We start from the raw sequence: 56,053 nt of genomic DNA, 5'->3' as shown, positions 1-56,053 counted from the left end.
ACTGGTCGGCGAAGTGCTGCGCGTCATGCGCGCGCTCGCAGAAGAGGGCATGACCATGCTGGTCGTCACCCATGAAATGAGCTTTGCCCGCAATGTCTCCAACCGCGTCGTCTTCATGCGGGAAGGGCTGGTCGAAAGCAGCGGCACGCCGGACGAAATGTTCGGCGGCGGTGCATCCCCGGCCTTCCGGCAGTTCATCGGCCATTTCGGAAGCGGCCAATGACCATCACCATCGATCGGGTTGCCGGCTGGCGCGATATTGCTGATGTGGCCGCGGGCGAAACGCTTGACCTGTCGCAGGCGGCCTGGGACCGCATTATCAAGGCAAGCCGCATCGTCGAGCGGATCGTCGAGACCGGTGTCAGGGCCTATGGCATCAATACGGGCGTCGGCGCGCTCTCGGATACGGTGGTCGACAGAGCCTCCCAAAGCAGACTGTCCCGCAACATCATCCTCAGTCATGCCGTTGGCGTCGGTGAATTGCTGGCGCCGCGCGAGGTGCGTGCGATCATCGCCGCACAAATCGCCAATTTTGCCCATGGCCATTCCGGCGTGCGCCCCGAAATCGTCCGCTATCTCGCCGCCTTTCTCGAAAAGAACTGCATTCCCGACGTCCCCTCCAAGGGTTCGGCAGGTTACCTCACCCACAATGCCCACAATGCGTTGGTGCTGATCGGCGAAGGCAGCGCCAGCGTCAACGGCAGCCGCATGAGCGGCCGCGATGCACTTGCCGCGATCGGCCTCGAACCGTTAGTGCTTGGCGCCAAGGAGGGTCTCAGTCTCGTCAACGGCACAGCCTGTGCGACTGGGCTTGCAAGTGTGGCGCTTGCCCGCGCTGAGCGGTTGCTCGACTGGGCCGATGCGATCGCAAGCCTCACGCTTGAGGCGGCCGGCTGCCAGATGGCGGCCTTCGACGCTGCGGTTCTGGCATTGCGGCCCTCCGAGGGCATCGCCCGTGTCGGTGCGTCACTGCGCGCCCGACTTGCCGGCAGCGGATTGATCGCAGCCGCGCTCGGCAAACGGACACAGGATGCGCTGAGCCTGCGCTCGATACCGCATGCGCATGGTGCTGCGCGCGATGTCTTTGATGTCTCGGCTCTGATCGTCGATCAGGAACTTGCCTCCGTCACCGACAATCCCGCCGTGTCTGGCACGCCGGAAGAGCCGATCGTCTCCTCCGAAGCCCATGCGGTCGCGCCTGCCCTTGCGCAGGCTGCCGACAGTCTTGCGACGGCGCTTGCGCAGATCTCTGCGATGAGCGAACGGCGAACGGACCGTCTCGTCAATCCGCTCGTCAGCGGCCTGCCGCCGTTCCTGGCAAGTGACGCGGGCAGCAACTCCGGCTTCATGATCGCACAATATACAGCCGCAGCCCTTGCCAATGAAAACCGGCGGCTTGCAGCACCCGCTTCGACCGATGGCGGCATAACATCCGGTCTGCAGGAGGATTTCCTGGCGCATCCGACTGCGGCTGCCAACAAGCTGCTCGCGCTGATCGACAATGCCGAGTATATCATGGCGATCGAACTGATGGCGGCGGCACAGGCCCATGAGTTCCTGGTTGGTACCGCCCAGAGGGCGGCCGGGACGGACATGATCTATCGGGCGGTGCGCGCCGTCGTATCTCCCTATTCCGATGACAGGCCGCTGTCGCGCGACATTGAGGCTCTCCGCGGATTGCTCCGCAAGAGTGCGGCGCCGGCAATTCCCTGAGGAGATTTCCATGACTGCTCGATTCGACGTCGCCGTTATCGGCCTCGGCGCCATGGGAAGCGCCGCGCTCGCCTTTCTCGCCGCCCGCGGTGTCAAGGCGATCGGTTTCGACGCTTATTTTCCGGCCCATGCGCTGAGTTCCTCGCACGGCGACAGCCGCCTCATCCGGCTCGGCTATTTCGAGGATCCGTCCTATGTGCCGCTGCTCAAGCGCGCCTATCAGAACTGGCGATCGCTGGAGGCGCGATTGCGCACTGACATCCTGACGATAACAGGCGTGCTGCAGATCGGCGCGCCCGACGGCAAGGTCGTCTCCGGCACGCGCTCCTCCTGCGAGCTGCACGGACTGGCCCATGAGGTGCTCGACAAGGCGGAGATGGCGCGCCGCTTTCCGGCTTTCCAGCTCGATGAGCACGAGATCGGCCTGCTTGACCCGCAGGGCGGCTATCTCCGTCCGGAAGCGGCTGTCATGGGCTATCTGAGATTGGCTGTCGAGGATGGCGCAGCCCTGCATTTCGGCGAGAAGGTGACGGCGATCGAGCCCGATGATGCCGGAGTGACGATTACGTCCGAAACCGGACGATATCGCGCGGGAAAAATCGTGGTGGCGACCGGATCCTGGATTGCCGAACTCGTGCCGCAGCTCAAAAAGGCCGCGGTGCCGATCCGCCAGGTGGTTGCCTGGTATCAGCCGCAGGATGGCTTTGCGACGCAGCCGCAGCGAATGCCATGTTTCCTGCGGGACGAGGGTGCGGGGGGCTCCTATTTCGGCTTCCCGGCCATCGGCGTCGATGGCGTTAAGATCGGCAAGCACGCACATTTCCGCGAACCGATCGATCCCAACAAACCGAACCCACCCGTCAATGATGCCGATAACGCCCTGCTCGACGGCTTCGTCAAGAAACGCGTTCCGGGTGCTGCAGGTCTTCGCACGAAGGCGACGACCTGTCGTTATACGATGCTGCCGAGCGAGGATTTCCTTCTCGACCATATGCCGGGCGAAAAGAACGTCGTCGTTGCCTCCCCCTGCTCAGGCCACGGTTTCAAATTTACCAGCGTCGTCGGTGAAATCCTGGCGGACCTCGCACTTCATGGGCAGACCCGACTGCCCATCGACGCCTTTTCCTTTGCCAAGATCTGAATTAACCCTCTTGCCGAACCAGGGGCTCCGACGAGGTCACGCGTAGGCTGTCATCATAAGTCAGTTCGGAATGGCATGGATTTGCGTCTGATGGGCGGTTGCCGCCGTCTACGACTGGATCGTCGATATTTTCAGGACCAATCCATCGTTTGGGACGGGATTGACCTTCCCCTCCGGCCGACACGAGCAGGAAGAGAGCCTGCGCAAGATGCTGGAAACTATCGCTCCTGCGCCTTCTTCACAATCTCGCTGAGCTCTTCCGAGATCGAAAGGCAAGCATTGGCGACATCCTCGAGGAAGCCGGCAAGCTCGATCGGCTGAACTGTCGGATCATTAACGAGACGCCGTACCAGTTCGGTGTGCAGCTTCGTGCGGGTCAGAATTTCCTCCTGCAGCGCCGCCGTTGCGGACTTGTCGCCCGCCCTGTCAAAACCTGCCATGATCATACTGTCTCAAACGAACTCGGTGCGTCCCGCTGACCTTCAACGCGCAACAGCAACGCACTGCAGCTCTCCATCGTAATCGGGTCAGACGAGGCGGGAATCGTGCCGACAATGGTCAGATAAGGCTCCGGATGGCCGGCAATCTCCACCGGGGAACTGTCGACGATCTCCAGATCGAAGAGAATGGTCCACAGCCGCGCAAGGCGTTGCTCGGCCTGGATCAGAACCTTCCTATAACCCTTGCGCCCCACATGATCGAAAGTCATCTGAATGCAACGCTTAACCGTAAAAGGGTGTCGGTACTTTTCTCGGAAACAGGTTCGTTCATACTTTGCAAAATCGGCGAACCAGCGAATGCGAAGGGAACCGATGGGCTCTTCGGCATCATAAAACACGAAATGCGTGGCTTGATGATCATTGCCATCGAAGATGAAGGAGGGCGAGATACCGTGCTCATGGACAAAGCAGATACTTCTGAGGATCATCGCATCGCGAACGTGGTCCGGAGTCGTTGCGACTTGGCATCGGAGATTGGGATATTTGTTCACCATCGGTCGGCCTCTTTGTCTTTATAACCCATTTCAACCCCAGATCGCCTTCAACGCGAAGGACGAAGATTTCAGGGGGGATTTCAAAAATGACAGACCCTGTTGATCCGATGACGACCTTCGTGGCTCTCTGCGCAGAAGGGGCGCGCCGGTTCGGTGACGACCCGCGGGCTATTGCGAATTTCGTGGAAAACGAGATTGCCCGCCTGTCTCAGACGGAGCGGCGACAACTCAAAGAGCAACTGACGCTTTTGACCGATGGGGGCGGGTCTCAAAAGCCGACCATGTAAAGACAGCTCGCAAAATTTTGCGGTCTACACAAAAATCCTCAAGGAGAGGCATGAAAGATCAGGAACTGAATTTGGCAATCGGCCAGAGACTGCGCTCCGTGCGCACCGCGCGTGGCATCACACAGAACGAACTGGCTGCACATATCGGCGTTGCGTTTCAGCAGATTCAGAAATACGAGAATGGCACAAACCGCCTGTCGATCGCGGTCATGCTCCGTCTATGCGATTTCATGAAGGTGAATGCCGGCTGGTTCGTCAGCGGCATCGAAACCGAGGCGGGGGCTGGTGTCGAGGATGAGGCGGCCTATCTTGCGCAGGAAATCGGTCGGATCTCCGATGAGACGATCCGGCGCAGTCTGACGATGCTGATCCATTCTCTGACCGCCGCGGATGTCGCGAACTGACCCCGTGTCGCGCAGCGACGGAAATCGGGCGCCCCCTGACCTTATGAGGCGGCGTCTGCATTGAGCGGCCTCGCAGGGAAACTGCGGGGCCGAACCGGTTTTCAGCCTCAAGCTGCCTTCGGATAACGCGCGGCGTACCAGGTTTTAAATAGGCGATACTGGTTTTCCAGATGACGGCGCTGCGAGTCGCTGAGCTTGTCGGTCTCATTGAAATGCAGCGTGTATTCCCTCTCGCCGTTCAGCACCATCAGATACTTGTAGTGCAGAACGAGGTCCGGACCTTCGTCATAGGTCGACAGAACCATCAGCGCCTCTTCGAGCTCGCGGGCGGCGCTGCGGGCAGCGGCATCGCCCTTGGCGGCCTTTTCGCAGAGCGAGACGAGATGCAGGACTTCCTTTGGCAGCGCATTGCCGATGCCGGTGATGGCGCCGCCGGCGCCGCAATTGACGAAGCCGTGATAGACGCCGGTGTCGACGCCGACCATCAGCGTCAGCGCGTCATCGCCGGAAGTAATGTTTTCAGCCGCATAGGTCATGTCGCTCTTGCCGCCGAATTCCTTGAAGCCGACGAGGTTCGGGAAGCGCGAACGCAGATCGAAGAACAGATCGGCGCGCGTCGCAAAGCCGTAGTAGGGGCTGTTGTAGATGACTGCCGGCAAGCCTTTCGCAGCCTCCAGGATTGCCGAAAAATGGTCACGCTGGGCCGAAACGGACGAGCCGCGCGACAGCACGCGCGGGATGACCATCAGTCCCTTTGCGCCGACGGCGGCCGCATGCGCGGCATGGGCCACGGCCGACTTGGTATTAACCGCACCGGTGCCGACGATGACGGGAACACCCGCCTCGACGAGGCGCTTGACGCCTTCCTGACGCTGTTCGTCCGTCAACAGCGGCCAGTCGCCCATCGAGCCGCAATAGACGACGGCGGACATGCCGGCGTCGATGAGTTCCTTGCCCTTGCGGGCAAGTGCGTCGAAATCAGGGGTACGGTCATCCTTGCAGGGCGTCATGAGCGCCGGGATGCAGCCTTGGAATACGGAACCAGTCATCGCCAATCTCTCGTTATCTGGAAACTCCCCGGAACGGCGGGGTTGAAAAGGCATCTAGCATTCTGCCGACTTTTTGTCGACAAGAAAAATACAAAGTATAATTTTACGTCAGCGCTCATAGAAGCGCGTTCCTAACGCGGTCGCGGGAATCTCGCAGCGACTACAGTGCGAGCCCGGCATTCTGGCGGGAATCGGCGGTGATGTAGGAGCGGATCTGCCGGACGATCTGGTCTGCATGCGCCGATGCCAAGCTGTCGGCAAGGCTCACGTCGCGATTGATGATCGCCTGGATCATTTCCTCATGCTCGCCGACATATTGGCGCGGCAGGACATCGTTGAAGGAGGAATAATAGAGCCTGAGGATGCGGCGTCCCTCGTCCAATAGCCGGGTGAAGAGTTCGACATAATATCGGTTCCGGCCGGCCTGAGCGACGGCGATGTGAAAGTCGCGATTGGTCGCGATCATGCCGAGCACGTCACGATTGGCAACGGCAACCTCGAAGGCCTTCTGCTGAACGCGGATGGCGACAATGTCGCCTTCGGCATGATTGCTGGCGGCAAGCCGTGTCGTCACACGGTACATCAGCGTCAGCGCATCGAAAAACTCCGGCAGGCCAAGGAAATCGATATTCGAGACGATCGTCGCGCGATTGGTGAGCGTCGTGATCAGCCCCTCGGCGGCAAGCCGCACGAGCGCCTCGCGGATCGGTGTTCGCGACAGGGCAAAACGATCGGACAGATGCTGCTCGTCGATCGGGCTGCCCGGCGGCAGTTTCAATTCGATGATCTCGTTTCGAAGCGTCTCATAGACCGTCGATACTCCGGAGCCGCGCCGGTGCAGTTGCTGTCTTTCGGTCTCCTCCACGCGTCCATCGTCCTTTCAAGCAGCTGAGTTCAGTGCGACTCTACTAGCGAATCCACGCAGGTACTTCAATTTGAATATACTTTCTGTCGGCAGATGGAATTTTAAATGTTCCTCTCCACGTAAACGCAATCCACTCTGGCGCACTTCTTAACCATCGGATGTTTGGCATGGAGATCCGATATGGCGAGGATGACTATATCGATGCCTGATCCAGGGGGATCAGCAGCAAAATGACAAGATCGCGCCATGCACGATTTGTCGACGAGGACTTGGATCTGATCGTCTACACCATTGAAGACAGCGCCGGTATTGTCGTTGTTCGTCTTCGCCACAGTCATAAGATTGGGCTGGCGAAGCCTTTGAGGCTCGCCCGGATCGACCCTTGTGCAGACCCCTGCACAGAATCCAAACCCCAGAACCCGCAGACCCCAATCAGCTCTTGCCCACCTCGACGGTTGCGGTCAGACCTGCGATCAAGCGGACATCATCGGGGACCCTGTCGATGCTGATGCGCACCGGCACGCGCTGGGCCAGGCGCACCCAACTGAAAGTGGGATTGATGTTGGCGAGAAGGCCGGTGCCTGCAGTGCGTTCGCGATCCTCGATGCCGGTTGCGATGCTTTCGACATGGCCCTGAAGGCTTTGCGACTGGCCCATCAGATGGATGGAAACCCTGTCGCCAGGATGGATGCGCGGCAGCTTGGTTTCCTCGAAATAACCTTCAACACGCAGCGAATCGGTGTCGATCAACGCGATCTTGGCGGTCCCGGCGCTGACGTAATCTCCCGGGCGCAGGCTGAGGTTGGAAACCGTTCCGTTGACCGTCGCCTTGACTTCCGAGCGCTGCAGATTGAGCGCAGCGAGATCGCGGTTGGCGGTTGCCTGGCGGAAGGCGGCCTCGGCCTGTTCCTCGGCTGTCTGGGCCTGTTCCTTCTGTTGCAGGGACGCGGCTTCGCCGAGCCGCTCCTGCCGCTCGCGTTCGCGATGTGCCTGGTCGAGGGCGGCCTTGCTGCCCTCGAGGGCTGCTTCCGATTGGGCAAGCGCGATCGAGAAACGCTCGCGGTCGACGCGGAAAAGGACGTCGCCTTTCTTGACCGCCTGGTTGTCGGTGACGAGCACCTCGCTCACAAGACCGGAAACGTCAGGCGCCATGCCGACGACATCGGCGCGCAGGCGCGCATCGCGCGTCCAGGGTTCTTCCATGTAATGGCCCCAAAGCCCGCGGCCGGCGAAGACCGCAGCGATGACGACGGCAAGGGTGACGATGAGGCGGCCAATGAATTTCAGGGAGTTCATACGAAGTACCAGCGTGTGAAAGAGGAGACGGCTCCGAGGACGAGCACGTAAAGGGCAAGGTCGAAGAGACCTCGGTGCCAGACGAGGGAATAGGCGCCGAGCCAGGCGAGGATCCGCCTGACGACGATGATCAGCAGGAAGCTCAGCACCATGAGAACAAGGAGGCGTGGGACATAGACGCCGTAAACATCAAATTCTGCGGGCATGACAATTACTCAGCGGCAAGCGGGAGGAGTTGCGGCGCAGCCTCGGCCGCCTGCCAGCTTGCCGGCGGGGCTGCGTCAGGAAAGAGTGCACGTCGCAGGCCGACGAGAGCGTCGATACAGTCGGCGCCACGCCTGTCGTCTTCGAGTGCGATGGTCTTCAGACTGTCGTCAATCGATTGGCGCAGGTCATCCGGTGGCTCGAGCGGCTGGCCCGCATCGATTCGGCCATGATAAAAATCGGCAATGCCAGACAGGACGGCGCCGAGCGATGCGGCACTGGCGCCGCGCAACTTCCTGCGCTCGCCCTGCAGCATCAGTACGTTGAAGCCAATCCGGACCTCGGCGAAGCCATCCACTTTCTTCAATTCGCGATCTTCAACGACCGCAAGGCGCGGAACGAGCTGGCCCAGGCGATCGAGAATGCGGCCGGAGAGCCGCTCATGATCGGCATGGCGCTCGCCGGCTGCCGTCTCGGCAAGATCGGTCCAGCCCGCACGCACCAGCCGCCAGGCGGCGAGCTCAGCGCCGAAGGGGCGCGCAACCAGCGTCCAGACCAGGGCGAAGCCGATGCCCGCGAGCGCGGCGATCGCCTCATTGGCGAAGGTGGTGAAATCGGACGTATAGCGGTCCTGCAGCGCGATGAAGGAAGCGCTGTTTACGGTCAGGAGCATCGCCAGCATGTTAAACTTCGGCTTGGGGATCATCAGCCCCAAGAGCAGGAAGGGCGGCGCGAAGACCAGAACCAGCAATTCGTAGCTGTTGACCATCGGCAGGATGCCAAAAATGTAGACGAACGAGATGACGAGACTGACGCCGCACCAGATGAACATCGAGGTGATGAACGGGGCCGGCCGGTCGAGTGCTGCGAAGAAGGAACAGGCGACGGCTGCCATGGTGACGAAGCCCGCGCCATTCTGCCAGCCACTATAGATCCAGAAGGCACAGGCAACGAGAATGCCGGCAACGACGGCGCCGGCCTGGAAGGCAAGCAGCGCATAGTCGAAATGGCCGTTGCGACCGACGATCTGGCGATGACGAAAGACCGGCTGCCACGGGCCGGAATGTCCGCCGCTGATGATTTCGTCGCGCAGAGTCAGGCAATCTTGCCAGAGATCGACGATCTCCTTCAGGCGCGCCAGCGCACTCGCGAACAGTAATTCGCCCCAGCGGCGATCCGGGTCGGCCTGGCGGAGGTTTTGAATTCGCTGCGTCAGCTTTTCAGCGGTGTCGTCGGCCTGAGATTTTGCACCGAGGCTCAACCAGTCGGCGACCTCGTTCAGCAGGCAGACCAGATCTTCTGGCAGTGTCCCACGCTCGGCCTTCAGCGCGTGAAGCCGGTCGGCGAGCGAGGAGAAAAGCGGCAGCAGCATCAGGAGACGACCGCGCAACTCGCGCGAATGGCGCACGATATCGCGGCTGCCTGCATCGTAGCCGAGCTGGCTGATGATGAGGTCGAGGCCGGTCACGTCGGCAGCAAGCTTCTGTCGCTTCAAGGGCGTTGCCGGAATAGCACCCTCGCCGCGCAAAATATCGTTTGCCCAGCTACCGGCATCGTCAAGCCAGGTGGCGATACGCTGGCCGAGCACGCTGCGCACGCTGGTCGGGAAGACGACGGCGCTGACGAGACTGGCACAGACAATGCCGATGATGATCTCTTCCGAGCGGGCAAGGGCTGTGTCGAAGATGGTATCCGGCGAGCCGACTGACGGCAGGGCGATCAGTGGCAGCGAATAGCCTGCCAGCATGAAGACATAACTGCGCGACGAGCGGTCCAGCATCGAGATGAAAAGCAGCGTGCCCGTCCAGAGCGCGATGACGATGCTCAAAAGCTCCGGCGCGTTGACGAAGAGCGGCACGAAGAAGACGGCAGCACCGGCGCCGAGCAGCGTGCCGAGCGCGCGATAGAGGCCCTTCGAACTTGTTGCTCCAGCCAGCGGATTGGCAACGACGTAAACCGCCGCCATCGCCCAGTAGGGCCGCGGCAGGTCGAGGGACAGGGCAATGAAAAGGGCCAGCATGGAGGCAAGGAAGGCCTTGGCCGAGAAGAGCCAGTCCCGCCAGGAGGGAAGAGTCACGATGTTTCCTCGAGCTGCTGTGTTGCCGCCACGACTTGCGACGGGCTGATCTCTTCGAAGGCCTTGAGAACGCGGATCGCCGCTTCGAGATCGGCTTCGCTGACATCGGCGAGTATCCTGCCGCGCAGTTCATCGAGAACGGCTTCCATCCGAATGGCGAGGCTCTCGCCCTCCTCCGTCAACCAGAGACCCTTTGCCCGTCTGTCGATCGGATCATCCTTGCGGATGACGAGGCCAAGCGCTTCCAGCTGATCGAGCAGCCTGACCAGCGACGGCCCTTCAATGCCGACGTGATTGGCAAGTACGATCTGCCGCACACCACCGCCCAGCCGGCCGATCCAGAGCAGCGGTGCCGCACAGGCTTCCGAAATGCCGTGGGAACTGAGGGCAATATCGACAGCCCGGCGCCACTGGCGACCGGTCGACAGAAGGTTTGCGGTAAAGACGCGATGAAGGACAGGAGATGATTGCATGGCGATTTTAATAGCATCAAAATAGTTAGGATTCAAATGATTATTTAGCGCGCGTCAAATTTACGCTGGTGGATGCCTGGCGCGCGATGCAATCACGACGGATGTGGGGTGCGTCATCCCCGCATCGAGATGGACTGCAGCGGGGCGACACTGGCCCGCAGGCGGGGCGCTGCAAAATCGAGAAAGTGACGCATCTTGAGCGGCATCTGACCGCGGGCGAGGTGGACCAGATGAATGGGTGCGGGCTCGGGTTCGAATTCCTCGAGCACGAGCTCGAGTGCGCCGGCGGCGACGGACTGTGCGACCTGGTAATGAAGCAATCGGGTGACACCGACACCGCGGATTGCCGCCTCTCCTGCTGCTTCGGTCGTGGTGACTGAAAGACGCGGGCTGATCGCCACCTCGACCGGTTTCGCCACGCCTGCCCTGCGAAACTGCCAGCCGCTGGATGAGGTCAGAAGTTCGACGCCAATACAGGGTAGATTGAGGAGATCGGCCGGTTCCTTCGGCACGCCTCGGCTGGCAAAGAGAGCGGGACTGCCGCAGACCACACGGCGCACCGAACCGATGCGCGTGGCAACCATGGCGCTGTCAGGCAGATTGCCGATGCGCACCGCCATATCGACATGTTCGTCGACGAGATCGATGTTCCTGTCCGTCAGCATCAGCCGCACGTTGATCGCTGGAAAGGCGGCAAGAAAGTCTGCCACGACAGGCAGCACGTGAAGGCGGCCGAACTGCATCGGCGCTGTTATCACCAGTTCCCCCTTCGGCATCGCGAATTCGCCCGATGCCTGGCGCTCGGCCTCTTCCACCTGCTCGAGGATACGCCTTGCCGCCTCCACATAGGTGGCGCCCGCATCGGTCAGGGCGATCTTCCGGGTGGTGCGGGTCAAGAGCTTCGTTCCGAGCAGTGTCTCCAGCTCGGTGATCTTGCGGCTCAGCGTCGGCAGGGGAATTTTCAGAGACCGGCCGGCCGCAGAGAGGTTTCCCTTGTCCACCACCTCCAGCAGCATAGACATGGCTTCGAGCCGATCCATTCATTCTTCCAATTTCTGGTAAAATCACTTTCGATTGGAGCATATTCTCTTTGCAGGCGAAAATCGACATGTTGAGTTCGCAAAGCCAATCACAGCGGCCGTTTTCCGACGTAGCGGAGCAACCAGGCCGGCGCCTGATTACATCTTGATGGAAGAGCGCGGCCTCGCGCCGCTCCCCTCCAAACCTTGGAGAAATGGATCATGTCCTACGGGTTTCTTGACATTGCCTCGACGCCGAGCGTGCGCGCCGTGCAGGCAGAAATGGGCGTTCAGGACTTCTGGACCGGCCTGCCGACGGACCGCAGTTTCGATCGCTTCACTGAAAATGAGCGCGCCTTCATCGCGTCCCGCGACAGTTTCTACATGGCCACCGTTTCCGAGACCGGCTGGCCTTATGTTCAGCACCGGGGCGGCCCGCAGGGCTTTCTCAAGGTGATAGACGACCGCACGCTCGCCTTTGCTGACTATCGCGGCAACCGCCAGTACATCAGTACCGGCAATCTTGCCGCCAATGATAAGGTCTGCCTATTCCTGATGGATTATGCTCGCCGGGCACGGCTGAAGATCTATGCGCATGCCGAAAAGCTGACGCTCGACGCCGATCCCGCGCTCACGCAGATGCTCGCGACATCTTCCTATCGGGCAAAACCTGAACGCATCTTCCGTCTGCGCCTCGAAGCCTTCGACTGGAACTGCCCGCAGCATATCACGCCGCGTTATAGCGAAGCAGAAATCGCCGTTGGCCTCCAGCCGCTTCACCAGCGCCTGGCGGAGCTGGAAGCGGAGAACGCCACCCTGCGGGCACAACTCGCGCGCGGTGGAGGTGCCGGCTAAACTCCTATCTATCAGCATTATCGCCGCAGGATCGACGCCCGTTGCCAAGCGCCTGAGCGACCGACCCGCCGACCGCCTGGCGTCACCCGGCATCTGGGCCTCTCCGATAGCACTTCCAATTATCAGCGACCGGAGCAACATAGCTTCCGCGAATTCCTGTTCCGACGCGTCCAAATTGCGATTTCCCGTTCTTTTCCATCGCATTAGCAGCGCTCTTAGGTGAGTGCTAATTTTTTGTTTCGTCCCTCTTGAAATCAAAAAATCGCAAAACCAGATCATTTCGCGCAAGACGCTCGACCGAGGTCTTTGCACCCGCCCGGACTGGTCATCCGGTCCGGCTAGGGGAACAACATCATCATTGTTTGTCCATCGGAGGAAAACATGTCGTTCCGACCACTTCATGATCGCATTCTCGTCCGCCGCGTCGATTCGGAAGAAAAGACCAAGGGCGGCATCATCATTCCCGATACCGCAAAGGAAAAACCGCAGGAGGGCGAAGTTATCGCCGTCGGCCCCGGCGCGCGCAACGATGCCGGACAGATCCAGGCGCTCGACGTCAAAGTTGGCGATCGCATTCTGTTCGGCAAATGGTCCGGCACCGAAATCAAGCTGAATGGCGAGGATCTCCTGATCATGAAGGAAAGCGATGTCATGGGCATCGTCGAGGCTCAGGCCGAGCAGAAAAAAGCCGCCTGAGGGGCCTTCCAATCATCAGTCAAATTAGCTGCCTATTGAAGGAGTGAAAAAAATGGCTGCGAAAGACGTCAAATTCCACACCGACGCCCGTGAACGCATGCTGCGAGGGGTCGATGTGCTTGCCAATGCGGTAAAGGTGACGCTCGGTCCGAAAGGCCGCAACGTCGTCATCGACAAGTCCTTCGGCGCTCCGCGCATTACCAAGGACGGTGTTTCGGTCGCCAAGGAAATCGAACTCGAAGATAAGTTCGAAAACATGGGCGCCCAGATGCTGCGCGAAGTCGCCTCCAAAACCAACGATCTTGCGGGCGACGGCACAACGACCGCCACAGTGCTCGCCCAAGCAATCGTCAAGGAGGGCGCCAAGGCCGTCGCCTCCGGCATGAACCCGATGGACCTGAAGCGCGGTATCGATCTTGCCGTCGATGCGGTGGTCAAGGAACTGAAGACCAACGCCCGTAAAATCACGAGCAATTCCGAGATCGCCCAAGTCGGTACGATCTCCGCTAATGGCGATGCCGAGATCGGCCGTTTTCTCGCTGAAGCCATGGAAAAGGTCGGCAACGAGGGCGTCATCACTGTCGAAGAAGCCAAGACCGCCGAAACCGAACTCGAAGTCGTCGAAGGCATGCAGTTCGACCGCGGCTACCTGAGCCCCTACTTCGTCACCAACCAGGACAAGATGCGCGTCGAATTCGAGGATCCCTACATCCTCATTCACGAGAAGAAGCTCTCGAACCTGCAGTCCATGCTCCCGATCCTTGAGGCCGTCGTCCAATCGGGCAAGCCGCTCCTGATCATCGCTGAAGACGTCGAAGGCGAAGCTCTTGCGACCCTCGTCGTCAACAAGCTGCGTGGCGGCCTCAAGATTGCTGCCGTCAAGGCTCCAGGCTTCGGCGACCGCCGCAAGGCAATGCTCGAAGACATCGCCATCCTGACGGGCGGCACGGTCATCTCCGAAGACCTCGGCATCAAGCTCGAAAACGTCGCGCTCAATATGCTCGGCCGCGCCAAAAAGGTGGCGATCGAGAAGGAGAACACGACCATTATCGACGGCGTCGGTTCGAAGTCGGAGATCGACGGTCGTGTTGCTCAGATCAAGGCCCAGATCGAAGAGACCACCTCCGACTATGACCGCGAAAAGCTGCAGGAACGTCTTGCCAAGCTCGCTGGCGGCGTTGCCGTCATCCGCGTCGGCGGTTCGACGGAAATCGAAGTGAAGGAAAAGAAGGATCGTGTCGACGACGCTCTGCATGCGACCCGTGCCGCCGTCGAGGAGGGCATCCTGCCCGGTGGCGGCGTTGCACTGCTGCGTGCCGTCAAGGCCCTCGACGGTCTGCCGACTGACAACGATGATCAGCGCGTGGGCATCGACATCGTCCGCCGCGCGATAGAATCGCCGGCCCGCCAGATCGCCGAAAACGCCGGCGCTGAGGGTTCGGTGGTCGTCGGCAAGCTGCGCGAGAAGAGCGACTTCTCCTACGGGTGGAACGCCCAGACCGGCGAATATGGCGATCTCTACGCGCAAGGCGTCATCGATCCGGCCAAGGTCGTGCGTACCGCGCTTCAGGATGCCGCTTCGGTTGCCGGCCTGCTGGTCACGACGGAAGCCATGATCGCCGAAAAGCCCAAGAAGGACACCGCCCCGGCAATGCCTGCCGGTGCCGGCATGGACTTCTAAAGCGATTGCGAAGGTCCGCGCCGTCTGTCGGCGCGGACCTTCAGATGCTTTATGGAAACCAATCAAGTTCCATCGGTCACGATCAATGGAGCCAAGTTATGAGAAAGGAAAACATCAACAGATCCGCAGCGCGGGAAACCACAGCAGTGATTAGCGCCGCGCATCTGCTTCATCCGGCCATCAATTTCGAGATCTCCCGCGAGGTGCTTTCAGCCGAAGACGTCGGCAAGGACGCGAAGCCGGTCATACCCGCTTCAGAGGCATCCGAGTTGTCTGCGATCGAACCCATACCGGCTCTTCGACTTTTTTCAGAAACGGATAAGGCCGTCTCCCGTGACGAGGCGATCGAGGCGCTCAAGACGTTGGAAAAGAACGATCGACGATCTCAAGGGATAATTTCATCTCATTTCTTCGACATCCAAAGACCCCCTCGACGGAACCCGCAGCGAGTTCGCCGGTTAGGGAGCATTGGCCTGTGCAGCTACCGGAAAGGAGGATGTCGCCGACAGTCATTCGAGATCTAGACATCCTATCTGGCCGCTGCGTGCCTTCGAGGACGCAGGTGGTTCTTTCCTGAGGATTCTTTGCTCAATTGAGGAGGTTTGCCGATGAAGATCGCTCAGATCGCACCGCTCGCTGAAAGCGTTCCGCCCAAGCTTTACGGGGGAACCGAGCGCATTGTCTCCTATCTCACTGAAGAACTCGTTGCCCAAGGCCATGACGTCACGCTCTTTGCCAGCGGCGATTCCGCCACCAGTGCTGTACTGGTGCCGTGCTCGGACATTGCGCTGCGGCTCAACCCGGCGGTCAAGGACCAACTGCCGCACCAGATCATGATGCTGGAGGAGATCCGCCAGCGCGCGCATGAGTTCGACGTGCTGCATTTCCATATCGATCTCCTGCATTTCCCGCTGATCCGAGATTTCGCCGACCGCACGGTCACGACGCTGCATGGGCGTCTCGACCTGCCTGATCTCAAGCCCTTCTACAAGGCGTTTGCCGATATTCCCCTCGTTTCGATCTCCAATGATCAGCGCCGCCCGATGCCGCCGGTCAACTGGTCGGGAACGGTTTATCATGGCCTGCCCCGAGATCTGCTACCCTTCACGGAACGGCCGAAGGGAAATTATCTTGCCTTCCTCGGTCGCATATCACCCGAAAAGCGGCCAGACCGCGCCATCCAGATCGCCGCAAAGGTCGGCATGCCGCTGAAAATGGCAGCCAAAATCGATGATGTGGACAGAGCCTATTGGGAAACGGTGATCGAGCCGATGGTAAAAAGCCATTCGAATGTCGAGTTCGTCGGCGAGATCGACGAGCATCGGAAGGCGAGTTTCCTCGGCAATGCCGGTGCGCTGCTTTTCCCGATCGATTGGCCGGAGCCCTTCGGGATTGTCATGATCGAAGCTATGGCCTGCGGTACACCTGTTATCGCTTTCCGCTGCGGCTCTGTTCCTGAAGTGATCGATGAGGGCGTCTCCGGTGTGTTGGTCGACAGTGTTCAGGAGGCCGCAGAAAATATCGAATGGCTGCTGCGGCTTGATCGTCGCAAGGTCCGGCGTGCTTTCGAGGATCGTTTCACAGCAGAACGGATGGCGCGGGACTATCTCGGCATCTATCGCAATCTGCCGGGCGTTCGCCCAAGAACCGCTGTTCGCCGGGTGAACGGTCAATCGCTCGACCTGAAAGTCGTCGCCTAATCGCACGGGAGCCCTGTCGATGGTTTCAACAGGCAGTAATCCGGCCACTGCATTGGCGAGCCCCGCAGCGCCGATAGCACAGTTCTTCATTCCGGCTGCAGCATCTCTGCAAGAGAGGCGGCCCCGCACCCTGAAGCACGGCGACACCTTTGCCGTCTTCGATCACAATGGGGATGTGCTTTCCGGGCCTGGCAGTCCGGAAGGCCTCTTTCATCTCGATACGCGATATCTTTCCCACCTTTATCTGACGATCAATGGAAAGCGGCCAATGCTGCTGTCGTCCACATTGCGCGACGACAACGCCACCCTAAGGTGCGACCTGACCAATCCCGATCACTTTGACGACAAGGGCAAACTCACCCTTGGCCACGACCTGATCCATCTGCGAAGGTCACGCTTCCTCTGGAATGCGCGATGCTACGAGCGGCTGACCGTCAGCAACTATGACGATCGACCGCAGCATGTCCGCATCGAGATTGGATTTGGAGCTGATTTCGCCGATCTGTTCGAGGTGCGGGGAACGGTGAGGGCCAGGAGAGGACGGCATCTTCCGGCCGTCGTGGAGCAGGATGCGGTCCTGCTCTCCTATATAGGCTTGGACAAGCGGAAACGATCGACGCGGCTGTCCTTCGATCCGCAGCCGGATCAACTTGGCAGCGATCATGTCGTCTATGACCTCCACCTGGCGCCACAGGAAACCCGGCCGCTGTTCATCGAGATCGGTTGCGACCAGACGGTGACCCAGCGCCCAGGCTATCGTTCCTTTTTCATTGGCCTGCGGGATGCCCGCCGGGCGTTGCGGGCCTTATCCTCACGCGCGGCTTCGATTGCAACATCAAACGGGATCTTCAACGAAGCCGCGCGGCGCAGCATTGCCGATCTCTATATGCTGATGACGGAAAAGCCCGAAGGCCCCTATCCCTATGCCGGCATTCCCTGGTTCAGCACGGTTTTTGGGCGCGATGCCATCATTACCGCTCTTGAAACGCTTTGGCTGGATCCGGAGATCGCCCGCGGTGTTCTTGGGCATCTCGCGATCAACCAGGCGACGGATGTCGATCCATCCTCGGACTCCGAGCCGGGCAAAATCCTGCATGAAGTACGCGCCGGAGAAATGGCTGAACTCGGCGAAGTTCCTTTCCGGCGCTACTACGGCAGCATCGATTCCACGCCTCTGTTCGTGATGCTCGCCGGCGAATATCTCCATCGAACCGGCGACCTTGCAACTATCGAGCGTCTTCTCCCGCATATCGAGGCGGCTCTCACCTGGATCGACGAATATGGCGACCGGGATGGCGACGGCTTCGTCGAATATGGACGCTTGACCGAAGAGGGCCTGGTGAACCAGGCTTGGAAGGACAGTCACGATTCCATCTTTCATGCGGACGGCGCATTGGCCAAAGGGCCGATTGCCATTGCCGAGGTGCAGGCCTACGTTTACGGCGCCTGGCAGGCGGCGGCAGATATCTTCCGCCGTCTCAATCGGGCTGAACGCAGCGCAAGCCTCCTCGTCAGAGCTGAAGGTTTGCGTCGTGCCTTTGACGCCGCCTTTTTCGACGAGGAACTCGGCACATACGTGCTGGCACTTGACGGAAACAAGCGGCCGTGCCGAACCCGCTCCTCCAACGCCGGCCACGCGCTCTTCGCCGGCATCGCCTTTCCCGAGCGGGCCAAGCAGGTCGCCCGCACGCTGATGAGCGCTCCATCCTTCTGCGGCTGGGGTATCCGCACCATCGCCTCCACGGAGGCGCGTTACAATCCGATGAGTTATCACAACGGTTCGGTCTGGCCGCACGACAACGCGATGATTGCCAAAGGCCTGGCGCGATATGGCTATCGATCCGATGCTGCACGGATCTTCGAAGGATTGTTTGCCGCCTCCACCTACATCGACCTGCAGCGGCTTCCCGAACTTTTCTGCGGGTTTGCGCGTCAGCGCGCGCAAGGGCCGACCTTCTATCCTGTTGCCTGCGCGCCGCAGGCTTGGGCGGCAGCCGCTCCCCTCTCGCTGTTGCAATCCTGCTTGGGATTGGATTTCGATCCGGACGCCTTGCGGATCAGCTTCAACGAGCCGCGGCTGCCCTCCTTCCTGGATGAAGTGCTCTTGCGAGATCTATCCATCGGTAATGGCTCGGCCGATGTCGCCGTCCGCCGCTCCGGGCGCCATGTCATGGTCGATGTCGTCGAACGCAGAGGCGACGTTCGAGTGCTCACAATGCTATAGATGAACCACAATCTCCGGGAGCCGGGTTATACACCATTCCTATTGCGGCTCCTCATCGTCCGAAGTCAGCAGATCGACGAGCACAGCAACCCTGCCCGTCGCCAGGCGTCGCCCCTCGCCAATCAAGGCCTCGTCATTGTTGGCCCACGCAAATGCTTCTGCGAGCTCGGCCTGCGTTGCACCGGTCGCGATGACCTCGGCTACAAGTGTATCATCGACAGGCCCAAGGATGGCGATGACATCGTCGGAAGTCATTGTCATATCATTCCTCCTCTCTTTACCTCCGCGTGAACCTAGTAACGCTGCTAGAAAGATCAATTTTCCTATCGGAAAACTTACCCCTTGAATCCGCAAGGCACTGAATTATATCAATAATATAGCATGTTTGATGAGCCCATACTGTGGGGAGGCGTCGGCTTCTCCTGGCGCTCGGAACCCAAATGGGGCTTACCAACCGAACCAACAGAAAGGAGAAAACCATGAGTGTTCGTGATCTGATCCCGTGGGGCCGTGACACCGGCAACCACGTTCCAAATCTCTTGCGCGATGACGACCGTGATCCTTTCCTGTCGTTGCATCGTGAGGTGAACCGCTTGTTCGACGATGTGTTCCGCGGTTTCAGCTCCGGCGTTCCCTCCTTCGGCAGCCGTACCGCTTTCAGCGCCGGCTGGCCGAACATCGAGGTGTCCGACACCGACAAAGAGATCAAGGTGACCGCCGAGGTACCCGGCCTCGAGGAGAAAGACATCGAAGTCCTGCTGAATGATGGTGTGCTGACACTGAAAGGCGAGAAGCGTTCTGAGACTGAGGACAAGGACCGCCAGTTTTCGGAGCGGTATTACGGACGCTTCGAACGACGCATCCCGCTCGGCACCGAGGTTATGGAGGCACAGGTCGAGGCCCGCTTCAAGAACGGCATCCTGACCGTGACCTTGCCGAAAACCGAGAAGGCACAGTCGCAGGTCAAACGCATCGCCATCCAAAGCTAATCGAACGAAGACGCGGCGGCCATCTGGCGGCCGCGTCTTTGGCTACCAGATGGGACCGTGCCTTTCGCCCTTAGCATTTTCGTTTCGCTGGACGATTGCCTCTCAGTCGGAAACCGTCACATCGATCCAGCGTCTGGTCCCCTTGCTGCCATAGATCTCGACATCAACCCATACATTGCCGTGAACGATCATCGCCGCAGCGTCTCGGGTCATAGTCCCTTTGCCAGGGCGAAGGCCGGGAATGGTCAATGACCAAGTGTTTTGAAGGCGGATCATATCGACCATCATTTCTCCCTTTTCATCGCAATGGTAAGGCAACGCCTGGCGCGAATATCCAAGGAGGCTCGAGCCTGACATATGACAAGCAAGTGCAGGATCACATATTGCCTCTCGACGGCGATCCTTCTCACCGGCTTTGCGGGCGTGGCAGGCGCCGACCAACCGGATCCGTTTGGTCAATTCAACGAACGCTGTCTCGTTCGAGGACCGGATTTCCAGCGGACGGTCACTGCGGCGAAGGACAGGGATTGGCCTGCGCTTGCGACTGATATGGCCACAAGCCTCGCGCCCGTAGAAGATCCGGTGGCGCTGGAAGGCTGGAATCTGACCGCGGAAGGGGACGGTTCATTCGAGGCGCTGGTAGTCGCGCGGGCCTCAGTGGGCGACAGCCAAGTGGAAAGCTGCACCATGGCCTTTGCAGAAATCGACGCTGCGGCCTTTGAACGTCGTCTCGTCGATGAGACACACGCGCAGGCATCAGGCGCGAAGAATGGTCAGGGGCGCGTCAGGAAATTCCTCGAGGCGTCGTCCTCCGAGCGCAGGAAAGCGATCACCGTCGATTTGCCTCTCTATCCGAACGGACACGACGAAGTCATCGTCAGCGTCGTCTCGGAGCAGCAGATCGAAAACTGATCGGAAGATGGATTGCGCTGGCACTGCTGAAGGGTCGGTTCGGTTGGCGATTGCTCGAGGCGGTGGAATGCATCTGTGCAAGGTGGCTGCAAAGGGACTGATAATGCTCGTCGCCGGCGCATGCCTCCAGATCCCGCCAGACATGTTACTCCCGTTCATTGACCGAACGGGCCTAGGCTCCCTCATGACCATCAGGAAACCCCTCCTGATGGCATGGTCATTTACAGGAGCATGTCTTGAGCATCGAAAACAAAACGATTCTGATCACCGGCGCCAATCGCGGCATCGGCAAGGCTCTCACGGACGAAGCGCTACGGCGTGGCGCAAAGCGCATCTACGCGGCATCGCGCAGCGAGCAGCATCATGACGATGATCGCGTCACCTTCGTCAAACTCGACATCACCGACGAGCGTGACGTCCGGGAAGCGGTCGCGACCGTCGGAAACCTCGATATCCTCGTCAACAATGCCGGCATCTTCATGCCCGACGATCTCGGCGATGCCGACATCATCAACCGCCATATGGCGGTCAATTTCTTCGGCCCGCTGCGGGTGACCCGGGCTTTCCTGCCAGCATTGACGCGATCGAAGGGCGCCATCATCAACAACCTGTCCCTCTCGGCGCTCGTGCCGGTCGCCTCCACGCCGGCCTATTCGATTTCGAAGGCGGCAGCACACAACCTCATGCAGGCCTTCCGGGCGCTTTTGGCAGGCCGTGGCATCGCCGTGCACAGCTGCTTCACCGGGCCTGTCGATACCGACATGACGCGTGGCTTCGAGGTGCCGAAGTCGCCGCCCGCTCTCGTGGCAACCGGAATATTCGACGGCTTCGAAAGAGGCGAAGAGGATATCTTTCCCGATCCTTATTCCGAACGTATTGCCGATGGCTGGCGCACCGGCGTCATCAAGACGCTCGAGCAGGAATTTTCCGCCTACGTTCCGCCGGCGGCCGAAATGACACAGGAATGCTGTCACTGATCGTCGGTTTGCGTGAGGCTGGCAGACGACATTCCGGCAAACAGACAAGCCGGGTGGCCTGACACCGCCCGGCTCTTTTTCACCGTGCTGGTCCGCCCAGCTCAGGTCATCGTGCTGAGTGTTCGCGCGATCGCATTGCGCCAGCCGACGATCCTTGCCTGCCGATCGATCTCCGTCATGTCAGGCTGAAAGCTGCGGTCGCGCGCCCAGGCGCTGGCAAACTCGCTCTGATCCGGCCAGACACCTGCCTGCGATCCGGCAAGCCAGGCCGCGCCCAAGGCCGTCGTCTCAAGCGTCGCGGCCCGATCGACGGGGCTCGAGAGAATATTGGCGAGATGCTGCATGGTCCATTCGGAGGCCGACATGCCGCCATCGACGCGCAAGACCGTTTCGATCGGGTGATCGCCCCAGTCGCTTTTCATGGCAACGAGTAAATCGAGCGTCTGGTAGGCGACCGATTCCAGGACGGCGCGCGCGAGTTCTGCCGGGCCGCTGTTGCGTGTCAGGCCGAAGATCGCGCCCCGCGCCTCCGGATCCCAATAGGGAGCGCCGAGGCCGGTGAAGGCAGGCACGACATAGACCCGCTGCTGCGGATCGGCTTTGTCGGCCAGCACTCCGGTTTCGGAAGCTTTTTCAATTATCCCGAGACCATCGCGCAGCCACTGGACCGCTGCCCCGGCGATGAAAATCGATCCTTCCAGTGCATAGGTCGTCCTGCCCTTCAGGCGATAGGCAATGGTCGTCAGCAGGCGGTTCTTGGAGCGCACGCGGTCGTCGCCGGTGTTCAAAAGCGCGAAGCAGCCGGTGCCATAGGTCGATTTCACCATGCCCGGCTGAAAGCAAGCATTGCCAATCGTTGCCGCCTGCTGGTCGCCGGCCACACCGAGGATCGGAACGGCAGCCCCGAAAACGCTCGCCTCTACCGTGCCGAAATCATCGGCGCTGTCCTTGACCTCAGGTAGAAGTGCCGGAGGAATGTGCAGAATCTCGAGCAGTTCGTCGTCCCAGCGGTTCTCGGCGATATTGTAGAGCAAGGTTCGCGACGCGTTGGTCGCATCGGTGACGTGCTTGCGCCCGCCGGTGAGCTTATAGATAAGCCAGCTGTCGATCGTTCCAAAACAAACCTCGCCGGCCTCGGCGCGAACACGCAAGCCCTCGACATTGTCGAGCAACCAGCGCAGCTTCGTGCCCGAGAAATAGGGATCGAGCAACAGGCCGGTCTTGGCCGTGAAGAGCTTTTCGTAGCCATCGACTTTCAGACGGTCGCACATTTCGGCCGTCCGCCTGTCCTGCCAGACGATCGCCCGATGGAGCGGCTGGCCGGTGGCTCTGTCCCAGACGACGGTTGTTTCGCGCTGATTTGTGATGCCGACAGCGGCAATCGCACCGGGTGCCAAACCGCTTCTTGCCACGGCATCGCGCGTCGTCGAAAGCACCGTATCCCAGATTTCGGCCGCATCATGCTCCACCCAGCCAGTCTGCGGAAAATGCTGGGTAATCTCCGTCTGAGCCGACGATACGATCCGCATCTTCGCATCGAAGAGGATGGCTCGTGACGATGTCGTGCCCTGGTCGATGGCAAGGATATGGCCGCTCATGACATCTTTTTCCTGCGCAACAGCCATCGTTCCGTGGGGAACGGCGACTTGTCCTCGTTTGATTTCCGGAAAATGGAAGGCGGCCGGGCACCGTCGCGCCCGGCCGATCTGACGCTTATTTCTTCGCGTCCGCCCAGCTCTTGACGAGCTCGTCATAGTTGACGGTGATGGGCTTTTCCTTCTCGTTCTCGATCTTCAGCTGCGGCGCGAGGTTGCCCTTCTTGACCGCATCGGCGTTCCAGTAAGCGAGATCATGCTCCTCGGCGAGTTTCGGGCCGATATCGCCCTGCACCTTCGCGCGTTCCAGGCGCTGCAGCACCTTCTCCTGTTCGGCGCAGAGCGAATCCATGGCTTCCTGAGCGGTCTTTGCACCGGAGGACGCGTCACCAACTGCCTGCCACCATAGCTGTGCAAGCTTCGGATAGTCAGGAACGTTGGTACCGGTTGGTGTCCACTGGACGCGCGCCGGAGAACGGTAGAACTCGATCAGACCACCGAGTTTTGGAGCGCGTTCGGTGAAGCTCTTGTCGCGAATGGTGGATTCGCGGATGAACGTCAGACCGACGTGGCTCTTTTTCACATCGACCGTTTTCGACGTGACGAACTGCGCATAGAGCCATGCTGCCTTAGCGCGGTCGACCGGCGTCGACTTCATCAACGTCCAGGAACCAGCGTCCTGATAGCCGAGCTTCATGCCGTCCTTCCAGTAGACGCCGTGCGGGGACGGCGCAAACCGCCATTTCGGCGTGCCATCCTCGTTGACCACCGGCAGGCCCTTTTTGACGAAGTCGGCGGTGAAGGCCGTGTAAGTAAAGATCTGCTGCGCGACCTCACCCTGGGATGGAACAGGGCCGGCCTCGGAGAAGGTCATGCCCTGAGCCGCCGCCGGCGCATAGGCCTTCAGCCAATCCAGATACTTCTGGATCGAATAAACCGCTGCCGGACCGTTGGTATCACCGCCGCGTGCAACGCACGAGCCAACCGGCCGCGAGTTCTCGTCGACCTTAATGCCCCATTCATCGACCGGCTTGCCGTTCGGAATGCCTTTGTCGCCGTTACCTGCCATGGAGAGCCAGGCATCGGTGAAGCGCCAGCCGAGCGACGGATCCTTCTTGCCGTAGTCCATATGGCCGAAGACCTTCTTGCCGTTCACGTCACGACCGGTGAAGAACTCGGCAATATCCTCATAGGCCGACCAATTGACGGGAACGCCGAGATCGTAGCCATATTTCGCCTTGAAGTCGGCCTTGTTCTTCTCGTCGTTGAACCAGTCGTAGCGGAACCAGTAGAGGTTCGCGAACTGCTGGTCGGGAAGCTGGTAGAGCTTGCCGTCTGGAGCGGTGGTGAAGGACTTGCCGATGAAGTCGTCGACGTCAAGGCCCGGATTGGTGACCTCCTTGCCTTCATTGGCCATCCAGTCCGTCAGCGAACGGGCCTGTTGATAGCGCCAATGCGTGCCGATCAGATCCGAGTCGTTGATATAGGCGTCGTAGATGTTCTCGCCGGATTGCATCTGCGTCTGCAGCTTTTCGACCACATCGCCTTCGCCGATCAGGTCGTGGGTCACCTTGATGCCGGTGATCGCGGTAAAGGCAGGCGCCAGCACCTTCGATTCGTATTCATGTGTCGTCAGCGTTTCGGAAACGACCTTGATGTCCATGCCGGCGAAAGGCTTCGCAGCATCGACGAACCATTGCATTTCCTTTTCCTGGTCGGCGCGCGAGAGCGTCGAGAGATCACCGACCTCTTTGTCCAGGAAGGATTTCGCCTCATCCATACCGGCATAGGCGGAGCCCGCCAGTGCCAGCAAAATGCCTGCTGTCGTCGTTAATAGATGCCTTCGCATAATATCCTCCCAGGGTTAGCGATTGCAGTCCTTACGTCTCAGGCGGCCAGTACCCCCGGCCATCCGTATCACCTTGGAATCACACGTAACGGAATACGCCGATGGCGTAGATCACGGAGATGCCAAGAGCCCACCACAGGTTGGGTCCGACAAGACCCAGCCATGCGAGATGAATGAACGCTGCCCCCAGCAGCGAAACAAAGAGCCTGTCGCCGCGCGTCGTCTCGAACCGGAGTAAGCCAACGCGCGGCGATCCCCCCGGCGAAAAATATTCCCAGACGCTCATGCCGACGAGCAGCAGAAAGATCGTCAGGAAGAAGAGCGCCGTCGGCAGCGTCCAGGCCATCCAGGAAAAGCTCATGTCCGGTCCTCCTCAGACGCGGCCCAGGGCAAAGCCCTTGGCGATGTAATTGCGAACGAAATAGATGACGAGCGCGCCCGGAATGATGGTGAGCACGCCGGCTGCCGCGAGCACACCCCAGTCCATGCCGGCTGCCGAAACCGTGCGCGTCATGATCGCCGAGATCGGTTTTGCGGCCGTCGTCGTCAGCGTGCGGGCAAGCAGCAGCTCGACCCACGAGAACATGAAGCAGAAGAAGGCGGCGACACCAACGCCGCTTGCAATCAGAGGCATAAAGATCTTCACGAAGAAGCGCGGGAAGGAGTAGCCATCGATATAGGCCGTCTCGTCGATCTCCTTCGGCACGCCGGACATGAAACCTTCAAGGATCCAGACCGCCAGCGGCACGTTGAAGAGGCAGTGGGCGAGCGCCACCGCAATATGCGTATCGATCAGGCCGAAGGCCGAATAGAGCTGGAAGAAGGGCAGCGCGAAGACTGCCGGTGGCGCCATGCGGTTGGTCAGCAGCCAGAAGAACAGGTGCTTATCGCCCAGAAACCGATAGCGCGAGAAGGCATAGGCAGCCGGCAGCGCCGCGGCAACCGAGATCACCGTGTTCATCACCACATAGATGATGGAGTTGATGTAGCCATTGTACCAGGACGGGTCGGTGAAGATGACCGCATAATTGCGCAGCGTCGGGTTCGTAGGCCACAGCGAGAAGGCGCCGGTGATATCGGCATTCTCCTTGAAGCTCATGTTGACGAGCCAGTAGATCGGCAGGATCAGGAAGATGATGTAAACAGTCGGAACGAGCCAGGAAAGGCTGCCTGCAGGTTTGTATTTGCTGGTCATGTCTGCGCCCTCCTTCAGCCGTTCGCGTCGCCGCTGGTCATCACGGTGTAGAACACCCAGGAGAGCAGCAGGATGATGAGGAAGTAGATGATCGACATTGCCGCCGCCGGGCCGAGATCGAACTGGCCGACCGCCATCTTCACCAGATCGATGGAGAGGAAGGTCGTCGAGTTGCCGGGGCCGCCGCCGGTGACGACGAAGGGTTCCGTATAGATCATGAAACTGTCCATGAAGCGTAAGAGCACGGCGATCAAAAGCACGCGCTTCATCTTCGGCAGCTGGATGTATCGGAAGACGGACCAGCGCGAGGCGCCGTCGATCTTGGCTGCCTGATAATAGGCATCCGGGATCGAAACGAGGCCGGCATAGCAGAGCAACACCACGAGGCTCGTCCAGTGCCAGACGTCCATGATGATGACGGTCACCCAGGCATCGACCGGGTCGCGCACATAATTATAGTCGAGGCCAATCGCTTCCAGCGTATGGCCGAGCAGGCCGATGTCGACACGTCCGAAGACCTGCCAGATCGTGCCGACGACATTCCACGGGATGAGCAGCGGCAGCGCCATCAGCACGAGGCAGACGGGCACACCCGGCCCCGATTTCGGCATGTTGAGCGCGATGAAGATACCGAGCGGAATTTGCAGCACCAGGACGATGAGGGAGAAGAGCAGGTTGCGCTGCAATGCGGCCCAGAAGCGGTCGGAATGCAGGGTCTGGATGAACCAGTCGGTGCCGGCCCAGAAGAACTCGTTATTGCCGAACGTATCCTGCACCGAATAGTTGACGACCGTCATCAGGGGGATGACCGCCGAAAAGGCGACGAGCAGCAGCACCGGCAGGACCAGAAACCAGGCTTTGTTGTTCCACGTTTTCTGCATGGTCAGGCCTCCCTGCCGACACGCCAGCTATCGGCGTAAATGCTGATGGCCGAGGGATCGAAGCTGACGCGTGCGTCATTAGGGATTTCGTCATCCTCGGGCACGACGATCGCAATCGGCTGGCCGGCGAAGCGGGCGCGCACGATCTTCTGCCGGCCGATATCCTCGACCTTGCTGATGGAGATCGGCATGCCTTCCCGTCCAAGACGAATGAATTCGGGACGGATGCCGAGCTCGGTCTTTGCAGCGTTCTCGGTTTTCGGCGCGTAACCGAGCGTCAACGTCTCGTCCCCCACCCTGACAGTGCTGCCGTCGATCCTTGCCGGCATGACGTTCATGCCGGGCGAACCGATGAAATAACCGACGAAGGTATGGCTCGGCCGCTCGAAGAGTTCGGCCGGCGTGCCGATCTGGACGATCTGGCCGTCATACATGACGACGACCTTTTCGGCGAACGTCAGCGCCTCGGTCTGATCGTGGGTGACGTAGACCATGGTGAAGCCGAACTGCTTGTGCAGCCGCTTCAGCTGCGAACGCAGCACCCATTTCATATGCGGATCGATGACGGTGAGCGGCTCGTCGAAAAGAATGGCGTTGACGTCGTTGCGTACCAGCCCGCGTCCGAGGGAGATCTTCTGCTTCTGGTCGGCCGTCAGGCCTTGCGCCTTGCGTTTTGCCCAGCCGCCAAGGTCGATCATCTCGAGAATGTCGCGCACACGCCGGTCGACATCCGCCTCGGCCACGCCGCGATTGCGCAGCGGAAAGGCGAGATTGTCGTAAACCGTCATCGTGTCGTAGATGACCGGAAACTGGAAGACCTGCGCAATGTTGCGGCTTTGGGTCGAAAGGTCGGTGACGTCGCGGCCGTCGAACAGGATGCGACCGTGCGAGGGCTGCAGGAGACCGGAGATGATGTTGAGCAGCGTGGTCTTGCCGCAACCGGAGGGACCGAGAAGCGCATAGGCGCCGCCATCGTTCCACTCGTGGTTGACTTCCTTCAGCGAATAATCCTTTTCCGTCTTCGGATTGGGGCCGTAGGCGTGGCGGATATGGTCGAGCGTGATGCGTGCCATTGTGCTCTCCTATGCCTTTGCGACCGTGGTGATGGCATGCCCGTGGGCGCCGAAGGCCATAAGGTGGCGCATGTCGAGAAAAGCCTCGATGTCCATGTCCGGATCGATGTCGTGAATGCCGTGCGCCAACATCACCCAGCGCACGCCGTCGTAATCCAGATGAACGAAGCTCTCCGAGCCGGTGATTTCGGAGACCAGCGTGCGCGCCTGCAGGCGGGCCGCATCGCCGGTTTGCGGCGCAAGGCCGAGATGGTGCGGATGAAAGGCGATGGTGACAGGCCCGTCCGGCACCACGGCGAGATGCGAGGGAACCGGAAGCGTGCCCCCGCTCGGCCGCGCGAAGACATCGCCCGACTTGATAACCTCGATGGCGTTCAGCGGCGGATCGGCAAAGATGCCGGCGGTCGCAAGATCGATTGGCCGGCGATAGACGTCGATCGTCGGGCCGAACTGTGTTACGCGGCCGGCGTTCAGCGTCGCGGTATTGCCGCCGAGCAACAGTGCCTCGGAAGGCTCGGTGGTCGCGTAGACGAAGATTGCGCCCGATTGGGCAAAGATCTTCGGCAGTTCCTCGCGCAATTCCTCGCGAAGCTTGTAGTCGAGATTGGCGAGCGGCTCGTCCATCAGCACGAGGCTGGCATTCTTGACGAGGGCGCGGGCGAGCGCGGTGCGCTGCTGCTGGCCGCCAGACAGGTTGAGCGGCGTGCGATCGAGATAGGGCGTCAGTTTCAGAAGTTCGGCGGCCTTGCGGACCTCGCGGTCGATCGTGGCGCCGTCCTTGCCGGAAATTCGCATCGGAGAGGCGATGTTCTCATAGACGCTCAAGGCCGGATAGTTGATGAACTGCTGGTAGACCATGGCGACGTTACGCTTCTGCACCGGCATGCCGGTGACATCGGCGCCGTCGAAACGGACGGAACCTTCGGTCGGCCGGTCAAGCCCCGCCATCAGACGCATCAGCGACGTCTTGCCCGACAAGGTCGGCCCCAGCAGGACATTCAGCGTGCCCCGCTCGAGAACCAGATCGGTCGGATAAATATGATAGTCCGCGCCCACCATCTTGGCGGCGTTCCGCAACTCCAGCATTCCGATTCCCGTGCCTCCTCGCAACGGGGACCACACGCCACCTTATCCGGCCATCGTCGCCGGCATGGCAGCCATGTACTCCTCCAGTGATCTGGCCTCATCCTTCGAAAGACGCAGGCCATCCTTTGTTCTTCGCCAGAGCACGTCCTCTGCGTGTCTGGCCCATTCATTGTCGATGAGATAGCGCACCTCGGCCTCGTAGAGATCGGATCCGAACAGCCGGCCGAGATCCTCTGCCTTCCGGGCGCTGCCGAGCAGCACCGTCGCCCGGGTGCCATAGCGCCGCGTCAGCCTGCGGGCATGGGCTTCGCTCAGGAACGGATAGCGAGCCTTGAGCTTGGCCACTTCCGCCTCATAGCCCTGCACCGGGAAATCGCCGCCCGGCAGATGGCTGCCCGCCGTCCACGGCCTGCCTTTGACGCCGATCGCCTCGCCGATCTTTTCCAGCGCATGTTCCGACAGCCGCCGGTAGGTGGTGAGCTTGCCGCCGAAGACATTGAGCAATGGTGCCTCGCCCGCCTTGCCCTCGACCTTCAGCACGTAATCACGCGTTGCCTCCTGCGCCTTCGAGGCCCCGTCGTCGAAGAGCGGGCGAACCGCCGAATAGGTCCAGACGATATCGTCGGGTCTGACCGGTTCCTTGAAATATTCCGAGGCGGCATTGCAGAGATAGAGCGTCTCTTCCTCGGAAATCTTCACATCTTTCGGATCGGCGGTGTAATCGCGGTCGGTGGTGCCGATCAGCGTAAAGTCGGTCTCATAAGGAATGGCGAAGATGATGCGGTTGTCGGGATTCTGGAAGAAATAGGCGCGCGGGCCTTCGAACTTCTTCTTGACGACGATGTGGCTGCCCTGGACGAGGCGCACATGGCGGGCCTCGTTATGACCGAAGGCGGAGCGGATCACGTGGTCGACCCAGGGACCGGCAGCATTGACCAGCATGCGGGCCTGATGGCGCTCGCTCTTGCCGGTGACCGTGTTGACCGTTTCGATCTGCCAGAGGTTATTTCCCTGCGCATCCTTCTCCTGTCTCGCCGACACGACCTTGGTGCGCGGCATGACCAGCGCCCCCTTGTCGGCGGCATCGCGGGCATTGAGCACCACCATGCGGGCATCGTCGACCCAGCCGTCGGAATACTCGAAGGCCTTGGTGAACAGCGCCTTCAGCGGCTTGGCGGCCGGATCGGCGCGCATATCAAGCACCGAAGTCGGCGGCAGCAGCTTGCGGCCGCCCAAATGGTCGTAGAGGAAGAGGCCAAGCCGGATCAGCCAGGCGGGACGAATGCCGCCCTTGTGGTAGGGCAAGACGAAGCGCAGCGGCCAGATGATGTGCGGGGCCATGGCCCAGAGGATTTCGCGTTCCATCAGCGATTCGCGCACCAGGCGAAACTCGTAATGCTCGAGATAGCGCAGGCCGCCATGGATGAGCTTGGTGGCGCCCGACGAGGTGCCGGAAGCGAAATCGTTCATCTCGGCTAGGACCACCGTATAGCCACGGCCAACCGCATCGCGCGCAATGCCGCAGCCGTTGATCCCGCCGCCGATGACGAAAATATCGTGGATACGACCCATGTTCCCTCTCGTTGCACCAGGATAGCGCAACGGTTCCCCCAAAACCGAAAGCAGGGATGATTAAATCGAAAATTTTCCGAATGTCAAACGAATGTTATCCGCTGCGAAAATCAGCGGTTTGCTTTCGTCGCTTCGATCAGCACGACGCCGCTCTGCTGACAGATATTGCGGATGGACGGCGAATCGCATTGGTCCGTGATGAACGTATGGACCTGCGAAATCTGACCGATACGAACAGGCGCGGTACGCTCGAACTTGGTCGAGTCAGCAACCAGGATGACGTGCCTCGCATTGGCGATGATGGCTTGCGCCACCTTCACCTCGCGAAAATCATAATCCAGAAGCGCGCCGTCCGGATCGATCGCCGAGGCGCCGATCACGGCATAATCGACCTTGAACTGCCGGATGAAATCGACGGCTGCCTCGCCGACAATGCCGCCATCGGACTGGCGCACCACACCGCCGGCAATCACCACCTCAATATGGTCGATCAGTCGTAATCTATTGGCAACATTGATATTATTCGTGATCACCATCAGTTCGTGATGATCGGTGAGCGCTTCGCCTACAGCTTCCGTCGTCGTGCCGATATTGATGAAGAGGGAACTGTTGTTGGGAATGAGATCAGCGGCCGCAATGCCGATTGCCTGTTTTTCGCTCGCGGCGATCTGGCGCCTCGCATCGTAGCGGACGTTCTCCGTACCGCGCGGGAAGGTTGCGCCGCCGTGAATGCGCGTCAGGAGCTGCGCATCGCAAAGATCGTTCAGATCCTTGCGGATCGTTTGCGGTGTCACGGCAAACTGCGCTGCCAGATCGTCGACCAGCACCCGGCCCGACGTTTTCGCAAGCGCAACGATTTTCCCCTGGCGATCCGACAAAAACATGCGCGCCCTCCCTTCGTTTCGTTTTCATCTTTAGCGAAACTTCGGTGTGAGGCAAAGCAATCGCTGCTGGTGCGATCCCGAGGGCAATCTCGCCGTGCGATCCATTGGAATATGATCGCGTGCTGAAATCCCCTTGGATATTGCAAAGCTCGCCCCGTCTCTGCCTTGTTGCGCCCTTAGCGTATGATGCTGCGATTCGCTGTCCGCGACGGGCGGAGCACGCATGAGGGACAAAAGGAGAGTTCGATGACAGACGCCAAGAGCGGCATTACGGGATTGCGGCCGCAGATTACGGTGATTGGCGTCGGCGGGGGTGGCGGAAACGCGATCAACAACATGATCGCCGAGAAACTGGCGGGGGTCGATTTCATCGCCGCCAATACGGATGCCCAGGTGCTGGCGACCTCCAAGGCGACACGCCGCATCCAGCTTGGCGCACATGTCACCGAAGGTCTCGGCGCCGGCTCCCTGCCGGAAGTCGGCCGTGCTGCGGCGGAAGAATCGCTCGACGAGATCATGGATCATCTGAGCGGCTCGCACATGTGCTTCGTCACCGCCGGCATGGGCGGCGGCACGGGCACGGGTGCGGCACCCGTCATCGCGCATGCGGCTCGTTCGGCCGGCATCCTGACGGTCGGCGTCGTCACCAAACCGTTCACTTTCGAAGGCAACCGCCGCATGAAAATGGCGGAAGCCGGTATCGAGGCACTGCGCGAGGCAGCCGATACCGTCATCGTCATTCCCAATCAGAATCTCTTCCGCATTGCGGATGCCAAGACCACCTTCGCCGATGCCTTCATGACGGCGGACCGGGTGCTCTATTCCGGTGTCGGCTGCATCACCGACCTCATCGTCAAGGAAGGTCTGATCAATCTCGACTTCGCCGACGTGAAATCCGTCATGCGCGGCATGGGCCGGGCGATGATGGGCACCGGCGAAGCGGCCGGCGAAGCCCGGGCGATGAAGGCGGCCGAAGCTGCCATCGCCAACCCGCTGCTCGACGATATCTCGATGAAGGGCGCCAAGGGCGTGCTGATCTCGATCTCCGGCGGCTCGGACATGACCCTGTTCGAAGTCGACGAGGCCGCAAGCCGCATTCGCGACGAAGTCCAGGACGACGCCGAAATCGTCGTCGGTGCGATTTTCGATCGCAGCCTGGACGGCAGGTTCCGCGTCTCGGTCGTCGCAACCGGCCTTGACGGCGCCGGCCAGGCGGCCGCAGTGCCGGGCTATGCGCCGGGACAGGTGCAAACCCGCACGCTGCAGTAAGGCGCCGGCTCGGGCGAGGGTTGGAAGATCGTCTAGATGTGTGTGACGCAGATCTAGACGAACATTTCGATCACCTCGTCGGCGGCCCTTGTTCCGCTTTCCCAGGCCCCATGCGCGGTCGAGAAGTCGGATTGATGGGTCGCTTCGCCTGCAAAGAACAGCCGGTCGCCGACCGGGCGCGCGAGCACGAGCCGCGCGCCGGAATGGCCGGGAAGCGCGTGGCTGTAGGAGCCGCGAACCCAATCCGTGTGACACCAGAAAGACGCTGCGAAGGGCCGCAGGTGGCGGCGGATATTGTTACCAAGAAGTGACGACAGCTGGTCGAGCGCGAAAGCGAAGGCGTCGAGAAGACCCGCCTGTTCGATGACGACGGCGCCCTTTCCGCCGAAGAACCCCTCGATAACAGGGCGGCCGAGCGGCCTTATGTAATAGCTGCCGGTCTCTTCATTCCTGATATCGCCAAGCAGATGGGTTTCCGATTCCAGCCCATGATTGCCGCTGAGCTCCATGAACAGCTTGTCGGCAAGGCCGAGCGGCAACTGACCGGCGGCATGCAGATGATCGTCGACATCAGGATCAAAGGCGATCGTGCCACGGGAAAGAACATTGGTCGAGACCGTGACGATCGCAGCTCTCGCAGTCACCGGGCCGCGGTCGGTTTCCAACCTTACGCCCTCGCCGGTCAGCGCGACCCGGCGCACCGGCGTCGAAAGCCGCAGCGTCACGTCGGGAACGGCGGCGCCGATCAGGCTTCCATAGCCTTCATGCACTCGCCAGTTGGCGTCGGTTGCGGCATTGTCATAGGCAAGAAAATCGGCGACCGACAGCCGTTCCAGCGGCGCGCCGTTCAGATAGCCGCTCAGCGACTGGCAATAGGCGTTCCATTCGCCATTGGGTTCCAGTGCATCCGAGGCGCGGTCGCTTGCCGGCGGATTGGCCCGCAGACGCTCTTCGAACGCCTCCCAGGCGGATGCAGCAGCCATTCGCTCGTCCGGTGAAAAACCTAGATCGCGCCACTGGCTCTGCCAGGCCGTCGGTCCGCGCTCGATCGTGAAGCCGGCCTCCCGGCCGATGGCAACGAGCGGATTGCGCTCGGCAGAATGCAGCCAGCCGCAACCCATATCGAGCGGCATGCCTGACAGTTCGATCGTCCAGGCCCGGCCGCCGACGCGGTTGCTGGCTTCGACAATAACGACCGAGCGCCCAGCGTCAGCCAGTTTTCGTGCCGCGGCAATACCTGCGGCACCGGCGCCGATAACTGCCACATCGTAATCGACCGCCACCGCTTCACCCCACATCGTCATCACCCTGATAGGCTTAAACTTTACATGGGAGCTCCACCCGCTTCAATGCGCCCGAAAGCCTGATACTATACCGATATGACCTTCTTCGAAACGCTCGTCGCCCTGCTCGCCGTCGCCATCCTGCTCCTGCAGATCACCCGGCGCATGCACCTGCCCTATCCGGGCATTCTGGCTGCCGCGGGTGTCGGCGTTGCAATGCTCCCGGGTGCGCCGACGATCCCGATCGATCCGCCGACGGCGCTTGCGCTGTTCATCGCGCCCGTGCTCGTCGATTCGGCCTATGACTTCCCGATGGTGGCTGCGCGGCGCATGCTGCTGCCGCTGGTCTTCTACGCCGTCATCGCCGTTTTGGTGACGACAGGCGTCGTCGTATCGATCAGCATGCTGACCGTCGGACTGCCGGTCGCGGTAGCCGTTACGCTTGGCGCAATCGTCGCGCCGCCCGATGCAGCGGCAGCGACTGCGGTGCTTTCCAATCTGCCGGTCGATCGCCGTGTCGATGCGCTCTTGAAGGGCGAGAGCCTGTTCAACGATGCAACGGCCCTGTTGCTGTTCGGAGCGGCACTGACGGTCCAGGCACGCGGCGGGCTCGATGGCGCAACCGCCCTTCAGATCGGATTTGCCGCACCGGGCGGCATTCTCTTCGGCATCGTTTTCGGCTTCTTCGTCTCGCGGCTTCGGCCGATTACCGAAAACACCGTCGGCGGCACGCTGCTGCAATTCGTCTATGCCTTCTCGACCTGGCTGATCGCCGAACATTTGCACCTCTCGGCCGTGCTGGCAACGGTTGCGAGCGCCATGACGATCGCCATGCTGTCGACGGTCGATGATTCCCCACGCATGCGGGTGCATTCCTTCGCCGTCTGGACGACCGTCGTTTTCCTGCTGAATGTCGTTGCCTTCCTGCTCATGGGTCTGCAGGCCCGCAGCATCCTCGAATCCATGTCCGCTGGCGATTTTGAGCGAGCACTCGGTTTTGCCGCCATCGTGGTGGTCGGTGTGATCCTGACGCGTCTGGCGATGGCCTTCCTGCTGCATGCATACGTCATCTCACGCCACCGGCGCGGCAATGGCTTGGCGCCCTTCAGGCATGGCGAGACTTTTCTCGTCGGTTGGTCGGGCATGCGCGGCCTGGTGACGCTCGCCACTGCTTTTGCCCTGCCTGCCGATTTTCCGGAACGCGACCTCGTCGTACTGACTGCCTTTGCAGTAGTGCTCGCAACGCTCGTCATCCAGGGGGCGACACTTGCCCCGATGATCCATTTCCTGAAGCTCGGGCGCCAGGCAGAGGTCCATGAGGAACTGGAGGCCGCAAGGCGCTCGCTTGCGGAAGCGGCGTTCCAGCGACTGGAAAAGGAGGATGGCGCGGCGGCCGAGGAGATCCGGACGATCTGCAGGGATCACTGGACTGTGCCGGCGGACGCCGGCGAGACCTCGCCACTCACGCGACGCCGCGAGCTCACGATCGCCGCCGTGATCGCCCAGCGCCAGCGTCTCGAGGAATTGCGCGACAAGGATAAAATCGGCGCGACGCAATATCTCGAACTGCAGGAAGATCTCGACTGGAAGCAGCTCTCGGTCGGCTCCGACGAGGATCGGCGCATCACCGAGAGCTGATCACAGCGAGATCAGCGAATGCTGAACGGGAAATATTTCGCGTTGATGGTATCGTAGGTGTCATCGGCCTGGATCTCTTCCAGCGCAGCATTCAGCTTGTCCAGCAATGCCTTGTCAGAAGGGCGCACGGCGATACCGGCTCCGTCTCCGAAATATTCGGTATTCTTGATATCGTCGCCTTTGAACGCGCAGCAGCTGCCGGCCCTGGTGTTTGCGAGCCAGTCATAGACTGCCAGCTTGTCTTCCAGAATGATATCGACCTTGCCATCGGCCAGACCCTTGTAGAGATCCGGAGATGCCTGAAAGACGGTCGTTGCGACACCACTGTAGAACTTCCTGGCGTAGGCTTCCTGGGAGGTCGCCGCCGTCACGCCGAGCCGCAGCTTCTTCAGATCATCGGGTGACGTACCGGCAATGTCTGATTTCTTGGGCGCGATGAAAACCGTAGGGCTGTCATAATATTTCTGGGTGAAGGCAACCTTTTGCCGCCGCTCCGCACTCATCGACATCGATGAGATGATCGCGTCATACTTGTTGTCCAGCAAGTTCGGGATCATCGCCGTCCATTCCTGGATGACGAATTCGCATTTCAGTTTTGCCGTCTCGCAAAGGGCCTTGGCGATATCCACGTCGAAGCCCTGAAGCTGGTTGTTGGAATCAAGATAATTGAACGGCGGAAATGCACCCTCGACCGCAATACGGATGCTGTCATTTTCGCCAGCCGAGACGATAGCGGGTTGGAAAATACTTGCCGAGACAAATGCGGCGCAGGCAAATGCCAGGAATTTCGATCGGCAGACGGATCTCAGTCGCAACATATCAGTCACCTTAACCTAGAGCTCGATTGCCAAGCTTGCATTGGCAAGCGTTGCACGATGAGCAGTCAATCACACAACGATTAAAAAGCTGATGATTTCGCGGGCTCAATTTTGAGGTTGCTTGAAAAGCTTTTTGTAAACAATCAGGAGCAGTATCGGCGTGCTCAGGAGAAGACTGCGTGCCTGCTGATCCGTCTGTTAGATTATCCGCTCATAGAGCGACCTGGACTTCGTCCGGGTCGATATTGGTGCTGCTTGCCATCAGCGGCCTTGCAATTCTTGGGCTGGTGTTCTTGGCGGCCATCTGGGCCGGAGAGGAAAGCGACGCGGCTGCCCTCGATCGCCAGCGGCAACTCGTTGACGGCCGTCTCCACGACCAGCTCGAGCGTGTCTCGCAGGACATGCAGTTGATGGGTGCCGGCTATGCCTCCCTTCTCGTGGGGGATTCGGCAGCGGCCGGCGGCAGGAGCGAACGCGCAGGCGCAAGATCCGCTGCGACTTTCGGAAAAATCGCCACGACCGTGTTCGGCTACAACGCAGCCTTCCTCGTGACGCCGGAGGGCGAACTTGCCCTGCAGTCCGATTCTGAAACAAAGCGTCGCTTCAAATGGGTGCGGCCGCTGCTTCAGCCGATGATCCAGGAGCTGGAAGCAAAGCAGCATGGTGCACCGCAGGGTCCGAGTTCCGATCCGGAGCCCAGCCGGGTGGAACTGATGCGGCTTGAAGGTCGCCCGTCGGTCGCCGGCGTCGTTTCAGTTACCGGTTCTTCGGGCGGGGACGCCCAGCAAGGCAATCCTGGTGGCAGGCTCTACCTCGTGGCCTTGCGGTTCCTCGACGGTGTTACGCTCGATACGTTGAGCCGTGAACAGGGTCTGGCTGGTGCTCGCTATGCCCGCACTGCAGACCAGGAGAAAAATGAGGTAGCGTTTCAGATAGCGGCGACCGCAACCGGCGAGCCCATCGGCTTCATCATCTGGACGCCGGATCTGCCAGGTTCACGCGTCATCGGCCGACTTGTTCCGGTGCTTTCCATCGCCGGCCTCGTCATCGCCGGTCTCTTCTTCGCCTTGATGGGCCGTTTGCGCGCCAGCCTTCGAGACCTCAGTGCCAGCGAACACCACGCGCGCCATCTGTCGCTTCATGACGTGTTGACGGGCCTTCCGAACCGAGCGCTCTTTGCCGCGCGTTTCGAACAATGTCTTGCGGCAATGAAAGCCGCTGACAGACGCGCAGTCCTCGCGCTTGTCGATCTCGACAGGTTCAAGGAGGTGAACGACATCCACGGGCATCCCGCCGGCGACGAACTTCTGCGCTGCGTCGTCGATAGAATGAATGCCCTGATCAAATCAGGTGACACGCTTGCCCGCGTCGGCGGCGATGAGTTTGCCCTGCTCCTTCCGGATATCCGGAAGGGTGACGACGGCCACGTCGCGCTATGCAACGAAATTATCGAAGCCCTGAGCCGGCCATTCCAGCTTCGCGGAGGCGACATTGTCGTCCGCATAGGCTGTTCGATAGGCATTGCTGTCTTTCAGGATGCGACCCAGGCGATCAGCGAGATTTTGCGGCGCGCAGACGTCGCGCTCTACGAAGCCAAGACCAGCGGGCGCGGGCGCGTGATCGCCTATGATCCTTCCATGGATCACAGGGTCGAGGCACGTGAAAGCCTCAAGAACGATCTACGCCTGGTGCTGGAAGACCCGGAAAGCCTTCCGGCCCCCGCAGGCAATTTGCGCCCGGATGATCTCGGCCATCTGGAGGTCTTTTTTCAGGGCGTCCATCGCGCCGAGGCGCGCGGTGGCCTCTCTGGCGCCGAGGCCCTCGTCCGATGGCGCCACCCCACCCGGGGACTGCTATCGCCGAACAAATTCATTCCGATTGCCGAGGAGGCCGGCATGATCGACCAGTTGGGCGAATGGGTGCTCAGGAGCGCCGCGCGGGCAGCTGTGCGCTGGCCGGCCCACATGTCGGTCGCAGTCAATGTTTCGCCCTCGCAGATCAAGCATCGGGATTTCGACCGGCATGTGCTCTCCATTCTGGCGGAAACCGGCCTGCAACCATCGCGGCTGGAATTGGAGCTGACGGAAGCTGCGCTCTTCGACATCGATGAGAACGCACAGGCCACACTCGGCAAGCTTCGATCACAGGGGATCCGGATCGCGCTCGATGATTTCGGCACCGGCTTCTCGTCACTCAGCCACCTCATTCAGCTCAATATCGACCGGATCAAGATCGATCGGTCCTTCGTCCGCTTGCTTGGAACGCAAGCCGAGGGCGCAGCAATCGTCTCTGCCATATTGGGGCTCAGCCGCACGCTCGGCAAGGCGACGACGGCCGAGGGCGTCGAGACCGAAGGGCAGAGAGATTTTCTCGTCGCCGCTGGCTGCAACGACCTCCAGGGTTTCCTCTTCTCCCGCCCCATGCCACTTGCCGACTTCCTGTCGTCGTTGCGCTTGGCGGAAGCCGTGAGCCAGGCCCGCGGCTGACGATCTGCCCTCACTGCCGCCTGCCGATCAGCCACACGAGATAAGGCGCCGGCTTGGATGTGGCGATGGTCTATCGCAAGGGCGAAGGCTCGCCGGCGTCCCGCACCTTCATTGCCCGGCATCGCGAGCAGCTCACATCGTCAGGTGATAAAAGCCGCGAAACGCAATCGTCGGGCTGAACTCAGGCCTCATCCCACCGTCATGCGGGTTTCGGATGCGACGGCATCGATCGTCGGTCTGCGCGTCTCTGGTCGAAGATCAGATATGCCAGCGCGCAGATGAAGACGACCAGAAGCACCCATAGCTCGCTCGTATATGTGATCCAATGCTGGCCGACCCTAAGGCTCAGAACGCGATCCATCAAAAACATCAGTTCAACGCCGGATCCCGAGGGCAGGCCCACGATCCAGCCGAACGACGCGATCAGCGGGATGGACACGACCGCGGAAATGATCGCCGAGACAAACGCGCTGATGCCGGCAATCCGCCAGGGGAGCGTGAGCGCGCTGGCACGGTTCTCATCCTCTCCTTTCCAGAAGGAAAGGAAGATGACGAAGGCGAAGAGGAAAACCAGCGTCACGGGAAACCTGAAGGACAATATGCCAAGGGAAAAACCGGCAGCCCAGAAATTGAACCCTGCGAGAAGCACATCACGGGCTACAAGCAGCCACAGCAGAGAGGCAAGCGTCCACAAGACGCCCAATCCCGCACGCGCACATCGCCTGGCGACAAGTGTCAGCATCGCAATAGCATAGACGAACACCAGGATGATGCGGCCAAACAGGGCGAACACCAGCGCTGCCGCACCACACGTATCGGCCGCGCAGGCCGTCGTTTTCAAACCGGCATAAAGGAGAAACGGAAAACCGCCTATGAAAGCGATCAACAGGGCGGTGAACACGCTGCTATATGTTGCGAACTGTCTGCGCGTCATGGTTTCTCCATCGTCGGGAGAAGCTTGCCAGATGGCTCTTAAGGACGCGAGAACTAAATCGGTAAAATATGGCCGGCCGAGTGGCGCCGGTGACGACTGCTGGTGGACGGACACGTCACGACCGCAGCGATCGCCTGCCGAGGGAGACGTCTGGCAGCGAACGAGGCCATCAGGCCAGCGGCTTCTTGTCCGAACAATCGAGATTGGCTATATATCCAGATATAGGCATGGAGAACGCCATGGCCAATGCCGCTCAGAAGAAAGCCATCGACAAATACCGTAAACGCCTCACTCAACGCGGCTTCAAGCGGTTCGAGGTGATTGCCTTGGAGTCCGACAGAGAGTTGATCCGCTCCCTCGCCCGCCATCTGGCGGAAGACGGGCCGGAGGCGGAGGAAGCGCGTACGGCCCTGAAGGCACTGGTCGGCGCCGCCCCCCCCAAATCGGGTGGAATTCTGTCTGCCTTGCGCCGATCGCCGCTTGTCGGAGCCGATCTCGATCTGTCACGACCGCGTGAGGAAGGGCGCAAGGTCGATCTGTGACCCGATACCTTCTCGACACAAATATAATCAGCAACGTCATCAAACTGCGACCATCGGAATCGCTGCTGGCATGGTGGACAGCCCAGCGTGACGATGATTTGTTCATCGCCTCGCTGACGGTTGCGGAGATCCGCCGCGGCATCCTGGAAAGTCCTCGCGGCAAGAAGCGGGACGCCCTTGATGCCTGGTTCTCCGGCGCCGAGGGACCACCGGCGCTTTTTGCGGGCCGCATCTTGCCCTTCGACGACAAAGCGGGCTTGATTTGGGCGCGGCTGATGGCCGAAGGCAAGGCTGCCGGCAAGCCCCGCAGCGGCCTCGACATGATCATCGCCGCAGTGGCGGGCGCAAATGACTGCATCGTCGTGACTGATAATGAGCGGGATTTCGCTGGTATCGACTTCATCAATCCGGTGGGTATTTCGAGGTGATCCGCCGATATCGCGGCGGTCATCCATCCTGAAGTTGCCCGTCACGTAAGCTCCATTAACTGCGCATCTCAGGCTATGAGCCTAAACTCAGGGATACGATGCGGCCCTCGAGGTAAGGCCGCATCTCGCTTGTTGGATCGCATCAGCGGACGGATTTGAACGCTGCCCGCAGTTCCTCGGCGAAGAGCTGGGGCTGTTCCCAGGCCGCGAAATGACCGCCTTTTGCCACCTGATGATAGTAGTAGAGGGTCGGATAGGCCTGCCTGCTCCAGCTTTCGGGCGCCTTGTATATTTCCTTCGGGAAGACGGAGATGCCGACGGGGATCTTGATGTCCTGCGTCTTCTGGGCCTCGGCGCTGAAATTATTGTTGTTGTTTTCCCAATAGAAACGGGACGCCGAGGCGCCGGTATTCGTCAACCAGTACAACGTGATGTCGTTCAGCATCTCGTCCCTCGAAAGAACACGTTCCGGTACGCCGTCGCTGTCGCTCCACTGTGCAAACTTCTCGTAGATCCATGCCGCGAGGCCCGATGGAGAATCGGAGAGCGGGAAACCGATCGTCTGTGGCCGCGTCACCATCATAGCTCCATAGGCGGCATTGCGGCCGAAGAAGGTGCTGAGCGACTGGAACGCCTCCCGCTCAGGCGCCGAAAGCTCCGCCGGAGCGGGATCGCCGCTGTTGATCGCCTTGACGAGATTGCCCGGGATGGTCGCCGGCATGTTGAGATGGATGGCAAGCAGGCCCTTCGGCGCCTGGCGGGCGAGCGCGTCGGATATGACCGAACCATGATCACCGCCCTGAGAAACGTAATGCGTATAGCCGAGCCGCTTTACCAGCACGTCCCAGGCGCGCGCCGTCCGATCCGGTCCCCAGCCTCTTTCCGTGGGCTTTCCCGAGAAGCCGTAGCCGGGAATCGACGGAATGATGACGTCGAAAGCGTCTTCCGGACGACCTCCATAGGACACCGGATCGGTGAGAGGACCGATCGCCTTGACGAACTCGAACATCGATCCCGGCCAGCCGTGGGTCAGAAGCAAGGGCAACGCATTGGGGTTCTTGGACTTGACGTGGATGAACTCGATGTCGACCCCGTCGATCTTGGTGATGAACTGCGGCAGCGCATTAAGCTGCGCTTCGGCCTTTCGCCAGTCGTAGTCGGTGCCCCAATAGCGAACGAGCTCCTGAACCCGCGACAGCTGGATACCCTGGCTATCGTCGTCGACCGTCTCCTTGTCCGGCCAGCGCGTCTCGGCAATGCGCCGGCGCAGATCGTCGAGCTGTTCCTGCGGCACATGGAAATTGAAGGGACGGATGCTTTCATCTGTATTCGTGCCGGTCGAAGCAAGGCCGGCCCCGGTATCGGCGGCATGGGCCGGCAGCACGTATATGGCCGGGGCAAGCATCATCGAGCCGACCGCCAATGCGATCATTCGCTCGGCAAGAACGCGACGAGCAGGAGCCTTTTCGATCTTCGACATGGGACATTTCCTCTGTTCCGTCGCTTTCCGCGACATGAGTTGACGGGGAGGAAACTGAGGGATCCACGTATCCGGCATGTTTCGAAAACAGCGGGAAATTGTATGAAAGTGTAGAAAGAATTCCGGCGGCAGCTCGCAGAAAGTTCGAGAACGCGAGCACACTTCCGAGAACTTGCTTGTCGATGCTAACCGCTGTGCGAAGACTTTCTTTTCCGCAAGCTGAAATGCCTCCACGATCGTCGAGCAAACAGGACTCGGGTGGTCAGGAGGAATTGGCCGCGGCCAACTCTTCCCGACATGCTTCGACCGGACCTTCTCGGACGGTCAGCCGCCGGGCATGACCACGACCCTCCATGACAATTCCACGACACAATTGGAACAAGGATGGAAAGGCTTGTAACCGGCCTGACACCGGGGCGCTCTAAAGACGCGTCATGAACAATGCCTGCCGGCGGAAACGTGCTGCGGGCCTTACCGTGGAGCGCCGGCATGAAAATCGTCCAGATCACCGACACGCATTTCAGCCCGTCGATCCCGCATTTCAATGGCAATTGGCAGCCACTCGCCGAATGGATCAACGGCACCGGCGCCGATCTCGTCATCCATACCGGCGATCTCGCCGTCGATGGTGCCGACAAGGATGAAGACCTGACCTTCTGCATTGAGCTGATGCGACAGGTTTCGATCCCCATGCTGATCGTTCCCGGCAACCACGATGTCGGCCATCTGCCGGGTTCGCTTCAGCCGGTCGATGCAACAAGGCTCAATCGCTGGCGCAGCATCGTTGGGCCCGACTACTGGCTGGAAGATGCCGGTAACTGGCGCCTCATCGGCCTCGACAGCCTGCTGATGGGCATGGAGAACGACGAGCAGGAAGAGCAATTCGACTGGCTGGAAAAGGCGCTTGTCACGCGCGCCGGCCGGCGCGTCGCAATGTTTGCCCACAAGCCGCTCTTCGTCGACACGCCAGATGAAGGCGATACCGGCTATTGGAGCATTCGCCCGGCCCAGCGCCGGCGCCTCTACGATCTGATCGCCGTCCATGATGTCGCGCTTTATGCCAGCGGCCACCTGCATTGGGCCTGGAAGGGACGCTACAACGACACGTCGCTCGTCTGGGGTCCGGCCGCTTCCTTCATCATCGGTACGATGGAGCGCGAAATGTCGGGCGAAAAGCTGATCGGCGCTGTGCTTCACGACCTCGGCGACGAGGCTGCGAGCGAGATCGTGGTCGTTCCCGGCATGACGGCCCATGTGCTCGATGACGTCGTGGCCGAAGTCTATCCGCACGAGGCTCACAAGGTGCAGAAGGAGCCGGCGCAATGAGCGCGCTGTCGCTTTCGGCCATCAGCAAATCCTATGGCGACAGTGCCATCCTCAAGAATATTAGCCTCGACGTTCAGCCGGGCGAATTCATCGCGCTGGTCGGTCCCTCGGGGTGTGGCAAGAGCACGCTCTTGCGGATCCTTGCCGGCCTCGACCATGCCGATAGCGGCGAGATCGTCATTGGCGGACGGGAAATGTCCGATGTGGCCGCCGCCGACCGCAACATCGCCATGGTCTTCCAGTCCTACGCGCTCTATCCGCATCTGACCGCAGGGCAGAATATCGCCGTGCCGCTCGCCATGCGGCGCTTGAGCCGTGCGCAGCGCCTGCCCTTCCTCGGTCCGATCATGCCCGGCTACCGCGCCATTCGGACAGGGATTTCGCGCGATGTGCAGGAAATGGCCAAGGCGCTGAAGATCGACCATCTCTTGGATCGCAAGCCTGGCCAGATGTCTGGCGGCCAGCGGCAGCGCGTCGCACTTGCCCGCGCCATGGTGCGCCATCCGAGCGTCTTCCTGATGGACGAGCCGCTGTCGAACCTCGACGCCAATCTGCGCGTTCATGCCCGCGGCGAGATCGTCGAATTACATCGCCGCGCCGGTGTCCCGACGGTTTACGTCACCCACGATCAGGCCGAAGCGCTCTCCATGGCCGATCGTGTCGCCGTGATGATCGGCGGCCAGCTGCTGCAGCTTGCAGCACCCCAGGTCATCTATGACGATCCCGCCCATGTCGAGGTCGCCCGCTTCGTCGGCCAGCCACGCATCAATCTGCTGCCGGCACGCGTCGAGAATGGAGCGGTCGCTTTTGGCAATATCAGGCTGGCACTGGACGAACCGGCGTCATCCGGCCCCGACGTGACGATCGGTATCCGTCCGGAATTCATGCGGCTTGCCGCAGACGGCGAGATCTCGCTGCCCGCCCGTATCGAGCGCATGGAATTCCTCGGCTTCGAGGTGATCCTGTTCTGCCGGCTGAATGCAATTGGCGAGATCGTGCTTGCCAAGCTCGCGCCAACCGAAGCTGCGGGCCTTGCCGCCGGCACGGCCGTCGGGCTTTCCTTCGCCCCTGATAAGGCCATGGTCTTTGCGGCGGACGGACGCCGGCTTCCTGCCGCAGCCGTTGCGGCCAACGCCAGCAGGGAGAAGGCCCATGGCTAGTATCGCCGCAGGCGAGATTCGGCCGGTCGCTTCCTCCGTCCGGCATGAGCACCGCGAGGCGCGAACTGCTTGGTTGCTGGCCCTGCCAGCGATCGTCCTGATCATCCTCTTCGTGCTCTTGCCGATCGTCGCAGTTCTCGTTCTCGGCTTTACCGATTTCGAACTCGGCGTCGGCAAGATCCGCTTCGTCGGCTTCGAGAACTACGTCGAGCTCTTCACCGACCGCACCTTCCGCAAATCCCTATGGAACACGACGGTCTATACGGCGATTGTCGCACCCGTCTCGATCCTGCTCGGCCTCGGCGTCGCCATGCTGATCGAGAGCGAGGGCTGGGGAAAGAGCTTCTTTCGCACCGCCTACTTCCTGCCCGCCGTCTCGTTGATCGTCGCCATGGCGACCGTCTGGCAATATCTCTTTCACCCGACCATCGGCCCGCTCAATGCGCTGCTCGGTCTCGCAGGCCTGCCGAAACCAAACTGGCTCGGCTCTTCGGCGGCTGCGCTTTACAGCCTGTCGATCATCGGCGTGTGGCAGACGGTGGGATTCAACATGGTCTTGTTTCTCGCCGGCCTGACGGCGATCCCGCGCGAGCTTTATGCCGCCGCCGAGATCGACGGTGCCAAATCCTCGCTCGACCGCTTCTTCCTCGTCACCTGGCCGATGCTCGGGCCGACGGCGCTCTTCGTCACCACGATCAGCATCATCAATGCGGTGAAGACCTTCGAAACTGTGAAGACGCTAACCGATGGCGGTCCTAATCACGCCTCCGAAATCCTGCTCTTCACCATCTATCAGGAGGGTTTCGTCTACATGAAGGTCGGCTATGCCTCCGCCATGACGGTGGTCTTCCTCGCCATTCTCGTCGTCATGATGTTCCTGCAATACCGCTTCCTCGACCGGCGGGTGCACTATTCATGAAGACGAGCCCCCGCTTCACCCTCGGCCGGCTTATCCGCCTGGCGCTGCTCATCGTCGGCGCCGTCATTTTCCTCGCGCCCTACATTTTCATGATCTCGGCAGCGGGCAAGTCGCAGGACGATATCTTCACGGCGGCGCTGTCGCTGATCCCGACGCATTTCTTCTACGTGCAGAATTTTGCCAAGGCGCTCGACAAGGTGGCGATGGGCACATTGCTCTGGAACGGTCTTGTGGTCTGCACGCTGATCTTCGTCTTCCAGGTGCTGGTCGCAATCCCCTGCGCCTACGCCATGGCGAAGCTGAGATTCCGCGCCGCCCGGCTGATGATGGTTTTGGTCCTGCTCTGCCTGCTGGTGCCGATCCATGCGACGGCGCTGCCGCTCTATGTTGCCTTCGACAGCCTGTCGCTGCTCAACGGCTATACGGCGCTGGTCGCCCCCTTCACCATTTCGGTATTCGCGATCTTCCTGTTCCTGCAGTTCTTCCGCGCCATGCCTGACGATCTAATCCATGCCGCCCGTCTCGACGGCATGTCGGAGCTCGGCATCGTCTCGCGCGTCATCGTGCCGAATGCCTGGCCGGCAGTAACGGCCTTCGCGATCTTTTCGGTCGTCGCCCACTGGAACGACCTCTATTGGCCGCTGATCGTCATCTCGAAGCCAGGCTATGCCACTCCGCCGCTCGGCCTCATGAACTTCCGCGCCGCGGAAGCCGGCGACGATTACGGCGCGCTGATGGCCGCCACCATCATCATTACCATTCCCCTCGTTGCGGCCTTCCTGCTCGCACAGAAACGCTTCGTCGAGGGCATCACCATGACCGGTCTCAAAGGCTGACCGGTTAAACCCAGGAGAACGAGCGATGAAGCATTTCACCCAGTTCCTCGCAGCAGCGGCTCTGTCCGTGGCGGCAGCAATGCCGGCCCATGCCGAAACGACGCTGACGATCCACTACCCGATGCCGGGTTTCTTCAAGGACGTGATGGACACGATCTCGAAGAAGTTCATGGAAGAAAACCCTGATATCAAGATCCAGTTCGCCGCCCCCTCGGCAACCTATGAAGACGGCATCCAGCTGATCCTGCGTCAGGCCGGCACGTCCGAAATGCCCGACATCACCTTCATCGGCCTGAACCGCCTGCGCATGCTGAACGAGCGCAATGTCGCCATCGACATGACGCCGCTCGTCCAGAAAGAAGGCAATATGGCCGAGCAGGGCTTCTCGGATACGATCCTGAAGCTCGCGCAGGTCAACGGCAAGCAGGTTGGCCTGGCTTTCGCGACCTCCAACCCGATCATGTACTACAATGCCGATCTCGTGAAGGCAGCCGGCGGCAATCCGGATAGCCCGCCGAAGACCTGGGATCAAGTGATCGCGCTCGCCGGCAAGATCAAGGCACTCGGCAACGGCGTCGACGGCATGGACTTCCGCTGGCAGGGTGACGACTGGATGTTCTCCGCCCTCCTCTTCGGCGCCGGCGGGAAGATGCTGAGCGACGACGAGCAGAAGGTCGCCTTCAACGGTCCTGAAGGCCAGAAAGCCGTCGAACTGATCAGCCGCTTCGTCAAGGAAGGCGGCATGCCGGTCTTCACCAAGGCAGCCGGTGAACAGGCCTTCGCGGCCGGCAAAGTCGGCTTCGAATTCCAGACCACCGGCGCACTCGTCAACACGATCAAGAATGTCGGCACCAAGTTCGATCTGCGCACCGCCCAAATCCCGCTGATCGATCCCGACAAAGGCCATCTGCCGACCGGCGGCAATGCCGTCGTCATCCTCACCAAGGATGCAGACAAGCAGGCAGCCGCCTGGAAGTTCGCCAAGTTCGCGGCCGGCCCCTATGGCGCCTCGGTCGTCGTTCCCGGCACCGGCTACGTTCCGAACAACGAACTTGCCGCCAAGTCGGCCGAATATCTCGGCGACTTCTATAAGAAGAACCCACTCTTCCAGGCGGGCCTCAGCCAGATGCCGCGCATGATCCCGTGGTATGCCTTCCCGGGCACCAACGGCGTCAAGGTCACCCAGACGATCGTCGACAACCTGTCGCGCATCGTCGACGGTTCGGCCGAGCCGAAGGAAGCCCTCGACGACGCAGCCTCCGACGTCGAAGGCATGCTGCCGCGCAGCTAATTGCAGAAACTGACGTCGCAGGCTAGGCCGCCCGCGGCGTCGATCCGGAACCGCCGCATCCCTCGGGTGCGGCGGTTTCGTCTTTTCCGAGGTTGCGGACCGTGCCGCCCGCATGCAGCGCGTGGGACAATTCCAGATGCCGCAGCGGCGCGTCGTTTTCGACGATATCCAGCAGCAGCGAAGCGGCTGTCGCGCCCATGCTGAGGTCGGGCATTTCGATCGATGTCAGCGTCGGATTGATGAGCTTGCCGATGGCGATGCCGTCGAAACCGGCAACGGAGACATCGTCGGGCACACGCAGGCCCTCGCGGTGGATAGCGCCAATGACGCCGAGCGCGATCAGATCGTTCGAGCCGATGATTGCGGTCGGCGCAAAGGCGCGCAGCGCCTCGCCGAGATCCATCTGGTCGTAGCCGCTGACGAAGGAGACCTCTACGGCTTCGAGCGGCGCGACACCGGCCGCCTCCATGGTCTGCAGATAGCCGCGGTAGCGCAGAAGCGCACGATCCGAGGCCTTGAAGCTGCCGGAGACGTAAAGGATGCGCCGGTGCCCCATCGACAAGAGATATTCGGTGAGATGGCAGCCTGCCGCGTAGTTGTTGACGGTAACGGCAGCCGGGAACCGCGGAGACGGCGGATTGCCGAGCAGCACGGTGGGCGGCAGTTCCTGTGCCAAAACCGGGCTGGTGAGGGCATCGCAGACGGTGAGGATCAGTCCCGTCGGCCGCTCGCTCAAAAGCCCGGCCACGGCGTCTGCTTCCTGGTCTGGATCGTAATTGGACTGGGCGATCAGAACGCTATGGCCGGCAACCAGCATTCGGTTCTGGATACCCGACAGCGACGAGGCAAAGACCGGATTGGTAACGCTCGGCACCAGCACACCGATGACCGGCCGGCGGCCGCTGCGCGTCGACGGCACCGCCGCACGATAGCCGACCTCGGCCGCAGCACGGCGCACGCGAAGGGCGGCAGCCTGGCTGACCGGACCGCTGAGGTTCAGCACCCGGCTTGCCGTTGCCATCGAACATCCGGCTCTCAGCGCGACCTGTTTCAACGTCGTCATCGGCGTCCTGTCCGTTTCCGTCGAAGTTCGCAGGCTATTACAGCCGGCGTGTCATAGAAAGATGACGGCCGGGAACGGGTTCTAGTGTCAGCTGCGCTTGGCCTGACGGCCGAGAATCTGACGCACGCCGTCCTTCGTGAAGGGTTGCGTCAATTGGCTGAGAAAGCCGGGAGCGATCTGGCCCTTGATGCCGATATCCGTCGACGACGGCCGGTCCGGATTGAAATAGGTGCCGAACAGCTGGTCGAAGAGCACGATGTTCTCGCCGTAATTCGTGTTGCCCTCGCGGAGATCCTTCGAATGGTGCCAGCGGTGAAGCCTGGGCGTCGAGAAGACGAGGTCGAAAAGGCCCGTGCGCATATCGACATTGCAATGGGTCAGGATGCCGATGAAGGCCGTGACCGCACCGAGCCACCAGAAGGCCTGCAGCGGCGCGCCGAGCAGATAGAGCGGGATCTGGCTCAGCGCCACCTTGAAGAGGGAATCGATGACATGGAAGCGCCCTGTATTGATGACCCAGAGGCGGGTGACGCTGTGATGCAGGGCATGAAAGCGCCAGAAATACAAGCGCTCATGGGCGATGCGATGTGCCCAGTAGAGGCCGAACTCGGCTATGATGACAGCGAGAGAAGCCTGGAAAAACATCGGCCAATGTGACGGCCAGAGGCTGAACTGCATCGCCGCGATCGGCTGCAGCAGGCGGGCGGCGACCATTGGAAACATGACGCCCGCGAGCGCTGCAAGCTCGACCAGCCCCTTGGTCAAAACCGTATGGGCAATATCATTCGCCGTCTCGCCATCCGGCTCGAGCCAGCGCTCTTCATAGGGAATGATGCGCTCGAGCAGAAAGAGCAGAGCCACCGCGCCCACATAGACGGCGCCGAATGCGACCAACGGATAATGGCCGGAGAAGGCGAAATGGGCGCCTGCCAAGCCGAAGAAAAACACCAATGGCCAAGACAGGTACGCAAGAGCACGTTTATTGGCTGCGGCGGCTTTCGGCATCAATGTCATGTCCCCTCAGGAGCTCTCCGGGCTTCAAGCCAATCGCCCATTCTTGCCGAATCGCCCCCTAGCCGTCGCGCGCGGAACGATCCGGTGATGCCTTCGGCCCGGTGTTTGCGCCAGTCATGCCATTGATCAGGACGGTCGGCAATCGCTTGCGTCGCGGAACGATGTGGCTAGGCTGTGGATGGAGGATTGCAAGGGCATTGCGTGCAGTTGTCGATTTCGGTTCGTGCCGTAAAGCCCTGATCGAGGATGGCTCTGCAAAGTTTGAGTTGACCGCTTTCGATGGTGAGGCGACAGTTGCAATCTGCGGCAGGGCAGGAGGAAAACGATGGACGAGCGAGACGGCTGGCGCCACATGGCCAGCGCACCGAAAGACGGCAGCCGGATCCTGGTGACGATTCGCGCGTCCGAACAGGGGCCGGCAGAAGTCGACCTCGCATATTGGTCGAATGGCGATCAGTTCGGTGGAGAAGGCTGGCGTGCCTCCGATTCCTCGCCCGGGCACATCATCGAATATGCCGAGCCGGAACTGAAGTGCTGGATGCCGATGCCCTCGGCCAATCTCAATCGCGCCTCGATGCCCTCGCCCTGGGAAGGCGACGACGATCAGCAGCTCGACGGGTCAGGGATTTGAGTACCCGCTCCCTCGTATAACGCCGATCCTAGTGCGGCTGACAGACAAGGCGTCCGCGGATAAGATGATCTTGACTTGACTATACCTTGCCAAGATCTTCGTAGTCGGCATGCAGGGCCCAATCGGCCTGGCAGAACCGCTCTTTGGCGAAATTGTGCTGGTGCCAATAGGGATAGACATAAGGCAGACGGCTGACCTCATTGAGCCGCTTGAGCTCGTTTTCCTCCAGGCTCACCTCGGCGGCTGCGATATTGTCCTTGAAATGCTTTTCGGAAAGTCCGCCGACAACGAGGGAGGCGATAGCCGGACGCGAAAGCGTCCACGCTAAGGCGACCTGCGCCGCCGTGATCCCGCGCTCGCTTGCGATCGCGTCCAACACATCGATGATGTTCCAGAGCCGCTCTTGGTCGCGGATTGGCGGCTCGCTCCAACCGGCCGACTGGCGGGAGGTTTCGGGCGACCTGTCTCGACCGAAGGCCCCGGAAAGAAGGCCGGCGGCGAGCGGGCTCCAGACCATCACCCCCAATCCCTGGTCGACGGAGATCGGTAAAAGCTCGTATTCGGCCTCGCGGGCCTCCAGCGTATAATGGATCTGCTGGGTGACGAACCGCGGATAATTCTTGATCTCCGCGACATGCAGAGCCTTCATGATGTGCCAGCCCGAATAGTTCGAGCAGCCGATATAGCGGACCTTGCCCTGGCGCACGAGCGTATCGAGGGCCGACAGCATCTCTTCGACGGGCGTCAGCCCATCCCATTCATGCATGAAATAAATATCGATGTGATCGGTGCGCAGTCTCTTGAGGCTGCGTTCGCATTCGCGGATCAGGTGATAGCGTGACACGCCCTCATCATTCGGTCCGTCGCCGATGCGCATGCGCGCTTTGGACGAAATCAGCACCTTGTCGCGTCGCCCATCCAGGACTTCGCCGAGGATCTCTTCCGATCGCCCAAGCGAATACATGTTGGACGTGTCGAAGAGATTGACGCCGCCATTGATACAGGCATCGACGAGATGCTGCGCTTCCTTCACACCCTGTCGGGCGACCATGGCGAAATCACCTTCGCCGCCGAACGAGAAGGTGCCCATGCTGATCGCCGAGACCTTCAATCCCGAATGGCCAAGTGTCCTGTACTGCATAACGATCCTCCGAAAGTCCTTTGCGCGATTGTCGCTCGTCTGCCGGTCAGCTGGAATGAGATGCGAGTTCCCGTGCCACATGGGCGATGCCGAGCTGCGGGCTGGTCAGAAAGGGCACTGGCGGGGAGGCAAGCGAGACCAGCGACTGGGTCATCGATGCCTGCGCAAGGACGATGATATCAACCTCGCGTGCAAGCTGGTTGAAGCCTTCCACCACCATGCGATCGTGGGCGGCACGATCGCCGCTTGAAAGCCGCGCGAAGGCGCCGTCGCAAAGGACTTCGGTGAGCGTGCAATCCCTGCCGGCCGCAGCCGCAGCATTCCGGATTGCCGTTCCGGTCGGCTCGAGGGTCGTCGGCAATGTCGCAAGGACGCCAATCCGGTTGGCGATCGTCACCGCCTCGTTGGCCATGCCCTGATCGATGCGAAACAGCGGAACAGATGACAGGCTCACGATATCGTCGACCGCATTACCGAGCGTCGAACAGGTCACGACAACGGCATCCGCGCCGGCTGCGGCCGCCGAGAAAATGTAATTCGCCAGGCGCTGCCTGGTCTGCTGTGACAATGCGCCTTCTCGCAGCGTGTTCTGCAACAGGCTTTCGTCGACGATGTTGAATGACGACCACGTGGGAAGGGCGGCGGCCACGAGCGGCTGAAAAACAGCCGGCAGCGAAACGACCGTATGTATCAGCGCCAGGGCCGGCATCACTTTCTCCACGATAGTTGTACATGCTTGCCGATGACCGGCAACTTCGGATGACGAGCCACCCGGATCCCGAGCGGCTCCTGCAGCAAGCCGGTTTAGGCCGAGGCGAATTCAGCCATCGATTCGATCAGCAAGAAGCCGACCGTGGCACCCGCGTCCTGCAGCCCGACCGTCTTTTGCTGGAAAGCTGCTGCCTTGCCATGCTGAGCAACCATCGCCTTAGTGCCTTCGAGGGCGGCCTCGGCTGCAGCCTTTGCGGATGTCAGCGCCTGGTTCAGCGATGTCCCTGCTGCTGCTTCTGCCTCAAGCGTGGTCGCGATCGGATCGAGGACATCGAGAATCGTCTTGTCACCCACCTTCGCCTTACCCCGCTCCGCCACGCCATCGCGAAACGCACGCCAGAAGGCTGCAAGCTCGACTGTTCCCAACCTGTCGGCCGCCTCAACCGCCTTGGCTCCCCGCAGGAAACCCGTCGCGGTCAGCGTCCCCATTGTCGACGGGGCGGTCCTTGCCATGATCGCGCCGGCACTGCGCAAGAGCTTGGCGATGCCGGCCGCCTCGCCCTCGGATGCGACAGTATCGGCAGCAGCGCTGAAGGCCTTGCTCATGGTGATCCCGAGATCGCTGTCGCCGACTTTGCCGTCGAGCGAAATGAGATAGTCACGCTGCTCTACAAAGAGACCCTTCCACGTCTCGAACAGGCGGATCAGGTCGGCGGGCTTGATGGCATCCATGGTGCACCTCATGCGGAATAGTGCTTGAAGAAGGGCGTATTGGCCGGCGCGCCGATCAGAGGGTCGAGTTCGTCATCGAGATGAAGGATCGAGACGGACGCGCCTGCCATTTCCATCGAGGTCGCGAATTCGCCGACGAATACATGTTTGGCGGTAACGCCGCGTTCGCCAAGAAGCTGGGAGACCCGGCGGAAGAGGATATAGAGTTCCTCCATCGGCGTGCCGCCGAGGCCGTTGACCAGGACAGCGACTTTGTCGCCTCTCTTATAGTCCTGCTCGGCGAAGATGCGCTCCATCATTTCATCGATCACGGCATCGGCCGAGGCGAGCTTTTTGCGGCTGATGCCCGGCTCGCCATGGATGCCCATGCCGATTTCCATCTCGTCCTCGCCGATCGAGAAGGTCGCATGGCCGATCTCGGGCACCACGCAGCTCGAAAGCGCGACACCCATGGTCCGGGTGTGAAGCCGCGCCTTGTCGGCGATCCGCGACACTTCGTCGAGGGACAGGCCCTTGGCAGCCGCAGCACCGGCGGCCTTGTAGATGAAGAAGATGCCGGCGACACCGCGCCGCTTTTGCTCCTCGCCCACGATAGACGAAGCCACGTCGTCATTGCCGACGACCTGGCGGACCTTGATATCCTCGAGATCGGCGAGTTCGGCAGCCATGTCGAAATTGATGATATCACCGCTGTAGTTGCCGTAGATGTAGAGAACGCCCGCACCCTGGTCGATCGCCTTGGTGACCTGCAGCATCTGCTCGGCGCTCGGTGACTGGAAGACACCGCCGACGGCAGCCCCGTCCAGCATGCCGTCGCCGACATAGCCGAGAAACAGCGGAAGGTGGCCGGATCCGCCGCCGGTGGCGATACCGACCTTGCCCGGCTTTAGTCTTGATGTAACGAGACATCTCTTGTCGTCTGCGACATAGGTGACCTGCGGATGGGCTGCATAGATCCCTTCCAGCATCTCATCGACGAAAGTGACTGGCTCGTTCAGGAATTTTTTCATGGGTTCCTCTCGGGATCTGGTTCTATCGGTTTTTCTGTCGGGTTACGAAGAAGGCGGCAGCAAGCAGGATGAAGACGCCGACGACGAGGCGCTGCCATGTGCTCGGAATGCCGACCATGACCAGCACGCTGTTGATGACGACGACGAGCAGAACACCGAGAATGGTGCCAAGCACTGTGCCGGTTCCGCCGGTGATCTTCGCGCCGCCGAGCACGACGGCCGCGATGACGTTGATCTCGGTGCCGACGAGATCGAAGGGATTGGCCTGGCGATTGGCGCAAACATGGATGATGCCGGCAAGGCCTGCGAGCGCACCGGCATAGCCGAACAGGAAGATGTGGATCGTCTTGAGATCATAGCCGAGGCGGCTGGCGATATCGGCGTTACCGCCGACGGCGAAAATGGCGCGCCCCATCAACGTCCGGTTCAGAATGAACCAGGTCAGGATGGCGGCGACGGGCAGGACCAGGAAGTAGGCCGGCAAGGTGATCGTCGCACCATTGGCTGCCTCGAACTGGAAAAGTGGCAGTCGCCCGAAGGCTCCCATCTGCGGCGGCAGCGACATGATCCAGACCGTGCCGATGAAGGAGAGCAGGATACCGCGGAAGAGATATTGCGTGCCGATCGTCACGATCAGCGACGGCACGGCAAGGTGATGGACGAGCAGACCGTTGACGATTCCGAGCAGTGCTCCACCTGCGATCGACATCAAGAGCACGAGCGCGATCGGGATGCCCGGCAGATGGCTTTGGACGAGAACCGTCATCGAATACATCGTGAAGGCGGCAATGGCGGTGAAGGACACATCGATGCCGCCGGCAGCCAGGATGATGAAGACGCCGAGTGCAAAAAGACCCATGACGACACTTGCACGGCCGATGTCGATCAGCGTCGATGGCTGCAAGAAGGCGGGATTGATCACTGCGACAGTGATGCAGATTGCCACCAGCAATATGAAGGTGATGGTTTCCGGCCGTCGCCGGATCAATCCGCCAAGGCCGAGGGAGCGGCTATGCGCCGGGCTCTCCTGCAGTGCTTCGGTGCGTGATGCAGTCATTGAACGGTCTCCGGATTGGATGCCAGCATGGCCCTGTAGAGGTCGTCTTCGCTCGCGGATGCGGCGTCGAAGGTGGCCACGATGCGGCCGCCGTTCATCACCTGGATGCGGTCGGCATTCTGCAGGAGTTCCGGCAGATCGTCGCTGACGATGATCAGCCCCATGCCGGCTTCAGCCAATTGCTGAATGGCGCGGTAGATCGTGTCCTTAGAGCCGACATCGACACCCACGGTCGGGCCGTGCAGCACCAGAAGCTTCGGGGCAATGGAAAGCCAGCGGCCGATCAGCACGCGCTGCTGGTTGCCGCCCGATAACGCCCCGACCGGGAGGTCGAGATCCCTCGTATTAAGGCGCATGTCGTCAGACAGTTTCGCGGCCAGGCGGCGACCTTCGTGCTTGTCGACAATGCCGAAAGCGTTGCTGAGCTTGGCAACAACCAGGGCGATCTCGTTTTCCAGGATCGACTTGTTGAGGAAGAGGCCTTCGGCCAGCCGGTCTTCAGGGACGTAGCCGATCCCCTGTGCGATCGCATCGGCCGGACGGCGGACCGTCAATTGCTTGCCGGCAAGCGTCATTGTGCCGGAGGTCGCCGG

At 60.7% G+C, this 56,053-nt stretch carries 56 protein-coding genes (2 of these 56 running past the window's edge); 25 read left to right on the top strand and 31 right to left on the bottom strand.

The window, feature by feature from the left end; genetic code table 11:
* The 3 genes in view from EV281_RS22950 to solA are tightly spaced (at most 10 nt apart) and all read left to right on the top strand, a layout consistent with a single transcriptional unit that may run on beyond the window.
* Positions 1 to 223, top strand: the 3' end of a protein-coding gene (locus EV281_RS22950; protein WP_132656568.1) for an ATP-binding cassette domain-containing protein. It extends 554 nt beyond the left edge of the window; 223 of the gene's 777 nt are visible here — the last part of the coding sequence; the start codon falls outside the window, past its left edge; its stop codon occupies positions 221 to 223.
* Entirely contained in the window at positions 220 to 1,713 is a 1,494-nt protein-coding gene (hutH, locus tag EV281_RS22945; protein ID WP_132656567.1) for a histidine ammonia-lyase, read from the top strand. The genes EV281_RS22950 and hutH overlap by 4 nt, the downstream gene beginning before the upstream one ends.
* Positions 1,714 to 1,723: 10 nt before the next feature.
* Complete coding sequence (solA, locus tag EV281_RS22940) at positions 1,724 to 2,854, top strand: N-methyl-L-tryptophan oxidase (protein WP_132656566.1); 1,131 nt, start codon at positions 1,724 to 1,726, stop codon at positions 2,852 to 2,854.
* A 218-nt stretch (positions 2,855 to 3,072) separates the two neighbouring features.
* Here the strand turns inward: solA and EV281_RS22930 are convergent, their stop codons facing one another.
* Positions 3,073 to 3,294, bottom strand: a complete 222-nt coding sequence (locus EV281_RS22930; protein ID WP_245508343.1) for a hypothetical protein — start codon at positions 3,292 to 3,294, stop codon at positions 3,073 to 3,075.
* A gap of 2 nt (positions 3,295 to 3,296) precedes the next feature.
* A complete protein-coding gene (locus EV281_RS22925; RefSeq protein ID WP_245508342.1) occupies positions 3,297 to 3,848 on the bottom strand; it encodes a hypothetical protein in 552 nt (183 codons plus the stop codon).
* Positions 3,849 to 3,934: 86 nt separating this feature from the next.
* On the opposite strand from EV281_RS22925, the gene EV281_RS22920 reads away from it, so the two are divergent.
* On the top strand, positions 3,935 to 4,135 hold the full coding sequence (locus tag EV281_RS22920; protein ID WP_132656564.1) for a hypothetical protein: 201 nt from the start codon (positions 3,935 to 3,937) through the stop codon (positions 4,133 to 4,135).
* 50 nt (positions 4,136 to 4,185) lie between these two features.
* On the top strand, positions 4,186 to 4,539 hold the full coding sequence (locus EV281_RS22915; protein ID WP_132656563.1) for a helix-turn-helix transcriptional regulator: 354 nt from the start codon (positions 4,186 to 4,188) through the stop codon (positions 4,537 to 4,539).
* A gap of 107 nt (positions 4,540 to 4,646) precedes the next feature.
* Here the strand turns inward: EV281_RS22915 and EV281_RS22910 are convergent, their stop codons facing one another.
* From EV281_RS22910 to EV281_RS22880, 7 genes are all read right to left on the bottom strand, one after another.
* On the bottom strand, positions 4,647 to 5,588 hold the full coding sequence (locus EV281_RS22910) for a dihydrodipicolinate synthase family protein (RefSeq protein ID WP_132656562.1): 942 nt from the start codon (positions 5,586 to 5,588) through the stop codon (positions 4,647 to 4,649).
* A gap of 160 nt (positions 5,589 to 5,748) precedes the next feature.
* Positions 5,749 to 6,453: a GntR family transcriptional regulator gene (locus tag EV281_RS22905; protein ID WP_132656561.1), complete on the bottom strand. Its 705-nt coding sequence runs from the start codon at positions 6,451 to 6,453 to the stop codon at positions 5,749 to 5,751.
* A 432-nt stretch (positions 6,454 to 6,885) separates the two neighbouring features.
* Complete coding sequence (locus EV281_RS22900) at positions 6,886 to 7,749, bottom strand: HlyD family secretion protein (RefSeq protein WP_132656560.1); 864 nt, start codon at positions 7,747 to 7,749, stop codon at positions 6,886 to 6,888.
* Positions 7,746 to 7,955, bottom strand: a complete 210-nt coding sequence (locus tag EV281_RS22895) for a DUF1656 domain-containing protein (RefSeq protein WP_132656559.1) — start codon at positions 7,953 to 7,955, stop codon at positions 7,746 to 7,748. The genes EV281_RS22900 and EV281_RS22895 overlap by 4 nt, the downstream gene beginning before the upstream one ends.
* Positions 7,956 to 7,960: 5 nt before the next feature.
* Positions 7,961 to 10,030 carry an FUSC family protein gene (locus EV281_RS22890; protein WP_132656558.1) on the bottom strand — a complete coding sequence of 690 codons (2,070 nt, stop codon included), beginning with the start codon at positions 10,028 to 10,030 and terminating at the stop codon, positions 7,961 to 7,963.
* Complete coding sequence (locus EV281_RS22885) at positions 10,027 to 10,503, bottom strand: MarR family transcriptional regulator (protein WP_132656557.1); 477 nt, start codon at positions 10,501 to 10,503, stop codon at positions 10,027 to 10,029. The genes EV281_RS22890 and EV281_RS22885 overlap by 4 nt, the downstream gene beginning before the upstream one ends.
* A gap of 113 nt (positions 10,504 to 10,616) precedes the next feature.
* A complete protein-coding gene (locus EV281_RS22880) occupies positions 10,617 to 11,543 on the bottom strand; it encodes a LysR substrate-binding domain-containing protein (protein WP_132656556.1) in 927 nt (308 codons plus the stop codon).
* A gap of 201 nt (positions 11,544 to 11,744) precedes the next feature.
* Here EV281_RS22880 and EV281_RS22875 point away from each other — a divergent pair, with 201 nt between their 5' ends.
* The 6 genes from EV281_RS22875 (at position 11,745) to EV281_RS22850 (ending at position 18,678) form a co-directional block, all read left to right on the top strand.
* Positions 11,745 to 12,377 carry a pyridoxamine 5'-phosphate oxidase family protein gene (locus EV281_RS22875; protein ID WP_132656555.1) on the top strand — a complete coding sequence of 211 codons (633 nt, stop codon included), beginning with the start codon at positions 11,745 to 11,747 and terminating at the stop codon, positions 12,375 to 12,377.
* Positions 12,378 to 12,758: 381 nt separating this feature from the next.
* Positions 12,759 to 13,073, top strand: coding sequence for a co-chaperone GroES (gene groES / locus EV281_RS22870; protein ID WP_132656554.1), 315 nt, complete (start codon positions 12,759 to 12,761; stop codon positions 13,071 to 13,073).
* A 52-nt stretch (positions 13,074 to 13,125) separates the two neighbouring features.
* Entirely contained in the window at positions 13,126 to 14,754 is a 1,629-nt protein-coding gene (groL, locus tag EV281_RS22865; RefSeq protein WP_132656553.1) for a chaperonin GroEL, read from the top strand.
* A 98-nt stretch (positions 14,755 to 14,852) separates the two neighbouring features.
* Positions 14,853 to 15,278, top strand: a complete 426-nt coding sequence (locus EV281_RS22860; RefSeq protein ID WP_132656552.1) for a hypothetical protein — start codon at positions 14,853 to 14,855, stop codon at positions 15,276 to 15,278.
* Between the two features lie 84 nt (positions 15,279 to 15,362).
* Positions 15,363 to 16,454, top strand: coding sequence for a glycosyltransferase family 4 protein (locus tag EV281_RS22855; RefSeq protein WP_132656551.1), 1,092 nt, complete (start codon positions 15,363 to 15,365; stop codon positions 16,452 to 16,454).
* Positions 16,455 to 16,473: 19 nt separating this feature from the next.
* Positions 16,474 to 18,678: an amylo-alpha-1,6-glucosidase gene (locus tag EV281_RS22850; RefSeq protein ID WP_245508341.1), complete on the top strand. Its 2,205-nt coding sequence runs from the start codon at positions 16,474 to 16,476 to the stop codon at positions 18,676 to 18,678.
* 39 nt (positions 18,679 to 18,717) lie between these two features.
* On the opposite strand, the gene EV281_RS22845 is transcribed toward EV281_RS22850, so the two are convergent.
* Complete coding sequence (locus EV281_RS22845; RefSeq protein ID WP_132656549.1) at positions 18,718 to 18,939, bottom strand: hypothetical protein; 222 nt, start codon at positions 18,937 to 18,939, stop codon at positions 18,718 to 18,720.
* Between the two features lie 218 nt (positions 18,940 to 19,157).
* Between EV281_RS22845 and EV281_RS22840 the strand changes: the two genes are divergently transcribed.
* From EV281_RS22840 to EV281_RS22825, 3 genes are all read left to right on the top strand, one after another.
* Positions 19,158 to 19,667: an Hsp20/alpha crystallin family protein gene (locus EV281_RS22840; RefSeq protein ID WP_132656548.1), complete on the top strand. Its 510-nt coding sequence runs from the start codon at positions 19,158 to 19,160 to the stop codon at positions 19,665 to 19,667.
* 357 nt (positions 19,668 to 20,024) lie between these two features.
* Positions 20,025 to 20,579, top strand: a complete 555-nt coding sequence (locus EV281_RS22830; protein WP_132656546.1) for a hypothetical protein — start codon at positions 20,025 to 20,027, stop codon at positions 20,577 to 20,579.
* A gap of 236 nt (positions 20,580 to 20,815) precedes the next feature.
* Positions 20,816 to 21,556: an SDR family NAD(P)-dependent oxidoreductase gene (locus EV281_RS22825; protein ID WP_132656545.1), complete on the top strand. Its 741-nt coding sequence runs from the start codon at positions 20,816 to 20,818 to the stop codon at positions 21,554 to 21,556.
* Between the two features lie 101 nt (positions 21,557 to 21,657).
* Here EV281_RS22825 and glpK read toward each other — a convergent pair whose 3' ends face one another.
* The 9 genes from glpK to EV281_RS22780 form a co-directional block, all read right to left on the bottom strand.
* Complete coding sequence (gene glpK / locus EV281_RS22820) at positions 21,658 to 23,154, bottom strand: glycerol kinase GlpK (RefSeq protein ID WP_132656544.1); 1,497 nt, start codon at positions 23,152 to 23,154, stop codon at positions 21,658 to 21,660.
* A gap of 115 nt (positions 23,155 to 23,269) precedes the next feature.
* Positions 23,270 to 25,000, bottom strand: a complete 1,731-nt coding sequence (locus EV281_RS22815; RefSeq protein WP_132656543.1) for an ABC transporter substrate-binding protein — start codon at positions 24,998 to 25,000, stop codon at positions 23,270 to 23,272.
* A gap of 79 nt (positions 25,001 to 25,079) precedes the next feature.
* A complete protein-coding gene (locus EV281_RS22810) occupies positions 25,080 to 25,361 on the bottom strand; it encodes a DUF2160 domain-containing protein (RefSeq protein WP_132656542.1) in 282 nt (93 codons plus the stop codon).
* 12 nt (positions 25,362 to 25,373) lie between these two features.
* Positions 25,374 to 26,195 (bottom strand): carbohydrate ABC transporter permease, encoded by an 822-nt coding sequence (locus EV281_RS22805; protein WP_132656541.1) that lies wholly within the window; start codon positions 26,193 to 26,195, stop codon positions 25,374 to 25,376.
* A gap of 14 nt (positions 26,196 to 26,209) precedes the next feature.
* Positions 26,210 to 27,076, bottom strand: coding sequence for a sugar ABC transporter permease (locus tag EV281_RS22800; RefSeq protein ID WP_132656540.1), 867 nt, complete (start codon positions 27,074 to 27,076; stop codon positions 26,210 to 26,212).
* Between the two features lie 2 nt (positions 27,077 to 27,078).
* Positions 27,079 to 28,149: an ABC transporter ATP-binding protein gene (locus EV281_RS22795; protein ID WP_132656539.1), complete on the bottom strand. Its 1,071-nt coding sequence runs from the start codon at positions 28,147 to 28,149 to the stop codon at positions 27,079 to 27,081.
* 9 nt (positions 28,150 to 28,158) lie between these two features.
* On the bottom strand, positions 28,159 to 29,235 hold the full coding sequence (locus EV281_RS22790) for an ABC transporter ATP-binding protein (protein WP_132656538.1): 1,077 nt from the start codon (positions 29,233 to 29,235) through the stop codon (positions 28,159 to 28,161).
* 42 nt (positions 29,236 to 29,277) lie between these two features.
* Positions 29,278 to 30,807: a glycerol-3-phosphate dehydrogenase gene (gene glpD, locus EV281_RS22785; protein ID WP_132656537.1), complete on the bottom strand. Its 1,530-nt coding sequence runs from the start codon at positions 30,805 to 30,807 to the stop codon at positions 29,278 to 29,280.
* Positions 30,808 to 30,917: 110 nt separating this feature from the next.
* On the bottom strand, positions 30,918 to 31,691 hold the full coding sequence (locus EV281_RS22780) for a DeoR/GlpR family DNA-binding transcription regulator (RefSeq protein ID WP_132656536.1): 774 nt from the start codon (positions 31,689 to 31,691) through the stop codon (positions 30,918 to 30,920).
* Positions 31,692 to 31,937: 246 nt separating this feature from the next.
* Between EV281_RS22780 and ftsZ the strand changes: the two genes are divergently transcribed.
* Positions 31,938 to 32,960, top strand: coding sequence for a cell division protein FtsZ (gene ftsZ, locus EV281_RS22775; RefSeq protein ID WP_132656535.1), 1,023 nt, complete (start codon positions 31,938 to 31,940; stop codon positions 32,958 to 32,960).
* Positions 32,961 to 33,013: 53 nt separating this feature from the next.
* Here the strand turns inward: ftsZ and EV281_RS22770 are convergent, their stop codons facing one another.
* Positions 33,014 to 34,258, bottom strand: coding sequence for an NAD(P)/FAD-dependent oxidoreductase (locus EV281_RS22770; RefSeq protein ID WP_132656534.1), 1,245 nt, complete (start codon positions 34,256 to 34,258; stop codon positions 33,014 to 33,016).
* Between the two features lie 81 nt (positions 34,259 to 34,339).
* Between EV281_RS22770 and EV281_RS22765 the strand changes: the two genes are divergently transcribed.
* On the top strand, positions 34,340 to 35,881 hold the full coding sequence (locus tag EV281_RS22765) for a cation:proton antiporter (RefSeq protein ID WP_132656533.1): 1,542 nt from the start codon (positions 34,340 to 34,342) through the stop codon (positions 35,879 to 35,881).
* An 11-nt stretch (positions 35,882 to 35,892) separates the two neighbouring features.
* Here the strand turns inward: EV281_RS22765 and EV281_RS22760 are convergent, their stop codons facing one another.
* Positions 35,893 to 36,699, bottom strand: coding sequence for a transporter substrate-binding domain-containing protein (locus EV281_RS22760; protein ID WP_132656532.1), 807 nt, complete (start codon positions 36,697 to 36,699; stop codon positions 35,893 to 35,895).
* A gap of 179 nt (positions 36,700 to 36,878) precedes the next feature.
* Between EV281_RS22760 and EV281_RS22755 the strand changes: the two genes are divergently transcribed.
* A complete protein-coding gene (locus tag EV281_RS22755; RefSeq protein ID WP_132656531.1) occupies positions 36,879 to 39,185 on the top strand; it encodes an EAL domain-containing protein in 2,307 nt (768 codons plus the stop codon).
* A 199-nt stretch (positions 39,186 to 39,384) separates the two neighbouring features.
* Here EV281_RS22755 and EV281_RS22750 read toward each other — a convergent pair whose 3' ends face one another.
* Positions 39,385 to 40,119 carry a hypothetical protein gene (locus tag EV281_RS22750; protein WP_132656530.1) on the bottom strand — a complete coding sequence of 245 codons (735 nt, stop codon included), beginning with the start codon at positions 40,117 to 40,119 and terminating at the stop codon, positions 39,385 to 39,387.
* A 239-nt stretch (positions 40,120 to 40,358) separates the two neighbouring features.
* Between EV281_RS22750 and EV281_RS22745 the strand changes: the two genes are divergently transcribed.
* Entirely contained in the window at positions 40,359 to 40,661 is a 303-nt protein-coding gene (locus EV281_RS22745; RefSeq protein ID WP_132656529.1) for a hypothetical protein, read from the top strand.
* The gene (locus EV281_RS22740; protein WP_132656527.1) at positions 40,658 to 41,089 is read left to right on the top strand and encodes a PIN domain-containing protein; all 432 of its coding nucleotides are present in this window, start codon (positions 40,658 to 40,660) and stop codon (positions 41,087 to 41,089) included. The genes EV281_RS22745 and EV281_RS22740 overlap by 4 nt, the downstream gene beginning before the upstream one ends.
* 142 nt (positions 41,090 to 41,231) lie before the next feature.
* On the opposite strand, the gene EV281_RS22735 is transcribed toward EV281_RS22740, so the two are convergent.
* Complete coding sequence (locus EV281_RS22735; protein ID WP_132656525.1) at positions 41,232 to 42,569, bottom strand: epoxide hydrolase family protein; 1,338 nt, start codon at positions 42,567 to 42,569, stop codon at positions 41,232 to 41,234.
* Positions 42,570 to 43,058: 489 nt separating this feature from the next.
* On the opposite strand from EV281_RS22735, the gene EV281_RS22730 reads away from it, so the two are divergent.
* From EV281_RS22730 to EV281_RS22710, 5 genes are read left to right on the top strand one after another with little or no spacing between them, the layout of a single operon-like run.
* Positions 43,059 to 43,895, top strand: coding sequence for a metallophosphoesterase (locus EV281_RS22730; RefSeq protein ID WP_132656523.1), 837 nt, complete (start codon positions 43,059 to 43,061; stop codon positions 43,893 to 43,895).
* Entirely contained in the window at positions 43,892 to 45,055 is a 1,164-nt protein-coding gene (locus EV281_RS22725) for an ABC transporter ATP-binding protein (RefSeq protein WP_132656521.1), read from the top strand. Before EV281_RS22730 ends, EV281_RS22725 begins: the two co-directional genes overlap by 4 nt.
* Positions 45,048 to 45,974, top strand: a complete 927-nt coding sequence (locus EV281_RS22720; protein WP_132656519.1) for a sugar ABC transporter permease — start codon at positions 45,048 to 45,050, stop codon at positions 45,972 to 45,974. Before EV281_RS22725 ends, EV281_RS22720 begins: the two co-directional genes overlap by 8 nt.
* Positions 45,971 to 46,810, top strand: coding sequence for a carbohydrate ABC transporter permease (locus tag EV281_RS22715; RefSeq protein WP_132656517.1), 840 nt, complete (start codon positions 45,971 to 45,973; stop codon positions 46,808 to 46,810). The genes EV281_RS22720 and EV281_RS22715 overlap by 4 nt, the downstream gene beginning before the upstream one ends.
* A 25-nt stretch (positions 46,811 to 46,835) precedes the next feature.
* Entirely contained in the window at positions 46,836 to 48,101 is a 1,266-nt protein-coding gene (locus EV281_RS22710) for an ABC transporter substrate-binding protein (protein WP_132656515.1), read from the top strand.
* A gap of 22 nt (positions 48,102 to 48,123) precedes the next feature.
* Here EV281_RS22710 and EV281_RS22705 read toward each other — a convergent pair whose 3' ends face one another.
* Both EV281_RS22705 and EV281_RS22700 read right to left on the bottom strand, forming a co-directional pair.
* On the bottom strand, positions 48,124 to 49,164 hold the full coding sequence (locus EV281_RS22705; RefSeq protein ID WP_132656513.1) for a substrate-binding domain-containing protein: 1,041 nt from the start codon (positions 49,162 to 49,164) through the stop codon (positions 48,124 to 48,126).
* 87 nt (positions 49,165 to 49,251) lie between these two features.
* Complete coding sequence (locus EV281_RS22700; RefSeq protein WP_132656837.1) at positions 49,252 to 50,169, bottom strand: sterol desaturase family protein; 918 nt, start codon at positions 50,167 to 50,169, stop codon at positions 49,252 to 49,254.
* Positions 50,170 to 50,503: 334 nt separating this feature from the next.
* On the opposite strand from EV281_RS22700, the gene EV281_RS22695 reads away from it, so the two are divergent.
* On the top strand, positions 50,504 to 50,809 hold the full coding sequence (locus tag EV281_RS22695) for a hypothetical protein (RefSeq protein ID WP_132656511.1): 306 nt from the start codon (positions 50,504 to 50,506) through the stop codon (positions 50,807 to 50,809).
* Positions 50,810 to 50,888: 79 nt separating this feature from the next.
* On the opposite strand, the gene EV281_RS22690 is transcribed toward EV281_RS22695, so the two are convergent.
* The 6 genes from EV281_RS22690 to EV281_RS22665 form a co-directional block, all read right to left on the bottom strand.
* Positions 50,889 to 51,950, bottom strand: coding sequence for an aldo/keto reductase (locus EV281_RS22690; protein ID WP_132656509.1), 1,062 nt, complete (start codon positions 51,948 to 51,950; stop codon positions 50,889 to 50,891).
* A gap of 46 nt (positions 51,951 to 51,996) precedes the next feature.
* A complete protein-coding gene (locus EV281_RS22685) occupies positions 51,997 to 52,659 on the bottom strand; it encodes an aspartate/glutamate racemase family protein (protein ID WP_132656507.1) in 663 nt (220 codons plus the stop codon).
* Positions 52,660 to 52,754: 95 nt separating this feature from the next.
* Positions 52,755 to 53,393 (bottom strand): dihydroxyacetone kinase subunit L, encoded by a 639-nt coding sequence (locus EV281_RS22680; protein ID WP_132656505.1) that lies wholly within the window; start codon positions 53,391 to 53,393, stop codon positions 52,755 to 52,757.
* Positions 53,394 to 53,401: 8 nt separating this feature from the next.
* Complete coding sequence (locus tag EV281_RS22675) at positions 53,402 to 54,403, bottom strand: dihydroxyacetone kinase subunit DhaK (protein ID WP_132656503.1); 1,002 nt, start codon at positions 54,401 to 54,403, stop codon at positions 53,402 to 53,404.
* A 22-nt stretch (positions 54,404 to 54,425) separates the two neighbouring features.
* Positions 54,426 to 55,460, bottom strand: coding sequence for an ABC transporter permease (locus EV281_RS22670; protein WP_132656501.1), 1,035 nt, complete (start codon positions 55,458 to 55,460; stop codon positions 54,426 to 54,428).
* A protein-coding gene (locus tag EV281_RS22665; RefSeq protein ID WP_132656499.1) for a sugar ABC transporter ATP-binding protein crosses the window boundary here: on the bottom strand, positions 55,457 to 56,053 show its final stretch. 957 nt of this gene lie beyond the right edge of the window; 597 of the gene's 1,554 nt are visible here — the last part of the coding sequence; the start codon falls outside the window, past its right edge; the stop codon is at positions 55,457 to 55,459. Before EV281_RS22665 ends, EV281_RS22670 begins: the two co-directional genes overlap by 4 nt.

Source organism: Rhizobium sp. BK418 (assembly GCF_004341105.1).
Taxonomy (GTDB): Bacteria; Pseudomonadota; Alphaproteobacteria; order Rhizobiales; family Rhizobiaceae; genus Rhizobium.
Note: the sequence above shows the minus strand (reverse complement) of the source record. Positions and strands in the feature narration are given on the sequence as shown.

Coding starts and splice junctions, on each gene's coding strand:
- EV281_RS22685 (WP_132656507.1), bottom strand. CDS start 52,659: ATGCCGGCCCTGGCGCTGATACATACGGTCGTTTCGCTGCCGGCTGTT.
- EV281_RS22790 (WP_132656538.1), bottom strand. CDS start 29,235: ATGCTGGAGTTGCGGAACGCCGCCAAGATGGTGGGCGCGGACTATCAT.
- EV281_RS22915 (WP_132656563.1), top strand. CDS start 4,186: ATGAAAGATCAGGAACTGAATTTGGCAATCGGCCAGAGACTGCGCTCC.
- EV281_RS22745 (WP_132656529.1), top strand. CDS start 40,359: ATGGCCAATGCCGCTCAGAAGAAAGCCATCGACAAATACCGTAAACGC.
- solA (WP_132656566.1), top strand. CDS start 1,724: ATGACTGCTCGATTCGACGTCGCCGTTATCGGCCTCGGCGCCATGGGA.
- EV281_RS22690 (WP_132656509.1), bottom strand. CDS start 51,950: ATGCAGTACAGGACACTTGGCCATTCGGGATTGAAGGTCTCGGCGATC.
- EV281_RS22710 (WP_132656515.1), top strand. CDS start 46,836: ATGAAGCATTTCACCCAGTTCCTCGCAGCAGCGGCTCTGTCCGTGGCG.
- EV281_RS22875 (WP_132656555.1), top strand. CDS start 11,745: ATGTCCTACGGGTTTCTTGACATTGCCTCGACGCCGAGCGTGCGCGCC.
- EV281_RS22705 (WP_132656513.1), bottom strand. CDS start 49,164: ATGACGACGTTGAAACAGGTCGCGCTGAGAGCCGGATGTTCGATGGCA.
- EV281_RS22910 (WP_132656562.1), bottom strand. CDS start 5,588: ATGACTGGTTCCGTATTCCAAGGCTGCATCCCGGCGCTCATGACGCCC.
- groL (WP_132656553.1), top strand. CDS start 13,126: ATGGCTGCGAAAGACGTCAAATTCCACACCGACGCCCGTGAACGCATG.
- EV281_RS22850 (WP_245508341.1), top strand. CDS start 16,474: ATGGTTTCAACAGGCAGTAATCCGGCCACTGCATTGGCGAGCCCCGCA.
- EV281_RS22920 (WP_132656564.1), top strand. CDS start 3,935: ATGACAGACCCTGTTGATCCGATGACGACCTTCGTGGCTCTCTGCGCA.
- EV281_RS22830 (WP_132656546.1), top strand. CDS start 20,025: ATGACAAGCAAGTGCAGGATCACATATTGCCTCTCGACGGCGATCCTT.
- EV281_RS22840 (WP_132656548.1), top strand. CDS start 19,158: ATGAGTGTTCGTGATCTGATCCCGTGGGGCCGTGACACCGGCAACCAC.
- EV281_RS22700 (WP_132656837.1), bottom strand. CDS start 50,169: ATGCCGAAAGCCGCCGCAGCCAATAAACGTGCTCTTGCGTACCTGTCT.
- EV281_RS22795 (WP_132656539.1), bottom strand. CDS start 28,149: ATGGCACGCATCACGCTCGACCATATCCGCCACGCCTACGGCCCCAAT.
- glpD (WP_132656537.1), bottom strand. CDS start 30,807: ATGGGTCGTATCCACGATATTTTCGTCATCGGCGGCGGGATCAACGGC.
- EV281_RS22880 (WP_132656556.1), bottom strand. CDS start 11,543: ATGGATCGGCTCGAAGCCATGTCTATGCTGCTGGAGGTGGTGGACAAG.
- glpK (WP_132656544.1), bottom strand. CDS start 23,154: ATGAGCGGCCATATCCTTGCCATCGACCAGGGCACGACATCGTCACGA.
- EV281_RS22895 (WP_132656559.1), bottom strand. CDS start 7,955: ATGCCCGCAGAATTTGATGTTTACGGCGTCTATGTCCCACGCCTCCTT.
- EV281_RS22810 (WP_132656542.1), bottom strand. CDS start 25,361: ATGAGCTTTTCCTGGATGGCCTGGACGCTGCCGACGGCGCTCTTCTTC.
- hutH (WP_132656567.1), top strand. CDS start 220: ATGACCATCACCATCGATCGGGTTGCCGGCTGGCGCGATATTGCTGAT.
- groES (WP_132656554.1), top strand. CDS start 12,759: ATGTCGTTCCGACCACTTCATGATCGCATTCTCGTCCGCCGCGTCGAT.
- EV281_RS22735 (WP_132656525.1), bottom strand. CDS start 42,569: ATGTCGAAGATCGAAAAGGCTCCTGCTCGTCGCGTTCTTGCCGAGCGA.
- EV281_RS22765 (WP_132656533.1), top strand. CDS start 34,340: ATGACCTTCTTCGAAACGCTCGTCGCCCTGCTCGCCGTCGCCATCCTG.
- EV281_RS22885 (WP_132656557.1), bottom strand. CDS start 10,503: ATGCAATCATCTCCTGTCCTTCATCGCGTCTTTACCGCAAACCTTCTG.
- ftsZ (WP_132656535.1), top strand. CDS start 31,938: ATGACAGACGCCAAGAGCGGCATTACGGGATTGCGGCCGCAGATTACG.
- EV281_RS22770 (WP_132656534.1), bottom strand. CDS start 34,258: ATGTGGGGTGAAGCGGTGGCGGTCGATTACGATGTGGCAGTTATCGGC.
- EV281_RS22670 (WP_132656501.1), bottom strand. CDS start 55,460: ATGACTGCATCACGCACCGAAGCACTGCAGGAGAGCCCGGCGCATAGC.
- EV281_RS22855 (WP_132656551.1), top strand. CDS start 15,363: ATGAAGATCGCTCAGATCGCACCGCTCGCTGAAAGCGTTCCGCCCAAG.
- EV281_RS22925 (WP_245508342.1), bottom strand. CDS start 3,848: ATGGTGAACAAATATCCCAATCTCCGATGCCAAGTCGCAACGACTCCG.
- EV281_RS22725 (WP_132656521.1), top strand. CDS start 43,892: ATGAGCGCGCTGTCGCTTTCGGCCATCAGCAAATCCTATGGCGACAGT.
- EV281_RS22780 (WP_132656536.1), bottom strand. CDS start 31,691: ATGTTTTTGTCGGATCGCCAGGGGAAAATCGTTGCGCTTGCGAAAACG.
- EV281_RS22805 (WP_132656541.1), bottom strand. CDS start 26,195: ATGACCAGCAAATACAAACCTGCAGGCAGCCTTTCCTGGCTCGTTCCG.
- EV281_RS22800 (WP_132656540.1), bottom strand. CDS start 27,076: ATGCAGAAAACGTGGAACAACAAAGCCTGGTTTCTGGTCCTGCCGGTG.
- EV281_RS22695 (WP_132656511.1), top strand. CDS start 50,504: ATGGACGAGCGAGACGGCTGGCGCCACATGGCCAGCGCACCGAAAGAC.
- EV281_RS22675 (WP_132656503.1), bottom strand. CDS start 54,403: ATGAAAAAATTCCTGAACGAGCCAGTCACTTTCGTCGATGAGATGCTG.
- EV281_RS22860 (WP_132656552.1), top strand. CDS start 14,853: ATGAGAAAGGAAAACATCAACAGATCCGCAGCGCGGGAAACCACAGCA.
- EV281_RS22760 (WP_132656532.1), bottom strand. CDS start 36,699: ATGTTGCGACTGAGATCCGTCTGCCGATCGAAATTCCTGGCATTTGCC.
- EV281_RS22680 (WP_132656505.1), bottom strand. CDS start 53,393: ATGGATGCCATCAAGCCCGCCGACCTGATCCGCCTGTTCGAGACGTGG.
- EV281_RS22815 (WP_132656543.1), bottom strand. CDS start 25,000: ATGCGAAGGCATCTATTAACGACGACAGCAGGCATTTTGCTGGCACTG.
- EV281_RS22750 (WP_132656530.1), bottom strand. CDS start 40,119: ATGACGCGCAGACAGTTCGCAACATATAGCAGCGTGTTCACCGCCCTG.
- EV281_RS22845 (WP_132656549.1), bottom strand. CDS start 18,939: ATGACAATGACTTCCGACGATGTCATCGCCATCCTTGGGCCTGTCGAT.
- EV281_RS22720 (WP_132656519.1), top strand. CDS start 45,048: ATGGCTAGTATCGCCGCAGGCGAGATTCGGCCGGTCGCTTCCTCCGTC.
- EV281_RS22715 (WP_132656517.1), top strand. CDS start 45,971: ATGAAGACGAGCCCCCGCTTCACCCTCGGCCGGCTTATCCGCCTGGCG.
- EV281_RS22930 (WP_245508343.1), bottom strand. CDS start 3,294: ATGGCAGGTTTTGACAGGGCGGGCGACAAGTCCGCAACGGCGGCGCTG.
- EV281_RS22730 (WP_132656523.1), top strand. CDS start 43,059: ATGAAAATCGTCCAGATCACCGACACGCATTTCAGCCCGTCGATCCCG.
- EV281_RS22900 (WP_132656560.1), bottom strand. CDS start 7,749: ATGAACTCCCTGAAATTCATTGGCCGCCTCATCGTCACCCTTGCCGTC.